The sequence below is a fragment of the Pseudomonas sp. MYb118 genome (genome assembly GCF_040947875.1).
Lineage (GTDB): Bacteria > Pseudomonadota > Gammaproteobacteria > Pseudomonadales > Pseudomonadaceae > Aquipseudomonas.
Genome location: NZ_JBFRXN010000002.1, coordinates 2,275,322 through 2,332,992, shown reverse-complemented (window position 1 = coordinate 2,332,992; position 57,671 = coordinate 2,275,322). Strand labels below are relative to the sequence as shown.

43 protein-coding genes and 2 tRNA genes (1 of these 45 cut by a window edge) are annotated in these 57,671 nt (G+C 62.1%); 15 read left to right on the top strand and 30 right to left on the bottom strand.

Annotation, left to right across the window (positions count from 1 at the left end):
- A protein-coding gene (locus ABVN20_RS16525) for an aldehyde dehydrogenase family protein (protein ID WP_368556775.1) crosses the window boundary here: on the bottom strand, positions 1 to 899 show its 5' portion. The gene continues 592 nt to the left of window position 1, outside the view; only the first 899 of its 1,491 coding nucleotides appear in the window; it begins with the start codon at positions 897 to 899; its stop codon lies off the left edge, out of view.
- 174 nt (positions 900 to 1,073) lie between these two features.
- Between ABVN20_RS16525 and ABVN20_RS16520 the strand changes: the two genes are divergently transcribed.
- From ABVN20_RS16520 to nadE, 3 genes are all read left to right on the top strand, one after another.
- Complete coding sequence (locus ABVN20_RS16520) at positions 1,074 to 1,973, top strand: LysR family transcriptional regulator (RefSeq protein ID WP_368556774.1); 900 nt, start codon at positions 1,074 to 1,076, stop codon at positions 1,971 to 1,973.
- 211 nt (positions 1,974 to 2,184) lie between these two features.
- Complete coding sequence (gene pncB / locus ABVN20_RS16515; protein WP_368556773.1) at positions 2,185 to 3,411, top strand: nicotinate phosphoribosyltransferase; 1,227 nt, start codon at positions 2,185 to 2,187, stop codon at positions 3,409 to 3,411.
- 4 nt (positions 3,412 to 3,415) lie between these two features.
- Positions 3,416 to 4,243 (top strand): ammonia-dependent NAD(+) synthetase, encoded by an 828-nt coding sequence (nadE, locus tag ABVN20_RS16510; protein ID WP_368556772.1) that lies wholly within the window; start codon positions 3,416 to 3,418, stop codon positions 4,241 to 4,243.
- Positions 4,244 to 4,347: 104 nt separating this feature from the next.
- Here nadE and azu read toward each other — a convergent pair whose 3' ends face one another.
- On the bottom strand, positions 4,348 to 4,794 hold the full coding sequence (azu, locus tag ABVN20_RS16505) for an azurin (protein WP_368556771.1): 447 nt from the start codon (positions 4,792 to 4,794) through the stop codon (positions 4,348 to 4,350).
- A 343-nt stretch (positions 4,795 to 5,137) separates the two neighbouring features.
- Between azu and ABVN20_RS16500 the strand changes: the two genes are divergently transcribed.
- Positions 5,138 to 5,725 carry a TIGR00730 family Rossman fold protein gene (locus ABVN20_RS16500; RefSeq protein WP_368556770.1) on the top strand — a complete coding sequence of 196 codons (588 nt, stop codon included), beginning with the start codon at positions 5,138 to 5,140 and terminating at the stop codon, positions 5,723 to 5,725.
- Positions 5,726 to 5,843: 118 nt separating this feature from the next.
- Here ABVN20_RS16500 and ABVN20_RS16495 read toward each other — a convergent pair whose 3' ends face one another.
- From ABVN20_RS16495 to rnr, 10 genes are all read right to left on the bottom strand, one after another.
- A complete protein-coding gene (locus ABVN20_RS16495; RefSeq protein WP_368556769.1) occupies positions 5,844 to 6,734 on the bottom strand; it encodes a transglutaminase N-terminal domain-containing protein in 891 nt (296 codons plus the stop codon).
- Complete coding sequence (locus ABVN20_RS16490; protein ID WP_368556768.1) at positions 6,734 to 9,220, bottom strand: circularly permuted type 2 ATP-grasp protein; 2,487 nt, start codon at positions 9,218 to 9,220, stop codon at positions 6,734 to 6,736. The genes ABVN20_RS16495 and ABVN20_RS16490 overlap by 1 nt, the downstream gene beginning before the upstream one ends.
- 360 nt (positions 9,221 to 9,580) lie before the next feature.
- The gene (locus tag ABVN20_RS16485) at positions 9,581 to 11,899 is read right to left on the bottom strand and encodes a YgiQ family radical SAM protein (RefSeq protein ID WP_368556767.1); all 2,319 of its coding nucleotides are present in this window, start codon (positions 11,897 to 11,899) and stop codon (positions 9,581 to 9,583) included.
- Between the two features lie 200 nt (positions 11,900 to 12,099).
- Complete coding sequence (dnaB, locus tag ABVN20_RS16480) at positions 12,100 to 13,497, bottom strand: replicative DNA helicase (RefSeq protein WP_368556766.1); 1,398 nt, start codon at positions 13,495 to 13,497, stop codon at positions 12,100 to 12,102.
- 134 nt (positions 13,498 to 13,631) lie between these two features.
- Positions 13,632 to 14,078, bottom strand: coding sequence for a 50S ribosomal protein L9 (rplI, locus tag ABVN20_RS16475; RefSeq protein ID WP_368556765.1), 447 nt, complete (start codon positions 14,076 to 14,078; stop codon positions 13,632 to 13,634).
- 21 nt (positions 14,079 to 14,099) lie between these two features.
- A complete protein-coding gene (locus ABVN20_RS16470) occupies positions 14,100 to 14,993 on the bottom strand; it encodes a hypothetical protein (protein ID WP_368556764.1) in 894 nt (297 codons plus the stop codon).
- A gap of 36 nt (positions 14,994 to 15,029) precedes the next feature.
- A complete protein-coding gene (gene rpsR, locus ABVN20_RS16465) occupies positions 15,030 to 15,260 on the bottom strand; it encodes a 30S ribosomal protein S18 (protein ID WP_002551829.1) in 231 nt (76 codons plus the stop codon).
- 28 nt (positions 15,261 to 15,288) lie between these two features.
- Positions 15,289 to 15,711 carry a 30S ribosomal protein S6 gene (gene rpsF / locus ABVN20_RS16460; RefSeq protein ID WP_037015709.1) on the bottom strand — a complete coding sequence of 141 codons (423 nt, stop codon included), beginning with the start codon at positions 15,709 to 15,711 and terminating at the stop codon, positions 15,289 to 15,291.
- Between the two features lie 303 nt (positions 15,712 to 16,014).
- Positions 16,015 to 16,767: a 23S rRNA (guanosine(2251)-2'-O)-methyltransferase RlmB gene (rlmB, locus tag ABVN20_RS16455; protein WP_368556763.1), complete on the bottom strand. Its 753-nt coding sequence runs from the start codon at positions 16,765 to 16,767 to the stop codon at positions 16,015 to 16,017.
- Positions 16,764 to 19,379, bottom strand: coding sequence for a ribonuclease R (gene rnr / locus ABVN20_RS16450; RefSeq protein WP_368556762.1), 2,616 nt, complete (start codon positions 19,377 to 19,379; stop codon positions 16,764 to 16,766). The genes rlmB and rnr overlap by 4 nt, the downstream gene beginning before the upstream one ends.
- Before the next feature lie 226 nt (positions 19,380 to 19,605).
- Here rnr and ABVN20_RS16445 point away from each other — a divergent pair.
- The 4 genes from ABVN20_RS16445 to ABVN20_RS16430 all read left to right on the top strand — a co-directional run bounded on the left by ABVN20_RS16445 (position 19,606) and on the right by ABVN20_RS16430 (position 22,971).
- Positions 19,606 to 19,692, top strand: a tRNA-Leu gene (locus ABVN20_RS16445).
- Positions 19,693 to 19,855: 163 nt separating this feature from the next.
- A tRNA-Leu gene (locus ABVN20_RS16440) sits at positions 19,856 to 19,942 on the top strand.
- A gap of 453 nt (positions 19,943 to 20,395) precedes the next feature.
- Positions 20,396 to 21,406, top strand: a complete 1,011-nt coding sequence (locus tag ABVN20_RS16435) for an extracellular solute-binding protein (protein ID WP_368556761.1) — start codon at positions 20,396 to 20,398, stop codon at positions 21,404 to 21,406.
- A complete protein-coding gene (locus ABVN20_RS16430; RefSeq protein ID WP_368556760.1) occupies positions 21,406 to 22,971 on the top strand; it encodes an ABC transporter permease in 1,566 nt (521 codons plus the stop codon). Before ABVN20_RS16435 ends, ABVN20_RS16430 begins: the two co-directional genes overlap by 1 nt.
- Positions 22,972 to 23,065: 94 nt before the next feature.
- Here the strand turns inward: ABVN20_RS16430 and ABVN20_RS16425 are convergent, their stop codons facing one another.
- The 12 genes from ABVN20_RS16425 to ABVN20_RS16370 all read right to left on the bottom strand — a co-directional run bounded on the left by ABVN20_RS16425 (position 23,066) and on the right by ABVN20_RS16370 (position 38,069).
- Positions 23,066 to 25,000, bottom strand: coding sequence for a methyl-accepting chemotaxis protein (locus ABVN20_RS16425; protein ID WP_368556759.1), 1,935 nt, complete (start codon positions 24,998 to 25,000; stop codon positions 23,066 to 23,068).
- 151 nt (positions 25,001 to 25,151) lie between these two features.
- Positions 25,152 to 26,444, bottom strand: a complete 1,293-nt coding sequence (locus ABVN20_RS16420; protein WP_368556758.1) for an adenylosuccinate synthase — start codon at positions 26,442 to 26,444, stop codon at positions 25,152 to 25,154.
- 54 nt (positions 26,445 to 26,498) lie between these two features.
- Positions 26,499 to 27,686 (bottom strand): ATP phosphoribosyltransferase regulatory subunit, encoded by a 1,188-nt coding sequence (locus ABVN20_RS16415; protein ID WP_368556757.1) that lies wholly within the window; start codon positions 27,684 to 27,686, stop codon positions 26,499 to 26,501.
- Positions 27,687 to 27,998: 312 nt separating this feature from the next.
- Positions 27,999 to 28,868 (bottom strand): protease modulator HflC, encoded by an 870-nt coding sequence (gene hflC / locus ABVN20_RS16410; RefSeq protein ID WP_368556755.1) that lies wholly within the window; start codon positions 28,866 to 28,868, stop codon positions 27,999 to 28,001.
- Positions 28,868 to 30,043 carry an FtsH protease activity modulator HflK gene (hflK, locus tag ABVN20_RS16405; protein ID WP_368556754.1) on the bottom strand — a complete coding sequence of 392 codons (1,176 nt, stop codon included), beginning with the start codon at positions 30,041 to 30,043 and terminating at the stop codon, positions 28,868 to 28,870. Before hflK ends, hflC begins: the two co-directional genes overlap by 1 nt.
- A gap of 96 nt (positions 30,044 to 30,139) precedes the next feature.
- Positions 30,140 to 31,441: a ribosome rescue GTPase HflX gene (gene hflX / locus ABVN20_RS16400; RefSeq protein WP_368556753.1), complete on the bottom strand. Its 1,302-nt coding sequence runs from the start codon at positions 31,439 to 31,441 to the stop codon at positions 30,140 to 30,142.
- A gap of 12 nt (positions 31,442 to 31,453) precedes the next feature.
- Positions 31,454 to 31,714: an RNA chaperone Hfq gene (hfq, locus tag ABVN20_RS16395; RefSeq protein WP_192307707.1), complete on the bottom strand. Its 261-nt coding sequence runs from the start codon at positions 31,712 to 31,714 to the stop codon at positions 31,454 to 31,456.
- A 94-nt stretch (positions 31,715 to 31,808) separates the two neighbouring features.
- Positions 31,809 to 32,780, bottom strand: a complete 972-nt coding sequence (gene miaA / locus ABVN20_RS16390; RefSeq protein WP_368556752.1) for a tRNA (adenosine(37)-N6)-dimethylallyltransferase MiaA — start codon at positions 32,778 to 32,780, stop codon at positions 31,809 to 31,811.
- Positions 32,780 to 34,675, bottom strand: a complete 1,896-nt coding sequence (gene mutL / locus ABVN20_RS16385) for a DNA mismatch repair endonuclease MutL (RefSeq protein WP_368556751.1) — start codon at positions 34,673 to 34,675, stop codon at positions 32,780 to 32,782. The genes miaA and mutL overlap by 1 nt, the downstream gene beginning before the upstream one ends.
- A gap of 8 nt (positions 34,676 to 34,683) precedes the next feature.
- Complete coding sequence (locus ABVN20_RS16380) at positions 34,684 to 36,111, bottom strand: N-acetylmuramoyl-L-alanine amidase (RefSeq protein ID WP_368556750.1); 1,428 nt, start codon at positions 36,109 to 36,111, stop codon at positions 34,684 to 34,686.
- The gene (gene tsaE / locus ABVN20_RS16375; protein ID WP_368556749.1) at positions 36,112 to 36,582 is read right to left on the bottom strand and encodes a tRNA (adenosine(37)-N6)-threonylcarbamoyltransferase complex ATPase subunit type 1 TsaE; all 471 of its coding nucleotides are present in this window, start codon (positions 36,580 to 36,582) and stop codon (positions 36,112 to 36,114) included. It lies immediately after the preceding gene.
- Complete coding sequence (locus ABVN20_RS16370) at positions 36,570 to 38,069, bottom strand: NAD(P)H-hydrate dehydratase (protein ID WP_368556748.1); 1,500 nt, start codon at positions 38,067 to 38,069, stop codon at positions 36,570 to 36,572. Before ABVN20_RS16370 ends, tsaE begins: the two co-directional genes overlap by 13 nt.
- Positions 38,070 to 38,132: 63 nt before the next feature.
- Between ABVN20_RS16370 and queG the strand changes: the two genes are divergently transcribed.
- On the top strand, positions 38,133 to 39,197 hold the full coding sequence (gene queG / locus ABVN20_RS16365) for a tRNA epoxyqueuosine(34) reductase QueG (RefSeq protein WP_368556747.1): 1,065 nt from the start codon (positions 38,133 to 38,135) through the stop codon (positions 39,195 to 39,197).
- A gap of 5 nt (positions 39,198 to 39,202) precedes the next feature.
- On the opposite strand, the gene ABVN20_RS16360 is transcribed toward queG, so the two are convergent.
- From ABVN20_RS16360 to orn, 3 genes are all read right to left on the bottom strand, one after another.
- Complete coding sequence (locus ABVN20_RS16360; protein ID WP_368556746.1) at positions 39,203 to 43,942, bottom strand: RHS repeat domain-containing protein; 4,740 nt, start codon at positions 43,940 to 43,942, stop codon at positions 39,203 to 39,205.
- A 109-nt stretch (positions 43,943 to 44,051) separates the two neighbouring features.
- Complete coding sequence (locus tag ABVN20_RS16355) at positions 44,052 to 44,663, bottom strand: trimeric intracellular cation channel family protein (protein ID WP_368556745.1); 612 nt, start codon at positions 44,661 to 44,663, stop codon at positions 44,052 to 44,054.
- 186 nt (positions 44,664 to 44,849) lie between these two features.
- On the bottom strand, positions 44,850 to 45,392 hold the full coding sequence (orn, locus tag ABVN20_RS16350) for an oligoribonuclease (RefSeq protein ID WP_368556744.1): 543 nt from the start codon (positions 45,390 to 45,392) through the stop codon (positions 44,850 to 44,852).
- Positions 45,393 to 45,499: 107 nt separating this feature from the next.
- Between orn and rsgA the strand changes: the two genes are divergently transcribed.
- Positions 45,500 to 46,531 (top strand): small ribosomal subunit biogenesis GTPase RsgA, encoded by a 1,032-nt coding sequence (gene rsgA / locus ABVN20_RS16345; RefSeq protein WP_368556743.1) that lies wholly within the window; start codon positions 45,500 to 45,502, stop codon positions 46,529 to 46,531.
- Between the two features lie 569 nt (positions 46,532 to 47,100).
- On the opposite strand, the gene motB is transcribed toward rsgA, so the two are convergent.
- The gene (gene motB / locus ABVN20_RS16340) at positions 47,101 to 48,129 is read right to left on the bottom strand and encodes a flagellar motor protein MotB (protein ID WP_368556742.1); all 1,029 of its coding nucleotides are present in this window, start codon (positions 48,127 to 48,129) and stop codon (positions 47,101 to 47,103) included.
- 3 nt (positions 48,130 to 48,132) lie between these two features.
- Positions 48,133 to 48,984 (bottom strand): flagellar motor stator protein MotA, encoded by an 852-nt coding sequence (gene motA, locus ABVN20_RS16335; RefSeq protein WP_368556741.1) that lies wholly within the window; start codon positions 48,982 to 48,984, stop codon positions 48,133 to 48,135.
- A gap of 166 nt (positions 48,985 to 49,150) precedes the next feature.
- Here motA and ABVN20_RS16330 point away from each other — a divergent pair, with 166 nt between their 5' ends.
- From ABVN20_RS16330 to ABVN20_RS16315, 4 genes are all read left to right on the top strand, one after another.
- Positions 49,151 to 50,689, top strand: a complete 1,539-nt coding sequence (locus ABVN20_RS16330) for an HDOD domain-containing protein (protein WP_368556740.1) — start codon at positions 49,151 to 49,153, stop codon at positions 50,687 to 50,689.
- A gap of 39 nt (positions 50,690 to 50,728) precedes the next feature.
- Positions 50,729 to 51,553, top strand: coding sequence for a thiosulfate sulfurtransferase (gene rhdA / locus ABVN20_RS16325; RefSeq protein ID WP_368556739.1), 825 nt, complete (start codon positions 50,729 to 50,731; stop codon positions 51,551 to 51,553).
- Positions 51,554 to 51,562: 9 nt separating this feature from the next.
- Positions 51,563 to 52,423, top strand: a complete 861-nt coding sequence (asd, locus tag ABVN20_RS16320; protein WP_368556738.1) for an archaetidylserine decarboxylase — start codon at positions 51,563 to 51,565, stop codon at positions 52,421 to 52,423.
- A gap of 196 nt (positions 52,424 to 52,619) precedes the next feature.
- Entirely contained in the window at positions 52,620 to 54,407 is a 1,788-nt protein-coding gene (locus ABVN20_RS16315; RefSeq protein ID WP_368556737.1) for a molecular chaperone, read from the top strand.
- 124 nt (positions 54,408 to 54,531) lie between these two features.
- On the opposite strand, the gene serB is transcribed toward ABVN20_RS16315, so the two are convergent.
- A complete protein-coding gene (serB, locus tag ABVN20_RS16310) occupies positions 54,532 to 55,746 on the bottom strand; it encodes a phosphoserine phosphatase SerB (protein WP_368556736.1) in 1,215 nt (404 codons plus the stop codon).
- Between the two features lie 135 nt (positions 55,747 to 55,881).
- Between serB and ABVN20_RS16305 the strand changes: the two genes are divergently transcribed.
- Positions 55,882 to 57,408, top strand: a complete 1,527-nt coding sequence (locus ABVN20_RS16305; RefSeq protein ID WP_368556735.1) for an AhpA/YtjB family protein — start codon at positions 55,882 to 55,884, stop codon at positions 57,406 to 57,408.
- Positions 57,409 to 57,671: the final 263 nt, after the last annotated feature.

The window sequence follows — 57,671 nt, the reverse complement described above, 5'->3', positions numbered from 1 at the left end:
TCCTTGACCGATTCATGGGCGATCAGGCGACGCAGGGTGGTGCAACGCTGGCCGGCGGTGCCTACCGCGCTGAACAGGATCGCGCGTACGGCCATGTCGAGGTCGGCGCTCGGGCCGAGGATCATGGCGTTGTTACCGCCCAGTTCGAGGATGCTGCGGGCAAAACGTGCAGCGATCTTCGGCGCCACTTCACGGCCCATACGGGTGCTGCCGGTGGCGCTGACCAGGGCCACGCGCGGATCGTCGACCAGTGCCTCGCCGGCATCGCGGCCGCCGATGACAACCTGGCTCAGGTGTGCAGGCGCGTCGCTGAAGTTCTTCAGCACGCGTTCGAACAGCGCCTGGCAGGCCAGGGCGGTCAGCGGGGTTTTCTCCGACGGTTTCCAGATCACCGGGTTGCCGCAGACCAGCGCCAGCGTGGTGTTCCAGGCCCAGACCGCGACCGGGAAGTTGAATGCGCTGATCACGCCGACGACGCCCAGCGGGTGCCAGGTTTCGCGCATGTGGTGGCCAGGACGCTCGGAAGCGATGGTCAGACCGTACAACTGGCGGGACAGGCCGACGGCGAAGTCGCAGATGTCGATCATTTCCTGGACTTCACCCAGGCCTTCCTGGGTGATCTTGCCGGCTTCCCAGGACACCAGCTCGCCGAGGTCGGCCTTGTATTCACGCAGCACTTCGCCAAATTGACGCACCAGCTCGCCACGGCGCGGGGCCGGAACCTTGCGCCACAGTTCGAACGCATGATCTGCGCGACTGATGTGCTGCTCGACTTCAGCGGCACCTTCCCAGTTCACGGCGCCGATGCGGCTGCCATCAATCGGCGAATGCACCGGCACTTTGCCGTTCTGGTACAGGGCCGGGTTCACACCAAGACGATCAAGCAATGCGGCAACCATGGGTCACTCCTCGAGCAAAAAACAGAAATTCTCCAGCCGGGTTCGCCGACTGATCAGACCTGTAGTTTTAGCTTGCCGCAGGTTACCCAACAAACGACCTTTAAGAGAGATATCATTCCGTTTATTCATGCTGCGAATTGCTGGCCAGAAAGAATCCGGAAAAAGGACACCCACATGCTGAATAAACGGTACTTGCCGTCGATCACCGCCCTGCAGTGTTTCGAGGCCGTGACCCGGCATTTGAGCTTCACACGGGCAGCCGAAGAGCTGAACCTGACCCAGAGCGCGGTCAGCAAGCAGGTCGCGCAGCTCGAAGAACTGCTGCAACACCTGTTGTTTCGTCGGGTGCGCCGACGCCTGCAAATGACGCCCGCTGGCGACCTGTACCTGGTCGAAGTCCGAAAAATCCTCACCCAGGTCGAGATGTCGACGCATTACCTGCGTTCCTACGGTGGTGAGACCGAAGTGCTGCGCGTGTCCACCCCGCCGACCTTCGGTGCCCGCTGGCTGGTGCCGCGCCTGAAAGGCTGGCGGTTGCGCCATCCGTCGATTCACCTGGACCTGTGCAGCGAGCAGGAGGCCGATGACCTGCTGCAAGGGCGCAGCGACCTGGCGTTCTACTTCGGCCAGGGCTCACGGCCACGCAGCGAGTGCCTGAAGCTGTTCGGTGAAGAGCTGGTGCCTGTGTGCGCGCCGTCCAGCCTGCCGGCCAAGCCCCTGACTGACCCGACGCAACTGACCGACCTGGTGCTTCTGCAAAATGCCTCACGGCCCCAAGCCTGGCACGACTGGTTCGACAGCCAGGGCTACCACACCGAACACAGCTACCACGGCCCGCGCTTCGAAACCTTCTACATGTGTATCCGCGCCGCCCAGGTCGGCTGCGGCGTGGCGCTGTTGCCGCGGTTTCTGGTGGAAGAGGAACTGGCCGACGGCAAGCTGGTCATTCCCTGGCAGCATGCGATGCCGAGTGCCGATGCCTATTACCTGGCCTACCCCGAACACTCGGCGGAAGTGCCCAAGGTGCGGGACTTTGTGCAGTGGATGTTGGAGCAGATCGATAGTCCAAACTAACGCGACATTGCCCTGAGTAGGAGCTCGCACAGCGACCTGTAGGAGCGGGCTTGCCCGCGATGACTGAGTGTCAGTCACCATGAATGTCGACTGATGTACCGCTATCGCGGGCAAGCCCGCTCCTACAGTGGATCGAATCCACTAAAAAATCGCTGGTCATTAGCGGCTCCGATATGCGCCACTATCGCCATTCAAAGTGGAGACCCCCGTTATGAGCGAGAGCGTATTTGCCGATCGCATCGTGCAGAACCTGCTCGACACCGACTTCTACAAGCTGACGATGATGCAGGCGGTGCTGCATAACTACCCGAACGTGGAAGTCGAATGGGAGTTTCGTTGCCGTAACAGTGAAGACCTGCACCCTTATCTGGCGGAGATTCGCTTCCAGATCGAGCGCCTGGCCGAGTTGAGCCTGAGCGCCGATCAGTTGAGTTTCATGGAGCGCATCAGCTTCATGAAGCCGGACTTCCTGCGTTTTCTCGGGTTGTTCCGCTTCAACCTGCGCTACGTCCATACCGGTATCGAAAACGGCGAGCTCTTCATCCGCCTGCGCGGGCCGTGGCTGCATGTGATTCTGTTCGAAGTACCGCTGTTGTCGATCGTCAGTGAAGTGCGCAACCGCTATCGCTACCGGGATGTCGCGCTGGAGCAGGCCCGCGAGCAGCTTTATCGCAAGTTCGACTGGCTGTCGGCCAACGCCAGCAGCGACGAATTATCCGAATTGCAGGTCGCCGATTTCGGCACCCGCCGACGGTTTTCCTACCGGGTGCAGGAAGAAGTGGTGAACGTGCTCAAGCACGACTTCCCCGGACGCTTCGTCGGCACCAGCAACGTCCATCTGTCCCGGGAGCTGGACATGAAACCGTTGGGCACCATGGCCCATGAATGGATCATGGCGCACCAGCAGCTCGGCCCGCGGTTGATCGACAGCCAGAGCGCCGCCCTCGACTGCTGGGTTCGCGAGTATCGCGGCCTGCTGGGGATCGCCCTGACCGACTGCATCACCATGGATGCCTTCCTCAACGACTTCGACCTGTACTTCGCCAAGCTCTTCGACGGCTTGCGCCATGACTCCGGTGATCCGGTGATCTGGGCGGAAAAGGCGATCGCCCACTATCAGAAACTCGGCATCGACCCGATGAGCAAAACCCTGACGTTCTCCGACAGCCTGACGCTGCCCAGGGCGCTGGAAATATTTCGCGCCCTGCGCGGGCGGATCAATGTCAGCTTCGGCATCGGCACCAACCTGACGTGCGACATCCCGGGTGTCGAACCGATGAGCATCGTGCTTAAAATGGCAGCCTGCAACGGCCAACCGGTGGCGAAGATCTCCGACGAGCCCGGCAAGACCCACTGCAAAGACCCGAATTTCGTCGCCTACTTGCGACACGTGTTCAAAGTACCTGCCGACCCTTCCAGCACACCAAGCAAGGAGTGAATTCATGCAAGCCGTACAGCGTGAGATTGCTGAGCAGCTCAAGGTTCAACCGCCATTCGCCGACAAGGCCGCCCTCGAGGCGGAAGTCGCCCGGCGCATCAGTTTCATTCAGGATTGCCTGGTCAACTCCGGCCTCAAGACCCTGGTGCTCGGCATCAGCGGCGGTGTCGATTCCCTGACCGCGGGCCTTTTGGCCCAGCGCGCCATGCGCGAGCTGCGTGCCCGCACCGGCGACGATCGCTACAAGTTCATCGCGGTACGCCTGCCTTACGGCACGCAGTTCGATGAACACGATGCCCAGGCGTCGCTGGAGGCCATCCAGCCAGACGAGCGTCACACCGTGAACATCGGCGCGGCGGTCAAGGCATTGGCCAGCGAAGTGATCGCTTTCGAAGGCAAGGAAGCGGTCTCGGTGGACTTCGTCCTGGGCAATACCAAGGCGCGCATGCGCATGGTCGCCCAGTACACCATCGCCGGTGCCGCCCATGGCCTGGTGATCGGCACCGACCACGCCGCCGAGGCGGTCATGGGCTTCTTCACCAAGTTCGGCGACGGCGCCTGCGACCTCGCACCGCTGAGCGGCCTGGTGAAAAACCAGGTTCGGGCGATCGCCCGCAGCTTCGGCGCGCCGGAGTCGCTGGTGGAAAAAGTCCCGACGGCGGACCTGGAAGACCTGGCACCGGGCAAGCCGGACGAGGCTTCCCACGGCGTGACCTACGCCGAGATCGACGCCTTCCTGCATGGCGAGCCGGTGCGTGAGGAAGCGTTCAGGATTATCTGTGAGACGTACAAGAAGACGCAGCACAAGCGGGTGATGCCGTTTGCGCCTTGATGGGCGGCGCCTGAGCTGACGCTATCGCGAGCAGGCTCGCTCCCACAGGGTTTATCGCTGAACCTGTAGGAGCGGGCTTGCCCGCGATGAACGATGACGCGGATTTACTTCAGGGTCACAGTGCCTTTCATCATCGAGATGTGGCCTGGGAACGAGCAGAAGAAGCCGTATTTCTCGGCTGCATCGAGCTTCGACACGTCGAAGGTCACCGAGTCGGTTTCCTTGGCGCCGATCAGTTTGGTGTGGGCGATGATGCGTGCGTCGCCATCTTTCAGGTAGTTCTTGTCGATGCCGGCAGCCAGGCCGTCGGTGGCGATCGGCTGCATGTCAGCTTCTTTACTCAGCACCCAGTTATGGCCCATCACGTTTTTCGGCAAGCTGCCGGAGTGGGTCAGTTCCACGGTGAACGTCTTGCAGCTCTTGTCGATTTCAATGGCCTTGGTGCTGAAGGACATTTGGTCAGTGGAGTCGATGGTGGTCTTGCACTCGGCAGCCATCAATTGGCTGCTGGCCAGCGTCAACAGGGATACCGCAACAAGTTTGGCAAACATGGTGAATCTCCAAGGCATGGTTAACGAAATTTCGAATGGACAGAAGACTGCCTGAAAATTCGGCAAGTTCCTATGACCCAAGTCATAAACTGTATACAACTTTCGGGCTATGACCCCTATCGAGACAATCTACCAGCCAGACGCCCGACACGGCTCTATCATCAGGCCATCGTCATCGACCTGGAGTGTCTGTCATGTCCATCAACAGTTTTTTGTGCAGCTTGCTCGCCGCTTACGCCTGCGGCGCCAGTGGTACCTGTGAAACGTCCCGGCGCGAAGTTTAGACCTTGGAGCACAGCCCTGCTGCCTTTACTCTGTGGTCACCCTGACCGTGGAGCAAGGCATGTCTTTAGCATCTGTTTGTGTATTTTGCGGCGCCAGCACTGGCACCAACCCGGCTTACCGTGACGCGGCCGTGGCCCTCGGGCGAGCGCTGGCCGAGCGCAAGCTGACCCTGGTCTACGGCGGCGGCGCCGTCGGGCTGATGGGCATCGTCGCCGATGCGGCCCTGGCGGCAGGCGGTGAAGTGATCGGCATCATCCCGCAGAGCCTCAAGGACAAGGAAATCGGCCACAGCGGCCTGACCCGCCTGGAAGTGGTCGACGGCATGCACGCACGCAAGGCGCGCATGGCAGAACTGAGCGACGCCTTCATCGCCCTGCCGGGCGGCCTGGGCACCCTGGAAGAGCTGTTCGAAGTGTGGACATGGGGCCAACTGGGTTACCACGGCAAACCCCTGGGCTTATTGGAAGTGAACGGCTTCTACAGCAAGCTGACCGGTTTTCTCGATCACATCGTCGGTGAAGGCTTCGTCCGCGGCGCACACCGCGACATGCTGCAAGTGAGCGAGTCGCCGCAAACGCTGATCGACGCCCTGGATGCGTGGCAGCCGACAATTGCGCCGAAGTGGACAGAGCAGACGCCAGGTTGATACCCGCCCCCTCCCTGTAGGAGCGAGCTTGCTCGCGATTGCGATATGCCAGACGACAACGTATTCAACTGATACACCGCCATCGCGAGCAAGCTCGCTCCTACAGGGGACAGCGCATTCAATCCTGCGGCATAACGGTAACCCGCACCTCCGGGTCGTGGTTGCCGCCGCCCAGGATCACCCCGCGCAACGGTGACACGTCGGAAAAATCCCGGCCCCAGGCCAGGGTGATGTGTTCCAGCGCCGGCTGCACATTGTTGGTCGGATCGAAATCCACCCAGCCCATTACCGGGCAATACACGCTTATCCAGGCGTGGGAAGCATCGGCACCGATCAGGCGTGGCTGCCCCGGCGGTGGCTGGGTCAACAGATAGCCGCTGACATAACGCGCCGCCAACCCACGGGAACGCAGGCAGGCGAGCATCAGGTGAGCGAAGTCCTGGCACACCCCGCGCCGACGCGCCAGCACCTCCATCAGCGGCGTCGCCACCTGGGTGGCTTCGGCGTCGAAGGTGAACTCGCCGAAAATTTTCTCCATCAACGCCTGAACCCCGAGCAACAGCGGTCTGCCGGCGGGGAAACAGCTGTGCGAGAACTCGACGAAGCTGCGCTTGAGGTGCACATAGGGTGACTCGAAGCGATAGCTATACGCGTCAAGCACTTGCGGGCCAAGCGCCTGCCCACTGTAGGTCAACGCGCTGCGGGAGCCTTCCCAGGCCGGGGATTGGCCGAAATCCGGCGCAGGCCGGGGCAGGACCTCGACGCTGAGCCGGGCATTGACCTGCAATTCGTCGTGGGGCCGTTCGAAGGCCAGTCGCGTGAGCGGATTGCCGAACACATCCAGCTCATCCCGGCGCGACGTCGGCTCGGGGCTGATCTGCAACTGCCGCTCGGTGCAGCGTTGCCACGCACAGTCGCGCGGCCACAGGTGCGCCAGTTGCCGGGCCAGGGACACGGGGCTGGCGTAGTGATAATGGGTGTCGTGGAAGATCTGGTAACGGGCGCTCATCAGACGGACACCGTGCGCTGACTGACATCATCGACGTGGGCGAAATGGCGCAACGCCAGGCGATCCGACACCAGCGCGCTGATATCGGCGATCTCCTGCAACAGATCAGCCAGACCGTCGATGGCGGCGCGAACGCTGGTGTCACCGAACAGCGAGTTCTCCAGGCAGCCCAGGTCGAAACGCGCCAGACGCTCCACCAACAGCGGCAGGCCGGATTCACGCGGCGCCGCAAAATCGTCGTTCAGGCGTTTGACGGTGCGGGTCACCAGTTTCAACTGGAACAGCACCGCGTGCGGGTTCTGCTCGTCGAGCAGCAACAGGTCGAGTACCGGGATCAATTGCGCCACCGCCAGATAACGCGAACGGTAAGTGATGCTGCTGTTGCCCAGCTCCAGCAGCCATTCGAGGCCCGCCTGATCGAAGGCTGATCGGCCGCGCAGAAACGCCGCCAGGCTGGCACAGAGAAATTGCAGGCGCTCGATCCGCCGCCCGATCATCAGGAAGCGCCAGCCTTCGTCGCGGGTCATGTCGTCGAGGGCGAAACCGGATAACGCCGCCAGCGACATCACCAGGCGGTTGAGGCAATCCAGCAATTCGCCAAAGTCAGGCCTGGCGCTTTCCAGCTCCAGCGCTTCGCGCTGCAACTCCACCAGCGCCTGCCAGTTTTCCCGGGACAGCTTGCCGCGCACCTGCGAGGCCGCCCATTGCAAGCGCTGCAGGTTGGAGCGCAGGCTGAACGGCCAGTCATCGCCCAGCAGTGCCGCCAGCAGACGCTCGGGCAAGGTGCCCTCCTCCGGCAACAGCATCAGCCGCTCGCCCAGCTCGACCGCCGCTTGCAGGGCCTGCGGGTCATCGCCATCGACGTAGCGCGCCAGGATGATGCGCAGCAACCGCGCGCTGTCATCGCAGCGCTCGCAGTAACGACCGAACCAGAACAGGTTTTCCACGACCCGCGAGGGCAAATACGGATCGCGGCGCACCAGGTCATGCACGCCAACATTGCGCTGGGCTTTCCATTGCTCACCGCTGGGTGGCCGCTCGCCCAGCACCCAGGTGTCCTTGCTCGCACCGCCACGCTGCATCGACACCACTTCGGCGTCCGCCTCGGCAGCCACGCGGGTCAAGGCGCCGGGCAGCACGCGATAACCGTCGGCACTGGCCACCGCGTAGACGCGCATGCCGATGGCACGGGGCTGCAACTGACCGTCCTCGGCCTGCCAGATCGGCGCCTGGGACAGCTGCGCCAGTTCCTGCGCGACGTAGGCATAGGGGCGAGCCTGGATGCGCTCGGCCAGCGCCTGGCGTTGCGCATCGCTCAAATCTCGCCCCAGCACCGGCGCGAAGCTTTGCGAAGGGAATGCCGGGCGGATCAACAACTGCGGGAGTTTTTCCAGTGCCTGGGCCAACACCGGCGCTTCGCCACACCACCAGGTGGCAATGGAGGGCAGGATCAGCTCTTCGCCAAACAGGAACTGATTGATCTTCGGCAGGAAGCCGAGCAGCCCCGGCGACTCCAGCACCCCACTGCCCAGGGCGTTGGCCACCAGCACCCGCCCCTGCCGCACAGCTTCGAGCAGACCCGATACGCCAAGGGCCGAATCGGTGCGCAGTTCCAGCGGGTCGCAGAAGTCGTCATCGAGCCGGCGCATGATCGCGTGAACACGGCGCAGGCCGCTGAGGGTTTTCAGGTAAACCGTGGCGTCGCGCACGGTAAGGTCGCTGCCTTCCACCAGTGGATAACCCAGCTGTCGCGCCAGGTACAGGTGTTCGAAATAGCTTTCGTTGAACCGCCCCGGCGTCAGCACCACCACCAACGGCGCCTCGTCGCTGCTCGGTGCCTGGCGGGCCAGGGTTTCCTGAAGCGTGCGGAAGAAACCGGCCAGATGCTGCACTTTCATATCGCGGTACAACTCGGGAAAGGCCCGCGACACGATGGTGCGGTTCTCCAGGGCATAACCAGCACCGGACGGCGCCTGGGTGCGGTCCGCCGTCACCCACCAGCGCCCATCGGGCGTGCGCGCCAGATCCACCGCGTACAGGTGCAGAAACGTCCCCTCAGGTGGCGTGATGCCCTGACAGGGCCAGAGGAAATGGTTATGGCCAAAGACCAGTTCGGCCGGCAGCAGGCCTTCGGCGATCAGGCGTTGCGGGCCGTACAGGTCGGCCAGCACAGCATTGAGGAGGCGCGCTCGCTGGGCAATACCGGCTGACAGACGCTCCCACTCATCGACAGCGATCACATGCGGCAACAGGTCCAGTTCCCACGGCCGGTCCGCGCCCTTGGGGTCGGCATAGACGTTATAGGTCACACCGTTTTCCTGAATCTGCCGGGCCATCAGGGCCTGGCGTTGCTCCAACTGCGCCGGCGTACTGCCCTGCAAGTGGTCGAACAGCCGACGCCAATGCGGCCGCACGCTGCCACTGCCATCGAGCAGTTCGTGGTAGGAGCCCGGGGTGAGTGGATAGCGGTCTAGCAGGTCAGGCATGGAAAGCTCGGCAGACAGCAGGAACGCTGAGACTAGCGCAGGTTTGTGACGGCAACGGGCAAAAGTGCGCAAGACTTATGCCACCCGGTGGCGCGGGGGCTTTCTCGTATTACAGGAAGGGAGTACAGCACCAAAATCGGGCGGGTGGGAGGTCTATCGGATTTGCTTGCACGGATTTGTGGCGAGGCAGTGCAAAGTTGCTGGCAGCTCTGGCCCCATCGCGAGCAGGTCGCTCCCACATTTGTCCGGCGTACACCGGTCCCCTGTGGGAGCGAGCCTGCTCGCGATGGGGCCAGCAGCCTTCACACAAAAAAAACGCCAACCCGAAGGCTGGCGTTTCCTGTTCAGCTCACACAAGCCTCAGCGCGGCACCACAGGCTTGCGGGTCGGCTTCTGGCCCTTGCCACCCTTGGCCGCTTCCTTGCGCTCCTTGGCCGCCTGCTGGTTGCGCGCGAATGCGGCAGCCTTGGCCTGTTCACGCTTGTCCCACGGGTTGCCGCCATCACTGGCACGCGGTGGCAGGCCGGTGTGCTGGGTGAGGATCTTGGTGGTCTTCTCACCTCCGACCTTGTGGCTGCCAGCCGGCGTCGAGTTCTTGCGACGGGCGCTCTGGTAGCTGTCGGTCGACGGCTGGTGCAGCGGGATCAACTGGTTCTTGCCCGGCCCGATAAGGTCGCCACGGCCCATGCGCAGCAGCGCTTCACGCAGCATCGGCCAGCCTTTCGGGTCGTGGTAGCGCAGGAACGCCTTGTGCAGGCGACGCTGCTCCTCGCTCTTGACGATGGTCACCCCATCGCTCTTGTAGGTGACCTTGCGCAGCGGGTTCTTGCCCGAGTGGTACATCGCGGTGGCGCTGGCCATCGGCGACGGGTAGAACGCCTGCACCTGGTCGGCACGGAAGCCGTTGCCCTTGAGCCACAGGGCCAGGTTCATCATGTCTTCGTCAGTGGTGCCAGGGTGCGCCGCGATGAAGTACGGAATCAGGTACTGCTCCTTGCCCGCTTCCTTGGAGAACTTCTCGAACATGCGCTTGAACCGGTCATAGGTGCCGATGCCCGGTTTCATCATCTGGTTGAGCGGACCTTCCTCGGTGTGTTCCGGGGCGATCTTCAGGTAACCACCGACGTGGTGGGTCACCAGCTCCTTGACGTACTCCGGCGACTCGACCGCCAGGTCGTAACGCAGGCCGGAAGCGATCAGGATCTTCTTCACGCCCGGCAACGCACGGGCGCTGCGGTACAGCTGGATCAACGACGAGTGATCGGTGTTCAGGTTCGGGCAGATGCCGGGGAACACGCACGACGGCTTGCGGCACGCGGATTCGATCTCCGGGCTCTTGCAGGCGATGCGGTACATGTTCGCGGTCGGGCCGCCGAGGTCGGAAATGACGCCGGTGAAGCCTGGGACCTTGTCGCGGATCTCTTCGATTTCACGAATGATCGACTCTTCGGAACGGTTCTGGATGATCCGGCCTTCGTGCTCGGTGATCGAGCAGAAGGTGCAGCCACCGAAGCAGCCACGCATGATGTTCACCGAGAAACGGATCATGTCGTAGGCCGGGATCTTGTCCTTGCCGTACGCCGGGTGCGGAATGCGCGCATAGGGCATGCCGAACACGTAGTCCATCTCTTCGGTGGTCATCGGAATCGGCGGTGGGTTGAACCAGACATCGACTTCGCCATGCTTCTGTACCAGCGCACGGGCGTTGCCCGGGTTGGTTTCCAGGTGCAGCACGCGGTTGGCGTGGGCATACAGCACCGCATCGTTACGCACCTTTTCCACGGAGGGCAGGCGGATCACGGTCTTGTCGCGGGTCATCTTGGGGCTTGCCAGGATCTGCACGACCTTGGCTTCCTGCGGATCTTCTGCACTTGAAACAGTCGACCCCTTCTCCTGCTCGATGGCGCAGGCCTGGGTGTCCTGGGTGTTCACGTACGGGTTGATGATCTTGTCGATCTTGCCCGGACGGTCGATGCGCGTGGAGTCGATTTCGTACCAGTCTTTCGGCGTATCGCGACGAATGAACGCGGTGCCGCGCACGTCGGTGATGTCTTCGATCTTGTGGCCGTAGGACAGGCGCTGGGCGACTTCGACAATCGCACGCTCGGCGTTGCCGTAGAGCAGGATGTCAGCGCAGGCGTCGATCAGGATCGAGTTGCGCACCCGGTCCTGCCAGTAGTCATAGTGGGCGATGCGGCGCAGGGAGGCCTCGATGCCACCGAGCACGATCGGCACGTGGTTGTAGGCTTCCTTGCAGCGCTGGCTGTACACCAGGCTCGCGCGATCCGGCCGTTTGCCCGCCAGGCCACCGGGGGTGTAGGCGTCGTCGGAGCGGATTTTCTTGTCGGCGGTGTAGCGGTTGATCATCGAGTCCATGTTGCCGGCCGCGACGCCGAAAAACAGGTTCGGCTCGCCCAGCTTCATGAAGTCGTCTTTGGACTGCCAGTTCGGCTGGGAAATGATCCCGACACGGAAGCCCTGGGCTTCCAGCAGGCGGCCGATAATCGCCATGCCGAACGACGGATGGTCGACGTAGGCATCACCGGTGACGATGATGATGTCGCAGGAATCCCAGCCGAGCTGATCCATCTCCTCCCTGCTCATGGGCAGGAATGGCGCTGGACCGAAGCATTCGGCCCAGTACTTGGGATAGTCAAATAACGGCTTGGCTGTTTGCATGACGATGACCGGTGTTGGCTTGCATGGAATTTCGCGGGCGCGGAATATAGCACAAATTTTGACCAATTCCGACGGCTGTGGTCGGAAATATCATGGGCCCCAATCGCGAGCAGGGCTCGCTCCCACAATTGAACGGTACACACCGAACCAATGTGGGAGCGAGCTTGCTCGCGATGAGGCCAGGTCAGGCGACGATGATCTTATTCATCATCATCGAAGTTATAGCTACCCGGCGCCAGGTTCTCGAACCGCGTGTACTTACCGATGAACGCCAGCCGGATAAACCCGATCGGGCCGTTCCGCTGCTTGCCGATGATGATCTCGGCAATGCCCTTGTGCTCGGTTTCCGGGTGATACACCTCGTCGCGGTACACGAACATGATCACGTCGGCGTCCTGCTCGATCGCTCCGGATTCCCGCAAGTCGGAGTTCACCGGACGTTTGTTCGGCCGTTGCTCCAGGGAACGGTTGAGCTGCGACAACGCCACTACCGGGCAGTTGAATTCCTTGGCCAGGGCTTTCAGGGAACGGGAGATCTCGGAAATCTCGTTGGTCCGGTTGTCACCGCTGGAACCCGGGATCTGCATCAGTTGCAGGTAGTCGATCATGATCAGGCCGACATCGCCGTGCTCACGCACCAGGCGGCGGGTCCGGGCGCGCATTTCCGACGGGCTGATACCGGCGGTATCGTCGATGAACAGCTTGCGGTCGTTGAGCAGGTTGACCGCCGAGGTCAGGCGCGGCCAGTCGTCGTCTTCCAGTTGGCCGGAACGCACCTTGGTCTGGTCGATCCGCCCCAGCGAGGAGAGCATACGCATGATCAGCGATTCACCTGGCATCTCCAGCGAGTACACCAGTACCGCCTTGTCGCTGCGCAACACGGCGTTTTCCACCAGGTTCATGGCAAAGGTGGTCTTACCCATCGACGGACGGCCGGCGACGATGATCAAGTCAGCCGGTTGCAGGCCGCTGGTCTTGTCGTCGAGGTCGGTGTAGCCGGTGGACAGGCCGGTGATGCCCTCACCCGTGTTGAACAGGGTGTCGATGCGGTCGATGGCCTTGGTCAGCAAATCGTTGACGCCCACTGGCCCACCGGTCTTTGGCCGGGCCTCGGCGATCTGGAAGATCTGCCGTTCGGCTTCGTCGAGGATCTCTTCGGCGGTACGTCCTTCGGGGTTGAAGGCGCTGTCGGCGATGTCGTTGCTGATGCCGATCAGCTGGCGCAGGGTCGCGCGCTGGCGCACGATCTTCGCATAGGCCTTGATGTTGGCGACCGATGGCGTGTTTTTCGCCAGCTCACCGAGGTAACCGAGGCCGCCGACCTGTGAAGTCTGGCCTTCCTTTTCCAGCTGCTCAGCCAGGGTCACCACGTCGATAGGCGAGTTCTGGTCGGCCAGCTTGGCAATCGCGCGGAAAATCAGGCGGTGATCATGCCGATAGAAATCGCCGTCGGAGACTTGATCGAGCACGCGTTCCCAGGCGTTGTTGTCCAGCATCAGACCACCGAGTACAGCCTGTTCGGCCTCGATGGAGTGTGGTGGCACCTTCAGCGTGCTGGCTTGCAGATCGTATTGCTCGGGAGCGGAAATTTCGTTCATGGTCACTTGGTTTTTTTAACAAACAGGAATTGAAAAACGGGAGTTCCCAGAAAGACAAAGGGCACGACCTGTAAACAGGATCGTGCCCGATGTTAACCGTCTGACGGGCAAGCCGCCAGCCGATCAGGTGTTGCTTAAGCTGCTACCACGACAACGCGTACGGTGGCTTCGACTTCAGCGTGCAGGTGCACGGCTACATCGTATTCGCCAACCTGACGGATGGTGCCGTTTGGCAGACGAACTTCGCTTTTCTGCACTTCAACGCCGGAGGCGGTCAGTGCGTCAGCGATGTCGTGGGTGCCGATCGAACCGAACAGCTTGCCTTCGTCACCAGCAGTGGCAGTGATGGTCACTTCCAGCTCAGCCAGGTGAGCAGCGCGGCTTTCAGCCGATGCTTTACGGTCAGCGGCTGCTTTTTCCAGCTCAGCGCGACGCTCTTCGAACGCAGCCAGGTTGGCAGCGGTCGCAGCGGTGGCTTTGCCAAAAGGCAGCAGGTAGTTACGACCGTAGCCGGCCTTAACCTTTACTTTGTCGCCCAGGTTGCCCAGGTTGGCGATTTTTTCCAGCAGGATCAGTTCCATTTGGTATTAACCTCTTAACTTTTAACCTTCACCGTTCGCGTTATCGGCGTCTTTCGGCGCCAGACGACTGCGAAAATCAATCAGGCTGTCGACGATGGCCAGGACCACCAGCAACGGATAGATCAGCTGCATGAACAGCAACAACGTGACGTACAACCCCACCAGCCAGAACCTGGCCAATCGCTTTTGCGCCACCAGCCCGTGAATCAGGGCCAGCCCGGCGAACACCAGCGGTACACTGCACAACGGCGTCAACATGGCCATCTGCGGACCGATGTTCGGCCCCAGAAGCATGCACGCCAGCAGTAACATCGCCAGCCCCAGCGGGAAGCGGATGGTGCGAAACTCGCGACCAAAACCACCCGGGTTGTACAACAACGCCTGCCAGTAGCGCCCGACAAGCAGGCTCAGCACACTGACGATTTGCAACAAGGCCGCAATCAGGCCGGTCAGGACCGGTGCAATCAGGGACGCAAAATGCGCTTGCTCGTCTACCGACAACTTCTGGTAGACATCACCGAGTAGCGACGGCATGACCTTGATCAAGGCCTGCGCCAGCATCTCGATTTGGGGAGCAAAAACTGTCCCCAGCACCACTGCAAACACCACTCCCATCGCTATGCTGACCAGCAGCACGCGGTTCCAGGATTCGCTTGCGCGCAAAACCAGCGCAAGGCTCGAAGACCCCAGCAGCACCAGAAGTGCCCGTGGGTCGTCGGAATACAGCCACCAGACCAACGCCGGCAGCAGTCCCAGTGCGAGAACGCCCAGGGCGTCCTGCAATCCGCGCCGCAGGAGCACGAGGCATCCGGCGGCAGCACCCAACCAATACAACAACGGCAATGCCGCGCATCCAGCCACTACCAGAGTGGCCTGCATACGGCCGCGCATGATGAACTCAGCCAAGGCACGCATGCATTCAATCCTTTGCTACGAGTCGACGACCCGGTCTCAGCGGCCGTGGCTGTCGGTGTAGGCCAGCAGGGCCAGGAAGCGGGCGCGCTTGATAGCGGTGGCCAGCTGACGCTGATAACGAGCTTTGGTACCGGTGATACGGCTTGGAACGATTTTGCCGGTCTCGGATACGTAGGCTTTCAGAGTGTTGAGATCTTTGTAATCGATCTCTTTCACGTCTTCAGCGGTGAAGCGGCAGAATTTACGACGACGGAAGAAACGTGCCATGTAATAGGCTCCTCAAAAGGTCCGTGGATTACTCGTCAGCGTTATCGCTGTTGTCGCTGTCATCACCATCAACGCCTTCAGCGTCGGAGTGCTCAGGACGGTCGCGACGCTCACGGCGCTCACTGCGGTTTTCTTCAGCCTTGAGCATCTCGGACTGGCCGGTAACGGCTTCGTCGCGACGGATGACCAGGTTACGGATCACTGCATCGTTGTAACGGAAGTTGTCTTCCAGCTCGGCCAGGGCCTTGCCAGTGCACTCAACGTTCAGCATCACGTAGTGAGCCTTGTGAACATTGTTGATTGCGTAGGCCAGTTGACGACGGCCCCAATCTTCCAGACGGTGGATTTTGCCGCCGTCTTCTTCGATCAGCTTGGTGTAACGCTCAACCATGCCGCCGACTTGCTCGCTTTGATCCGGGTGGACCAAAAAGATGATTTCGTAATGACGCATGAATGCTCCTTACGGGTTGTAGCCTGCCGCTCGAAGGCGATCAGACAAGGAGTGAATGACACTTATGGACTTGCTTGCGGGAGACACATGCGTGCCTGCCGTCACAGCAAGGGGCGCAATTGTAGAGAAGGGAGGGGAGAGGTGCAAGGTAATTGGTGATTATTTGAACAATCACGCTCTTCGCATCACCCAATGCCCCTGTAGGAGCGAGCTTGCTCGCGATGCGGTGCGTCAGTCGACATTAATGCAGGCTGATACACCGCTATCGCGAGCAAGCTCGCTCCTACAGGGTGGGTGTGTAGGTCAGGCCTTTTTGGCGGCTGCCCGCTGGCGCTGCGCTTCGAACAGGCACACGCCGGTCGCCACGGAGACGTTGAGGCTGCTGACGCTGCCGCTCATCGGCAAATGCACCAGGTAATCGCACAGGTCGCGGGTCAGGCGGCGCATGCCGCTGCCTTCGGCGCCCATGATCAGGATGGTCGGCCCGGTCATGTCCTGCTGATACAGGCTCTGCTCGGCTTCGCCGGCGGTGCCCACGACCCACAGGCCGCGCTGCTTGAGTTTTTCCAGGCTGCGCGCCAGATTGGTCACGGCGACGAGCGGGATCACTTCCGCCGCGCCACAGGCCACCTTGCGCACCGTTGGGGTCAGCGTGGCCGACTTGTCCTTGGGCACGATCACCGCCAGCGCACCGGCGGCATCCGCCGAGCGCAGGCAAGCGCCGAGGTTGTGCGGGTCGGTGACACCGTCGAGCACCAGCAACAGCGGTGCGCCTTCGGTGCGATCGAGCAATTCGTCGAGCATCGCTTCGCCCCAGACCTGGCTCGGGCTCACCTCTGCTACCACGCCCTGGTGCACACCTTCGACCCAGGCATCCATCTCACGGCGCTCGGCATTGCCGACCGGCACGCGGTTTTCGCCGGCGAGCGCGATCAGGTTCTGCAGGCGCGGCTCACTGCGGCCTTCCGCCAGCCAGATCTGCTTGACGCGCTTGGGGTGGTGACGCAGCAACGCTTCCACGGCGTGCACGCCGTAGATTTTTTCCAACTGACTCATGACTTCGCCTTCGGTTTACGCGCCCCGCCGCTTTTGGCTGGAGCGGAACCCGCTTTTGACGGGCCCTTACGGTGTTTGCTCGGTTTGCCGGCCGGGGCCTTGTCCGGCGCGGAACGCCCGGACTTGCCACCCGCAGACGCCTTGCCGCCGCTTTTCGCCTCGGACAGCAGGGCCTTCTTCATTTCGCGGCTTTTGCGCACCTCGGCGTTTTTCGCCGCGGCATCGCTGGAGCGGTAGGCCTCGACAGGCTTTTCCTTGGCGGTGCGACGACCGGCTTTCGCCGCCGGTTCGGCCGTTTTTGCCGCAGCGGGTGCCGTGGTTTCTGCACCGCGCTTCTTGCGGCCAATCGGTGCGTTGATGGTCTTCTCAGCCATCTCGAAGTCGATCTTGCGTTCGTCGAGATCGACGCGCATGACCCGCACTTCAACGGTATCACCCAGGCGGAAACTGCGCCCGGTGCGTTCACCGGCCAGGCGGTGATGCACAGGATCGAAGTGGTAGTAATCGCCCGGCAGCGCGGTGACGTGCACCAGGCCTTCGACGTAGATGTCGGTCAGCTCGACGAACAGGCCAAAACCGGTCACGGCAGTGATCACGCCTGGGAACGACTCGCCCACGCGGTCTTTCATGAACTCGCACTTGAGCCAGTTCACCACGTCGCGGGTCGCTTCGTCGGCACGACGCTCGCTCATCGAGCACTGTTCGCCCAACTGCTCCAGTGCCGCTTCGTCGTACGGATAAATGCGCGCCTTCGGAATGGTCATCGCACCGGCACGACGCACGTGCGGGGTGTCCATCTTCGAATGGATCACGCTGCGAATCGCCCGGTGCGTGAGCAGGTCCGGATAACGACGGATCGGCGAAGTGAAGTGGGTGTAGGCCTCGTAGTTCAGGCCGAAGTGGCCCTGGTTGTCGGAGGTATACACCGCCTGGCTCAGCGAGCGCAGCATCACGGTCTGGATCAGGTGGAAGTCCGGACGATCCTTGATGCCGGCCAGCAGGGCCTGATAGTCCTTCGGCGATGGACCGTCCTTGCCCTTGTGCAGGGACAGGCCCAGCTCACCGAGGAAGGCGCGCAGTTTTTCCAGACGCTCCGGCGGCGGGCCGTCGTGAACGCGGTACAGCGCAGGAATTTCGTGCTTCTGCAGGAATTCGGCGGTGGCCACGTTGGCCGCCAGCATGCATTCCTCGATCAGCTTGTGCGCGTCGTTACGCACAGTCGGGCGGATCTCGGCGATCTTGCGCTCGGAACCGAAGATGATTCGGGTTTCCTGGGTTTCAAAGTCGATCGCGCCACGCACATGGCGGGCGGCCAGCAGCACCTTGTACAGCGCATACAGTTGCTTGAGGTGCGGCACGAGGTCGGTGTACTCGCCACGCAGCTTGCGCGCTTCGGCGGCTTTCGGCGTCTCGAGCATGGCGCTGACCTTGTTGTAGGTCAGGCGCGCATGGGAGTGGATGACCGCTTCGTAGAAGCAGTAATCGGTCATTTCACCGGATTTGGAGATGGTCATCTCGCAGACCATGGCCAGACGATCGACCAGCGGATTGAGCGAGCACAGGCCGTTGGACAATTGCTCCGGCAGCATCGGAATCACGCGCTCAGGGAAGTACACCGAGTTGCCGCGAACCTGGGCCTCGGCGTCCAGCGCCGAACCGAGTTTCACGTAGCTAGAAACGTCGGCAATCGCCACGTACAGCTTCCAGCCACCGGAGAACAGGCGCAGCTTGCCTGGGCGGGCTTCGCAGTAGACCGCGTCATCGAAGTCGCGGGCGTCTTCGCCGTCGATGGTGACGAACGGCAGGTGACGCAGGTCGATGCGCTTCTCTTTATCTTTCTCTTCGACTTCCGGCTTGAGCTTGCCGGCTTCCTTCATGACCGCATCGGGCCAGACGTGAGGAATGTCGTAGGTGCGCAGGGCCACGTCGATTTCCATGCCCGGCGCCATGTAGTTGCCCACGACCTCGATCACGTCGCCTTGCGGTTGGAAGCGTGGCGTCGGCCAGTGGGTGATCTTCACTTCGACGAACTGACCGATGTCGGCGTTGGCGTTGCGACCCGGGGTGACCAGCACTTCCTGCTGGATTTTCGGGTTGTCCGCGACCACGAAGCCGATGCCGCCCTCTTCGAAGTAACGACCGACGATGGTTTCGTGGGCACGGGACACCACTTCGACGATCATGCCTTCGCGACGACCGCGACGGTCCACGCCGGAAACCCGGGCCAGGGCACGGTCGCCGTCGAACACCAGGCGCATTTGCGCCGGGCTCATGAACAGGTCTTCGCTGCCGTCATCCGGCACCAGGAAGCCGAAACCATCGCGGTGACCGCTGATGCGACCGAGGATCAGGTCGAGCTTGTCCACTGGCGCATAGGTGCCACGGCGGGTGTAGATAAGTTGAGCGTCACGCTCCATCGCGCGCAGACGGCGACGCAAAGCCTCGATCTGGTCTTCGGTGACCAGGCCGAACTCTTCGACCAGTTGCTCGCGGTTAGCAGGCGAACCCCGATCAGCAAGGTGCTGAAGGATCAGTTCGCGGCTAGGAATAGGGTTTTCGTATTTTTCCGCTTCACGAGCGGCCTCGGGATCGAGGGACTGCCAATCGGCCATTAGAGAGTTTTCACCTTGTCTATATGCGGGTTAGTTTGGCATAGGCGTAATGAAACGGGAAATTTCGGGCTATAACGCCCCTTCTAAAGCCCTTTATCGACGCTGCGAAGCCGATTTGAATGCCGCTGGTAACATTTTTCAGGTTTTTTTGAAGGCAGGGGTTTACAGTTAAAAAGACGCTCCGTATAGTGCGCGCCATCGACGACGCACTAGCGCTGCCGATACTGCCCAGATGGTGAAATTGGTAGACACGCCAGCTTCAGGTGCTGGTGACCTTACGGTCGTGGAAGTTCGAGTCTTCTTCTGGGCACCAATTTCGAGCTTGAGATTAGATCAATTTCAAGGCTCACACAAAAACCCGCGAAAGCGGGTTTTTGCATTCTAAGCTTTTGATTTATTAAAACCAAATCAGGGGTTTACAGATCAAAAAGCTCTCCGTATAGTGCGCCACATCAACAGCGGCAACGCTGATGAATGCCCAGATGGTGAAATTGGTAGACACGCCAGCTTCAGGTGCTGGTGACCTTACGGTCGTGGAAGTTCGAGTCTTCTTCTGGGCACCAATTTCAAATTCAGGATTGGATTCTGGATTTCACAAAAACCCGCGAAAGCGGGTTTTTGCGTTTCTGGGCTTTTGAAATGCACCTCGCCCCAACGTCCAACGTCCAACACCCAACGTCCAACACCCAACACCCAACACCCAACATCGACTACCCAATACCCAATACCCACTGTCCCCTGTAGGAGCGAGCCTTGCTCGCGATGGTCGTCAACGATAACGCTGACTGCCTGACGCCCCGCGGTGTCTGGGCCTCCATCGCGAGCAAGGCTCGCTCCTACAGGGGGCAAGGTTGGGTTCGGGATTGAGGATTCAGGGCTCAGGGTTCAGGGTTCAGGGTTCAGGGTTCAGAACACCCCATACCAAACGCACAACCCCGCCGCAAGGCGCACTTGAGAAACAATATCGTTTATCATTGTTGCAAGTTTTTGCAATGCGACAGTGAGGAACCCTGCGAATGATGTTTCGAAATACCCTGCGCCGCGGCCTGACCATGACCCTGCTCGGCCTGGCACTCGCCACTCCCCTCACCCAGGCTGCCGATCCCGTTTCCCTGACCCTCTACAACGGCCAACACAAGGAAGTCGGTGACGCCGTCGCCAAGGCGTTCGAAGCCAAGACCGGTATCCACGTCGACGTACGCAAGGGCAGCAGCAACCAGCTGGCCAGCCAGATCGTCGAAGAAGGCGACCGCTCGCCGGCCGACGTGTTCTACGCCGAAGAGTCGCCACCACTGAACAAACTCGGCGAACAGGGCCTGCTGGCCCAGACCGATCCCGCCACCCTGGCCGTGCTGCCCAAGGATTACGTCGCCGCCAACGGCACCTGGATCGGCGTGACCGCACGGGTCCGTGTGGTGGCCTTCAACCCCAAGCTGGTCGATGAAAAGGACCTGCCCAAGTCGGTCATGGAGTTTTCCGATCCGAAATGGCAAGGCAAGGTCGGTTTCGTGCCCACCAGCGGCGCTTTCCAGGAACAGGCCGTGGCCATCATCCGTGTGCACGGTATGGACGCCGCCGAGGAATGGCTGACCGGCCTGCGCGCATTCGGCAAGACCTACAGCAACAACATGGTTGCCCTCAAGGCGGTGGAAAACGGCGAAATCGCCACCGTGCTGGTGAACAACTATTACTGGTTCGCCCTGCAACGGGAAAAAGGCCAGCTCGATTCCAAGCTGCACTACTTCACCGGCGGCGACGTCGGCGGGCTGATCACCGTTTCCAGTGCCGCCGTGGTCAAGGCCACCAAGCACCCGAAGGAAGCGCAACAACTGCTGGCGTACATGGCCAGTGAAGAAGGCCAGCGCGTGATCACCCAGACCACCGCCGAGTACCCGCTGCACAAAGGCATGGTCTCGGATCGCGGCCTCAAGCCGTTCAGCGAGCTGGAAGCGCCGAACGTCACGCCGGCTGACCTCGGCAACGCCGAAGAAGCCCTGGACCTGGAACGCGATGTTGGCTTGAATTGATGAGCGCATCGTCATCCGCCCCCGCCGTGCGCGGGGGCTATCTAACAGGACGCAAGCGGCCGTCGATCTGGCTGCTGCTGCCGGTCCTGCTGCTGGTGGTGCTCAGTCTGCTGCCACTGGCCTATGTCGGCCTGAAAACCTGGCAGGCCGGCTGGGCCGAGGCGCTGCACTTGCTGTGGCGCCCCTATGTATTCGGTCTGCTGCGCAATACCCTGGCACTGATGGTCGGCGTGACCGTCGCCTGCGGGGTCATCGGCCTGTCGCTGGCCTGGCTGCTGGAACGCAGCAACCTGCCGGGACGGCGCCTGTGGGGCGTGATCCTGTGCCTGCCGTTCGCCGTGCCGGCGTTCGTCAGCAGCTTCACCTGGGTGTCGCTCAGCGCGCACTTCGAGGGCCTGGGCGGCGCCATCCTGGTGATGACCCTGTCCAAATATCCGCTGATCTTCCTGCCGGTTGCGGCGACCCTGCGCAACCTCGACCCGTCCCTTGAAGAATCGGCGCGCACCCTGGGGCTGAACCGCTGGGGCGTGTTCTTCAAGGTCACCCTGCCGCTGCTGTGGCCATCGTTGCTGGCCGGCTCGCTGCTGATCGCGCTGCACATGCTGGTGGAATTCGGCGCACTGTCGATCATCGGCCTGCAAACGTTCACCACGGCGATCTACCAGCAATTCGAACTGGAATTCAGCAACGCCAACGCGGCGATGCTGTCGGCGGTGCTGCTGGCGCTGTGCCTGATGCTGCTGTGGTTGGAATTGCGGGTGCGCGGCAAGGGCCGCCACGTGCGCATCGGCCAGGGCGCGGCGCGACACGCCGAACAGGTACCGCTGGGGCGCTGGGCGATTGCCGGGCAGCTTTACTGCCTGGCACTGGCGATCGTCGGCAGCGGCATCCCCCTGGGCATGCTGGCGTACTGGCTGATGGTCGGTTCGTCGGCGGCGTTCCCGGTGGCGGCGATCACCGAAGCCCTGCTGTCGTCGCTCGCGCTGTCCATGGGCGGTGCAGCGCTGTGCCTGGTACTGGCGGTGCCGGTGGGACTGCTGGTAGTGCGCTACAAGGGCCAACTGGCCATCTGGGCCGAACGCCTGCCCTACCTGCTGCATGCGCTGCCGGGACTGGTGATCGCCCTGACCCTGGTGTACTTCGCGCTGCATTACGTACCGGCGCTGTACCAGACTTCGGCGTTGCTGCTGGTGGCCTATGCGCTACTGTTCCTGCCGCTGGCCCAGGCGCCGATCCGCACGGCGCTGAACAAGGCCGCCCCGCAACTGGAAGAAGCCGCCCGCACCCTGGGCGCATCATCGTTCAGCGCATTCTGCCGGGTGACCTTGCCGATCATTTTCCCGGCATTGGGGGCGGCGTTTGCGCTGGTGTTCCTTGATGCGATGAAGGAATTGACCGCGACCCTGCTGCTCAGCCCGACCGGGCTCAACACCCTGGCCACGGAAGTCTGGGCGCATACGGCGAATGTCGAGTTTGCGGCGGCAGCGCCTTATGCGGCGTTGTTGATTGTGGTGTCGGGGTTGCCGGTTTATCTGTTGACGACGCGGATGTATCTGAACCGCTGATAACAGCATCGCGAGCAAGCTCGCTCCTACAGTTTGGAATGCATTCCCCTGTAGGAGCGAGCTTGCTCGCGATGGCGGTCTTACAGACTACACATCAAGCCCTGAACTGCCCCAGACTGGCCTTGAGCTGCGCCGCCAACCCATCGAGCACCTTGCCGCTCTCGGTCGTCTCTACCACCGCCTGAGCCGCTTTCTCGGCCTGGGCGTGAATGGTTTCCACACGCCCGCGCACCGCCTGCGCGCCCTGCGCCTGATGCGCCGCGGCCTGCGTGGCCAAGCCAATCGCCGCATGCACCTGCTCGACCGATGCCTGCACCGACTGCTGCAGACGCGCGCTGTCACGCAGTACCAGCAACCCTTCGCTGGCCTGGCGCCCGGCCTGGCCAATCGCGGCCACGGCCTCACGCGCACCTTGCTGCAAGGCAACGATGTGCGCCTGGATGTCGCCGGTCGAGCTTTGGGTCTTGCTCGCCAGCGCCCGCACTTCATCGGCCACCACGGCAAAGCCGCGACCGGTCTCACCGGCACGCGCCGCCTCGATGGCCGCGTTCAGCGCCAGCAGGTTGGTCTGCTCGGCGATGCCGTGAATCACCGTCAGCACCACTTCGATCTGCTCGCTCTGCTGGGCCAGCCGCTCGATGACCTTCGCCCCGGTATCGACCTGCTCGGCCAGCGCTTCGATCAGGCTGCCGACCTTGGCCGAGGTGCGAGTGTTTTCATCGGTGGCCGAACGAATGTCCACCACCTGCTGCAAGGCCGCCTGCATTGCATGGCTTTCCGACTGCGCCTCATCGGCCATTTGCGACAACGCGCGCAGGCTCTCGGCCACCTCGTCGCGCTGCATGCCGGCCGCCGCTTCGGCCCCGGCATTGCGCAGGGTCATGGCGCCGATCTCGACGCCGGTGCGCTGGGCGACATCGCCGGCTTCGCGCACGATAGGCTGCAACTTATCGACAAAGCGATTGACCGCCGACGCCATGTCGCCGATCTCGTCCTTGCTGTTGATCTGCACACGCTTGGTCAGGTCACCCTCGCCGGCCGCCAGGTCGTCCATGGCCAGGATCAACATTTTCAAGCGATTGACTACACGACGCCCCAGCACCACGGCCAGCAACAGCAACACGCCGCAACCAACCAGGGCCAGGCCGACACCAATGCGCCAGCGCAGGGTCGCCGCGGCTTCCTGCACGGTGCCGGTGGTGTTGGCTTTCATGTCGGCCGCGGTGGACTGGGCCGAGGCCAGGCGTGCGCGCATGGCGGTGGCACTGTCGGCTGCCGCGCCCTTGAGGCTGTCACCCACCAGTTGATCACTGTTGGCGATCAGCGATTCAAAACGCTTGTCCAGCGCCGCCAGGTCAGTCTCTACAGAGGCGGTGGATACCCCCATCAGCACCTTGCCGATTTCCACGCCATTGGGGTTGATCGAGGCTTCCACGTAGTAAACCGACGGATCGTTTTTCGCCGCGTCGAGCACCTTGTCCAGCGCACGCTCGCCCTGGCCTTTTTCCAGCAGCGCCTTGTTGATCGGGTTCTCGCGGTTGAGGTAGCGCGTCAGATGCTGGCCGGTGGCATCGTCATAGACGACGAACAGCACGTTGGGATTGCGCTGGGCGCGACGGGCGAATTCGGACAGGGTCGGCACGTCGTTGTCCCACATGGCGCGGGGCGCGACCGAGGCCAGGAGCTGCGCCATATCACTGGCGGAGTCCTTCAGGTCTTTTTCCAGGGTAGCCCGCAGCTGCGCTTGCTCCTCTTCCAGACGCGAAGACAAGCCGGCGGTGAGCCGCTGGCGCGTACTGGCGGAGAGGCTGTCGAGGCTCGACGTGACTTCGCGTCCCGCCTGCTCAAGCTCGGTGGACAGTTTTTGGCTGTCGGCGCCCAGGCGAACGCCCAGGTCGGCTTCCAGCGCAGTCACCGTGCTGCGTGTCAGGGCAACCGCAACGAGCACTTGCACCAAAAGAGCGATACCAAGGGTAACGAAGACGGGCCGCAGAAGACGGCTTTGTAACAAGGAGAGAACGGCCGACACAGGTAATCCCTCTACTTTGACGCCATTAAATTGATGGCACGCTGCAAGCCATGCTTTTTTAATGAAATCCCAGCAAAGGTCGTGCCGTCCTGCAGACAGATACGACAAAGGGCCCAAATGAGGGCCCTTTGTGTTTTACATCAACGACTTATTAAGCGAACGGATGACGCAGAACGATGGTTTCGTTGCGATCCGGGCCCGTCGAAATAATGTCGATCGGCGCGCCGACCAACTCTTCGATGCGCTTGATGTAGTCGCGAGCGGCCTGCGGCAGCTCTTCCAGGGTCTTGGCGCCGAGGGTCGACTCGCTCCAGCCTGGCATCTGCTCGTACACCGGCTCCAGGCCGATGTAGCTGTCGGCGTCGGTCGGTGCGTCGATCACTGCACCATCCTGGTTCTTGTAGCCAACGCAGATGTTGATGGTTTCCAGGCCATCCAGTACGTCCAGCTTGGTCAGGCACAGGCCCGAGATGCTGTTGACGTCGATGGCGCGACGCAGGATGACGGCATCGAACCAGCCGCAACGACGGGCACGGCCGGTGGTCGCACCGAACTCGTGGCCACGCTTGGCCAGGAATGCACCGATGTCATCGAACAGTTCGGTCGGGAACGGACCGGAACCGACGCGAGTGGTGTAGGCCTTGGTGATACCCAGGATGTAGTCGATGAAACGCGGACCCACACCCGAACCGGTGGCGATGCCGCCAGCGGTGGTGTTGGAGCTGGTGACGTACGGGTAGGTACCGTGGTCGATGTCCAGCAGGGAGCCCTGGGCACCTTCGAACATGATGTCCTTGCCAGCGCGACGCAGCTCGTGCAGCTCGGCGGTGACGTCGAGCATCATCGGCTTGAGCAGCTCGGCGTATTCCATGCACTCGTCCAGGGTTTTCTGGAAGTCGATGGCCGGCTCTTTGTAGTAATTGACCAGGACGAAGTTGTGGTAGTCCAGCAACTCACCCAGCTTGGCAGCGAAACGCTCGCGGTGGAACAGGTCACCGATGCGCAGGCCACGACGGGCTACTTTGTCTTCGTACGCCGGGCCGATACCGCGACCGGTGGTACCGATCTTGTGCTCGCCACGGGCTTTTTCACGAGCCTGGTCCAGTGCCACGTGGTAGGACAGGATCAGCGGGCAGGAAGGGCTGATGCGCAGGCGCTCGCGCACCGGTACGCCTTTCTCTTCCAGCTTGTTGATTTCCCGCATCAGGGCGTCAGGTGCAACCACCACGCCGTTGCCGATCAGGCACTCTACGCCTTCGCGCAGGATGCCCGACGGGATCAGGTGCAGGACGGTTTTTTCACCGTCGATCACCAGGGTGTGGCCCGCGTTGTGGCCACCTTGGTAGCGCACTACGGCGGCAGCATGTTCGGTCAGCAGATCAACGATCTTGCCTTTGCCCTCATCACCCCATTGGGTGCCCAGGACTACGACATTCTTACCCATAACACTTGTCCTCATTCGCGCAAACTTGGTGCCGGCGGCGGCCGGCAGGAAAACTCAAGAAGCCAGTGGCGATACTTGCCAAAGCCCGTTCTGCTGGATCAATTGCCGGTCGCAGTCCGCATCACGGGCGGCGGCCAAAGGCTGCCCAGGCAAGGCCTGGACAACACGCTGACCCTCACTGCGCAACTGGCAAACCTGCTGCCAGAGTGCCGCATCCGTACTGTCAGGCATCCAGATACCGCCAGACGGTAGCTCGATCTCAGCACGCCCCAGGGTCACCAGGGTTTTCAAATCGGTGGAGAAGCCGGTGGCCGGACGGGCACGACCGAAGTCGGCGCCGATGTCGTCGTAACGACCGCCCTGGGCGATGGACTGACCCACACCCGGCACGAATACGGCGAACACCACACCGGTGTGGTAGTGGTAGCCGCGCAACTCGCCCAGGTCGAAGTACAGTGGCAGCTCCGGGAAACGGCTGGACAGACGCTCGGCAATCGCCAGCAAGTCGTCCAGTGCCGCCAGTACTGGCGCTGGCGCCTTGGCCAGGCGCTCGCGAGCCGCTATCAGCACTTCACGGCCGCCACACAGGTCGACCAGCGCACGCAGCATGCCCGACAGTTCTGCCGGCAGACCCTCGGTCAAGGTAATGACCTCGTCGATGGCCTTACGTTGCAACGCATCGAACAACTGCTGCTCGACTTCACCGGACAAACCGGCCGCACGGGCCAGGCCACGGTAGATGCCGACATGCCCCAGGTCCATGTGCACATCCGGCACATCGGCCAGTTGCAGCATGGCCAGCATCAGGCTGATGACTTCGACGTCACTGCTCGGGCTGGCGTCGCCGTACAACTCGGCACCCAATTGGATCGGGCTGCGCGAGGATGACAAGGCGCGAGGTTGGGCGTGCAACACACTGCCGGCATAGCACAGACGATTAGGGCCTTCGCGACGCAAGGTGTGCGCATCAATGCGCGCCACCTGCGGCGTGATGTCCGCCCGGAAACCCATCTGCCGACCCGACTGCGGGTCGATGACCTTGAAGGTACGCAGATCCAGGTCCTGGCCCGCGCCGGTCAGCAGGGATTCCAGGTACTCGATATGGGGAGTCACGACGAACTCGTAACCCCAGCTCTGGAACAGATCCAACACCTGGCGACGCGCAACTTCTATGCGCGCCGCCTCTGGTGGCAGTACTTCTTCGATGCCATCTGGCAGCAGCCAGCGGTCTACCGTTGCCATTACGCCATTCCCCTATCATCCGGGCGGCAAGCCTTGGGGCGAGCCTTGAGTGAAGCAGAAAATGCCTGGCCCTGCGAAAAACACGCGCAAGAGCGACGAAGCGAAAAGCCCATAACAGGCTTCGCCAAGCACTTTCCTCATAAAACCATGTCGAGCCTGTGGGCTCGGGCCTGCATAAAAACAGCAATCAAACGTGCAGACGCAAAAAAGCCGGGAATTTCCCGGCTGCCGCATCATACACACGTTTTACCAAAGGATCACCCCGCCAGAGGTTTTAGCCGCCCGGCGGGGGAGATTTTGGTCAACGTCGTATCAAGGCTTGGCTTTTTCCAGGTAGTGGAAGAAGTCGCTGCTTGGGTCGAGGACCATGACGTCGGATTTGTTAGCGAAGCTTTCACGGTAGGCACGCAGGCTACGGTAGAACGCGTAGAACTCCTGGTCCTGGCCGTAGGCCTTGGAGTAGATCGCAGCGGCCTGGGCATCGCCGTCACCGCGAATCTCTTCCGATTCACGATAGGCTTCAGCCAGCAGCACGCGGCGTTGACGGTCGGCGTCGGCACGGATGCCTTCGGCCAGCTCGTTACCCTTGGCGCGGTGCTCGCGAGCTTCACGCTCACGCTCGGTGCTCATACGTTCGAACACGCTACGGTTCACTTCCTTGGGCAGGTCGATGGTCTTGACGCGAACGTCGACCACTTCGATACCCAGTTCTTTCTCGGCCATCCTGTTCAGCGAAGAAGTGATGTCCGCCATCAGCGCATCACGTTCACCCGACACCACTTCGTGCAGGGTGCGCTTACCGAACTGGTCACGCAGGCCCGATTCCAGACGACGGGACAGACGCTCGTCGGCGATCTGCTTGAGGCCGGAAGTCGCGGTGTAGAAACGCTCGGCGTCCTTCACTCGCCACTTGGCGTAGGCATCGACCATTACGGCTTTCTTTTCCAGGGTCAGGAAGCGCTGTGTCGGCGCATCCAGCGTCATCAGGCGAGCGTCGAATTTACGCACCTGGTTGACGTAAGGCACCTTCACATGGAGGCCAGGCTGGACATCGGCCTGGACCACGCGTCCGAACTGCAGCAACACCGCACGCTCGGTCTGAGCCACGATGTAGAAGCAGTTCCAGGCAGCGATCGCCACGACGACGCCGACAATAAGGGCGATCAGCGATTTATTGCTCATCAGCGACTCTCCCTGGTACGTGCCTGCTGTTGCTGCAGATCAGCTGCGGCACGGGCATTCGCTTCATTGCTGGTGGCTGCTGCGCTGTTCATCGGCGTGCTGGTGCTACGACCACTGCTGTCGATCATTTTGTCCAGCGGCAGGTAGAGCAGGTTGCTCTGGCCGTTCTTGTTGCCGGTCACGAGTACCTTGCTGGTGCTGCTGAAGACTTCCTGCATGGTGTCCAGGTACAGGCGCTGACGGGTGACCTCAGGTGCCTTGCGGTACTCGGCCACCAGCTTGGTGAAGCGATCGGCCTCACCCTTGGCGCGCGAGACGGTTTCGTCACGGTAGCCGTTGGCGTCTTCAAGAATGCGCTGGGCCTGACCACGGGCTTCCGGCACGACGCCGTTGGCATAGGTTTCCGCCTGGTTGCGCGAACGCTGCTCGTCTTCACGGGCACGGATCACGTCATCAAAGGCTTCCTGTACTTCACGCGGTGCCGCTGCGCTCTGTACGTTGACCTGGGTAACGGTGATACCGGTGCGATAGGTATCCATGAAGCGTTGCAGGCGCTCCTTGATGTCGGTAGCCATCTGCTCACGACCTTCGGTGAGCACCTGGTCCATCGCGGTGGAACCCACCACATGGCGCAGGGCGCTGTCGGTCGCGTGCTGCAGGCTGATTTCCGGCTGGTCGACGCTCAGCACGAAATCCTGCAGGTTGCTGATCTTGTACTGCACGGTCAGCGGCACTTCGACGATGTTCTCGTCTTCGGTCAGCATCTGGCCCTGCTTGGTATACGCACGCTCACGCGTGACGTTTTCCATGTACTTCTTGTCGATCGGCGGGAAATAGATATTCAGGCCCGGACCGACCGTTTCGTAGTACTTGCCGAAGCGCAGCACCACGGCCTGCTCCTGCTCGTCGACGACATAGACCGCGCTGTACAGCCAGACAGCCGCCAGCACGACCAGGCCGATGCCGAGTATGCCGCCAAAGCCGCCACTCTTGCCCGGACCACCGCCGTCATCCCCACGTTTCTTACCACCACCGAACAACCCGTTCAGGCTTTCCTGCAGCTTTCGGAAGGCCTCGTCGAGATCTGGTGGCCCCTTGCGGTCGCCGTTATTGCGGCGCTTGCCACCCCAAGGATCCTGATTATTCGAGTTGCCACCCGGCTCATTCCAAGCCATAGCGCTCTCCATCTGATAAAGCAAAGACGCACCCACGGCGCGCCGACCAATGCTACAGAATGCCTGTCCCTGCGGCACAACCGCTTTCTCAGGCTTTTATTGCAAAGTGTGTTGCTCGATGAATTCCATCGGCTGCATTCCCTCGCGGCTCACCAGTCGATTCAACTCGATTCGTGGCAAACGAACGGCCAGCAGGCAGATGCCTTCTTCGTCATGCTCTTCTTTCTGTACAGCACCGACTTCAAAAAACTGCGCACGCAGTCGAGCAAAACGTTGCGGCAAGCGCAAGGTGCCGACGAACAAATCCTCGCCGAGAAGTTCGGCCACGGCCTGCTTGAGCAGTTCCAGGCCGCTGCCGTCTTTGGCCGACAGCCAGACCCGCTGCGGCTTGCCGTCGGCATCGCGCTGGATCTGCGGCTCCACGCCCTCGAGCAAATCGAGTTTGTTGTATACCTCGAGGATCGGCAAGTCCTGCGCCCCGATCTCGCCGAGCACCACCATGACCTGTTCGATCTGGGCCATGCGGTCGGGCTCGTGGGCGTCGATCACGTGCAGCAACAGGTCGGAGTTGCTCGACTCTTCGAGCGTAGCCCGAAATGCCTCGACCAGTTTGTGCGGCAGGTGGCGAATGAACCCCACGGTATCGGCCAGCACGATCGGCCCGAGGTCGTCGAGCTCGAGGCGGCGCAACGTCGGGTCGAGGGTGGCGAACAGCTGGTCGGCGGCAAACACCTCGGAATCGGTCACCGCGTTGAACAGCGTCGATTTGCCGGCGTTGGTATAGCCCACCAGTGAAACCGTCGGGATTTCCGCGCGCTTGCGCCCGCGACGAGACTGCTCGCGCTGGCTGCGAACCTTTTCCAGGCGCCCCTTGATCTGCCGCAGGCGAACCCGCAACAGGCGTCGGTCGGTTTCCAGCTGGGTTTCACCCGGACCGCGCAGGCCGATACCGCCCTTCTGCCGCTCAAGGTGAGTCCAGCCACGAACCAGCCGCGTGCTCATGTGCTCAAGCTGGGCCAGTTCGACCTGGAGCTTGCCTTCATGGGTACGGGCGCGTTGGGCGAAGATATCGAGAATCAGACCCGTGCGGTCGATCACGCGACACTCGAAAACACGTTCGAGGTTACGTTCCTGACTGGGCGTGAGGATGTGATTGAAAATAACCAGTTCTACCTGCTCGGCTTTGACCAGGTCGCGCAACTCCTCGACCTTGCCGCTGCCAATCAGGTATTTGGCGGTTGGCCGATTGCGCGGCACGTTGAAAAACGCCGCGGTCTCGGCACCCGCCGATGCTGCCAACTCCTGAAACTCCTGCGGATCTTCGCGCGCCTCAGGGTCCTGACCATCCAAGTGAACGAGAATGGCTCGCTCCCCACCACCGTGGCGCTCAAAGAACAAAGGAGACTCCTATCAGGCGTTACCTGGCTCAGCGTCACCCGAGTCGGATTCGGTTGCGCTAGGCAGACGAATCGGACGAACCGGTACCACTGTCGAGATAGCGTGCTTGTAGACCATCTGGCTGACGGTGTTTTTCAGCAGGATAACGAACTGGTCGAACGACTCGATCGTGCCTTGCAGTTTGATCCCGTTGACCAGGTAGATGGACACCCCAACTTTCTCTTTACGTAAAGTATTCAAGTAAGGGTCTTGTAGCGAATGCCCTTTTGACATGTGTCGCACTCCTTTAAGGATTCAATATAAAAAATAGGTAAACAGTTGGCTTGTGACCGTCACACCCCCAAGGATAGACGGCAATTGCAAAGACTCAGCTCAATATGGAGATGGCCCCAAGGTATTTCAAGGCGCGCGGCAGATTGTCGCAATCAAGGCTGTCCAGCCAGTGTAAATCAGCCCAACTGCGCAACCAGGTGAACTGACGTTTGGCCAATTGGCGCGTGGCTATGATCCCACGCTCCTGCATTTCGGCCTTTGTCAGCTTGCCATCCAGGTAGTCCCAGACTTGTCGGTAACCGACCGCACGTATCGACGGCAACCCGGCATGCAGGTCACTTCGTTCACGCAGGGCTACGACCTCGTCTATGAATCCCTGTTCCAACATCAAAGTGAATCTTTGTTTAATTCGTTCGTGCAGTACCTGGCGATTTGCCGGAGCAATGGCCAAGTTCGCGACAGTATAGGGCAATTGTTGCCGTCCCGACGCGGCTGCTTCAGTACTTTGCGTACTTTGTTGCAGTCGAAGCTCGGTCATGCTCTGACCACTGACGCGATAAACTTCCAATGCGCGACTGAGGCGCTGAGGATCGTTCGGATGAATACGTGCAGCGGACTCTGGGTCGATACTCGCCAATTGCTCGTGCAGGGCTTGCCAGCCAAGGCGTGCAGCCTCTTCCTCGATCTGCGCGCGCACCTGCGGATCGGCCGCCGGCATGTCCGCCAGGCCTTCGAGCAACGCCTTGTAATAAAGCATCGTGCCGCCCACCAGCAGCGGAATCTTGCCTCGCGCCGTGATATCGGCCATGGCTTCGAGCGCGTCACGGCGGAAATCCGCGGCCGAATAGCTCTCGGCGGGGTCGAGAATATCAATCAAACGGTGTGGAAACTCGGCCAGGATCTCTTTCGAGGGCTTGGCGGTGCCGATGTCCATGCCGCGATAGACCAGCGCCGAATCGACACTGATCAGCTCGCAGGGCAGCACCTTGGTCAGCTCGATGGCCAGATCGGTCTTGCCCGCTGCGGTCGGGCCCATCAGGAAAATCGCAGGTGGGAGCTGGCTCATCAACGACCGCGCAGGAACAGTTTGTCCAGATCGTCCAGGCCCAGTTGGGTCCAGGTCGGTCGGCCATGGTTGCATTGACCGCTGCGCTCGGTGTTTTCCATGTCACGCAGCAGGCCGTTCATTTCCGGCAGGGCCAACCGCCGATTCGCCCGCACGGCACCGTGGCAGGCCATGGTGCCGAGCAATTCGTTCAGGTGGGCCTGAATGCGGTCGCTGGTGCCGTACTCCATCAGGTCCGCCAGTACATCGCTGACCAGCCGGTTGGCTTCGGCCTGCTTGAGCAGGGCCGGGATCTGGCGGATGGCCAGGGTTTCCGGGCCCAGGCGCTGCAATTCGAAGCCCAGGCGCTGGAACCAGGCCACATGCTCTTCGGCGCAATCGGCTTCGCGCTGGCTCAGTGCCAGGGTTTCCGGCACCAGCAGCGGCTGGCCACTCAAGCCCTCGCTGGCCATGGCGACCTTGAGGCGTTCGTACATGATCCGCTCATGGGCGGCGTGCATGTCCACCAGCACCAGGCCCTGGGCGTTCTCGGAAAGGATGTAGATGCCCTTGAGTTGCGCCAGCGCGTACCCCAGCGGCGGGATATCGCCCTGCCCGGCGGGAAGCGCGGCGGCATTGGCCTCCGGCAGCGGGGCGAAGAATTCACGGTACGCCGCCTGGGCTTCTGCCGCCGGCAGCGCCGATTGCGGGCGCGGGGTGTACTGATACTGATAACCGGCGCCAGCGCTTGAACCCGCCGTGCTGAAGGACGGCTGGGCCTGGGGCTGCTCCAGCAGGGCATTGGCGGCCAGGCGCATTTCGCCCTGGGGCCCGAATTCGCCAGCATCAAGACCTGTCGGCCGGACGATGGCCGTGGCCACGGGCGCCGCCAGGTGATCATCCGGACGCACATCGCCCAGGGCGCGGTGCAAGGTGCCGTAGAGGAAATCGTGGACCATGCGTCCTTCGCGAAAGCGCACCTCGTGTTTGGTCGGGTGCACGTTGACATCGACGCCAGTGGGGTCGACTTCGAAAAACAGCACGAAGGTCGGGTGCCGGCCATTGAACAGCACGTCACGATAGGCCTGACGCACGGCGTGGGCGACCAGTTTGTCACGCACCGCCCGACCGTTGACGAAGAAGTACTGCAAGTCGGCCTGGCTGCGGTTGAAGGTCGGCAGCCCTACCCAGCCCCACAGGTGAAGGCCATTGCGCTCGATTTCGATCGGCAGCGCCTGCTCCAGGAAACCCGGGCCGCAAATGGCCGCCACGCGCCGGGCGCGGGCTGCATCGTCACGGGCTTCGTGCAGGCTGAGGATGGTCTTGCCGTTGTGGCGCAAATGAAACGCCACGTCGAAGCGCGCCAGGGCCAGACGCCTGATCACTTCCTGCAGGTGATCGAATTCGGTCTTTTCGGTCTTGAGAAACTTGCGGCGCGCCGGGGTGTTGAAGAACAGGTCGCGCACTTCCACCGACGTACCCACCGGGTGAGCAGCAGGCTGGACACGGGGCGACATTTCCCGACCCTCGGTCTCCACCTGCCACGCCTGCTCGGCATCGCGGGTCCGGGACGTCAGGGTCAGGCGCGACACGGAGCTGATCGACGCCAGCGCCTCACCACGAAAGCCCAGGCTCATGACCTGTTCGAGGTCTTCCAGGTTGCGGATCTTGCTGGTGGCGTGTCGGGCCAAGGCCAGCGGCAGGTCGTCGGCAGCGATACCGCGGCCATCGTCACGCACCCGCAACAGCTTGATCCCGCCCAGTTCGACATCGACATCAATGCGTTTGGCACCGGAGTCGAGGCTGTTTTCCAGCAACTCCTTGATCACCGAAGCCGGGCGCTCGACCACTTCGCCGGCGGCAATCTGGTTGGCCAGTCGAGGGCTGAGCAGCTCGATGCGAGCGCTGTTGGTCACGACCTCATTCATTCTTTGGACGCCAGTTCAGTGCCGGGAATGGTCAGGGTCTGACCGACTTTCAGCTCGTCGGTCTTCAGGTTGTTGGCACTGCGCAGGGTCGCCGGCGACACCTGATAGCGCACGGCAATCATCGCCAGGGTTTCGCCGGGGTTGACCCGGTGATCCCGAGGGCCCTGGGCAATCTTGCCGGAATCACGCAGCCAGGCGATGTAGGTACCTGGCGGCGGGTTTTGCTGGAAGAACTGACGCACGCCACTGCTGATCGAGCGCGCCAGGGCCTGCTGATGGCTGGACGCGGCGAGCTTGGACGCTTCGTTGGCGTTGGAGATGAACCCGGTTTCCACGAGGATCGACGGGATGTCCGGCGACTTGAGCACCATGAACCCAGCCTGCTCCACGCGCTGCTTGTGCAGCGGGGTGACGCGACCGATGTTGCTCAAGACCTTCTGGCCGACGTTCAGGCTGGAGGTCAGCGAGGCGGTCATCGACAAGTCGAGCAACACGCCAGCGAGCATGCGGTCCTTGTCGTCGAGGCTGACGTTGCCGGCCCCGCCGATCAGGTCGGAACGGTTTTCACTGTCGGCCAGCCAGCGTGCGGTTTCGGAAGTGGCGCCACGATCGGACAGGGCGAACACCGAGGCACCAAAGGCCGCCGTGGAAGGCGCGGCGTCGGCGTGGATCGACACGAACAGGTCCGCGCCCTTCTTGCGGGCGATTTCGGTACGCCCACGCAATGGGATGAAGTAGTCGCCGGTCCGGGTCAGTTCGGCACGGAAGCCTTTCATGCCGTTGACCTGGCGTTGCAGTTCACGGGCGATGGACAGCACCACGTCTTTCTCACGCTGCCCGCGCGAACCCGAGGCGCCCGGGTCTTCGCCACCGTGGCCAGCATCAATGACCACGATGATGTCGCGTTTGCCGGCAGGCGCTGGCGGCAGTTTCACCGGAGGATCGACCGGCGTGACCGGGACCGGTGCGACGGTGGCGACGTTGGTCGGCGCAGGAATCGGCGCGGCGTCGGCCGGGTTGTCGAACAGATCGACTACCAGGCGGTTGCCGTACTGGGCGTTTGGCGCCAGGGTGAAACTCTTCGGTGTGACGACCTTTTTCAGGTCGATGACCACCCGCAGGTCGGTCGGCGTGCGTTGGGCCGAGCGCATGGCGGTGATCGGGGTGTTGGCGGTGGAGACATTCAGCGGCGCGCCCAGGGAGGCGCCATTGATGTCGATCACCAGTCGGTCCGGGGCCGTCAGGGTGAAAACGCTGTGCTGCACCGGGCCGCTGAGGTCGAACACCAGCCGTGTGTTGTCCGGCGCCCGCCACAGACGAACGCTGTTGACCTTGGTGTCGGCCACAGCGTTGACGGTCACCGCCAAAAACAACATCCCAACGGCAGCTACCATCGCGCGAAAGCGCATACCTGACCCCATCATTTAATTGGATTCCAATGCCAAAGCGGCACACCACGACTCGCCACGCGAGCCCTGGGACAAAATTTTCAGCGAACGCCCACTGCCTTGCGGGCTAATGGTAATGGTCAGGTCAGGCTTTGGCAAAAAGCCTGCACCCTTCTGGGGCCATTCGATCAGGCACAGGGCATCGTCTTCGAAGTAATCGCGGATGCCCAGGTACTCCAGCTCTTCCGGATCAACCAGGCGATAAAGGTCGAAATGGAAGGCACGAATGTCACCGATTTCGTAGGGCTCGACCAGAGTGAAGGTCGGGCTTTTTACCGCGCCAACATGGCCCAGGCCGCGGATGATGCCCCGGGACAACGTGGTTTTGCCGGCCCCCAGATCCCCCTCGAGAAAAATCAGACCGTGCCCTCCGGTGGTCGTCGCGATACGCGCACCAAACGCGGTCATCGCTTGCTCATCAGCCAGGTACAGGGTTACTTCAGACACGGTGCTTGCTCCTCCAACAACTGACGAATGGCTGGGATCAGATCACTGGCCGCCAGCCCACGGCCCGAATTACCTTGTTGCGCCCCCGCGTTGGCATGCAGCCAGACACCGAGACAGGCGGCGTCGAATGCGCCCATGCCTTGCGCCAGCAGCGCGCCGAGCAAGCCGGCCAGCACATCGCCCAGACCGGCGGTGGCCATGGCCGGGTGGCCCTGATGACACACCGCCAGACGCCCGTCGGGGCTGGCGATCAGGCTGCCGGCGCCCTTGAGCACCACAACCGCTGTATATTTTTTGCTCAATGCCTGGGCGGCGCCTGGCCGGTCGGCCTGAACCTGGGCGGTACTGATCCCGAGCAAGCGTGCCGCCTCGCCCGGATGCGGGGTGATCACACAGCCAGCCGGCAGCTTCACCTGCCCTGCTGCCAGCAGATTCAGCGCATCGGCATCCCACACCTGCGGCAACGCCGCATCAGCCGCCGCCGACAGTAGGCTGCGCCCCCAGGAAGACTGCCCCAAGCCGGGCCCGACCACCAGTACAGAAACCTTTTGCAGTAATCCCATCAACTGATTGGCCGACGAAGTGCCCAGGACCATGACTTCCGGGAGCCGGGCCAGGGCCGCCGGCACATGTTCGCCGCGGGTGGCCAGCGACACCATGCCCGCGCCACTGCGCAGTGCACTTTGCGCGCTGAGCAGGATGGCCCCACCAAAACCGCGATCGCCACCAATCAACAGCACGTGGCCAAACCGGCCTTTGTGGGCCGTCGGCGCGCGAGCCGCCAGGCGCGGCAGATTAGCGGCCGTCAGGCGCAGCGCAAGGGATGCGATGCCGTCGAATGCCGCGGGCGACGCTTGCAGGTCATTGAACACCACCTCGCCGATCACATCCGCCGCATCGCCGGTGAACAGCCCCAACTTCAAACCGATGAACGTCACGGTCAGGTCTGCCCGAACGGCCACGCCGAGCACCCGCCCGGTATCGGCGCACAGCCCCGAGGGAATATCCACTGCCACCACCGGCAGATGGCTGGCGTTGATCGCGGCGATGGCGCTCGCGTAGGGTTCGCGCACTTCGCCGGTCAGCCCCGTGCCGAGCAACGCGTCGAGGACGATGCCGCGCAACTGCGCGTTTGCGCTCCAGGCCTGGATGTCTACGCCTTCACCCCGTGCTTCGGCGCAGGCCTGGGCCGCATCGCCCTGCAAACGTTGGGGGTCACCGGCGGCCAGCACGCGCACGGTCCAACCGCCCCGCCGGGCCAGCACTGCGACCAGGTAGCCATCACCGGCATTGTTGCCGTGACCGGCGATCACCGTCAGTTCACTCGCGTTCGGCCAGCGCCGGACCAACGCCCGCCAGGTGGCATACGCGGCACGCTGCATCAGCTCGAAGCCCGGCGTGCCGGCCGCAATCAGCCGCGCATCCATGGCGCGCACCTGCGCAGCGCCGTACAGCGCGTCGGGTAAATCATCTTTAGTGTGCGGCATGCGTCTTTGGACTCCGATGTCTGGCAGAATTATACGCACCTCAGCTCCGGTTTCTCTTGCCTCATGTCCGCCATTCCCACAGACCTGCCCGCCCTCGCCCAATCCATCAAGGACTGGGGCCGTGAGCTGGGCTTCCAGCAAGTCGGCATCAGCGGCCTGGACCTCGCCGAGCATGAGCAGCACCTGGAGCGCTGGCTCGAAGCGGGCTACCACGGCGAGATGGACTACATGGGCGCCCACGGCAGCAAACGCTCGCACCCCGACGAGCTGGTGCCCGGCACACTTCGGGTGGTTTCCCTGCGCATGGACTACCTGCCGGGCGACACCGAAATGGCCAAACGCCTGGCCCAACCGGAAAAAGCCTACGTGTCCCGTTATGCCTTGGGCCGCGATTACCACAAATTGATCCGTAAACGCGTGCAACAACTGGCGGAAAAAATTCAAGGCGTGATCGGCCCGTTCGGCTACCGCGCGTTCGTCGACAGTGCACCGGTGCTGGAAAAAGCCATTGCCCAGCAGGCCGGTCTAGGCTGGATCGGCAAAAATACCCTGGTCTTGAATCGCAAGGCCGGCAGTTACTTCTTTCTCAGCGAATTGTTCGTCGACCTGCCGTTGCCGGTCGATCCGCCGCACGCCAGCGACCATTGCGGCAAATGCACCGCCTGCCTCGACATCTGCCCGACCAACGCCTTTGTCGGCCCCTACATACTGGACGCCCGGCGTTGCATCTCCTACCTGACCATCGAGTTGAAAAACGCCATCCCCGAAGAACTGCGGCCGTTGATCGGCAACCGCGTGTTCGGCTGCGATGACTGCCAGATCGTCTGCCCGTGGAACCGCTTCGCCAAGCCGTCCGGTGAAGGCGACTTCAAGCCACGGCACAACCTGGACAACGCCGAGCTGGCCGAACTGTTCCTGTGGGACGAGGATAAATTCCTCAGCAGTACCGAAGGCTCGCCACTGCGCCGGGCAGGGTACGAGCGCTGGTTGCGCAACCTGGCCGTGGGCCTGGGCAATGCGCCTTCAACGATCCAGGTGTTGGAAGCGCTGAAGGCGCGGCAGGACTACCCGTCGGAAATGGTCAGGGAACACGTGGAATGGGCGCTGCGCCAGCATTCTGCCTCCTGAATCGCTCAGGTGTGGCCACCCACCTGTAGCACGGTGACCAGCTTGTCGGTGTCATCGACCAGGTACGTCACGCGGTCCTTGCCACCGAGCCGCGCCTCCCACATATCGACCCGGTTGACCCGGTTGCCCTGAAAGTCCTTCCAGGCCTTCGAGTGGTGCTGCAGGAATTTGGGGTTGGGGTCGCCCATGTGCCGAACCGCTTCGGCCGGGTCCACCCCCTTGTGGTAGATCGCGTTCTTGAATTGGTCGTACTCGTGTTGCTGCGCACGCCTCAGTTGTTTCGAGATGCTTTTCGGGTCGGCCAGTTTGATTTTCCACGGCCCATTGCCCTTGAAGCCTTCGCTGGCCGCGCTGCCGGCATTCGCAGTTTTTGTACCGATACCCGATGCCGAGGGCGCGCGTTTGGGGCTCAACCCCTTCGAAAAGGCCTGGCCGAGCCGACGGCCGCAATGCACGGTGGCCTTGCCGAGCGCGCCCAGGCCCGTCGATAACGAGGCCACACCCCCTGCGAGACTGATCCAGTCGAAGACATCCGCCGCCTCCGACTCCGCGTCAAACGCTCGCAACACCGAGGCGGTAGCTGCAGCCACACCGGAAACGACCCCCATGGCCAGCCCGACCATCGCCAGCGGCGTCGCGACACCCAATGTCAAAACACTCGCCGCAATGCCGAGGAACGAAACCACGCCGCTCAGGATCGCGCCCCAGAAATGCCCGGTCGGATCGACCCGATTGATCGGGTCGCCTGCGCAGTATGCGTAGGGATTCAAACCACCTGCACCGAACGGGCTCAGGTTGTCGGGGCTGAGGAAACGCATCAGGGTCGGGCTGTAAGCCCGATAACCGTTACCCGACAGATACAAACCGCTCAGCGGATCGAGCAACTCGCCACTGAATCCCGGCATGCTGAACGAAGCGGCTTGCACCGCCCGATGGCCATAGGGACTGTAGGCAAAAGGCGAACGTTGCGTACCCGACGTCTCGCTCAGCACGCTACGCTGCTGATCGACACCCAGCAGGCCTGTCCCGGCATCGGCGCCTCGGCGTTCCTGCCCGAGCAGAACACCGGCAGAAGCCAACGACGTGCGGCTGTTGGAACCACAGAGATCATTGCTTTGCCGAGCGTTTCGATAATAGCGCCGGGTGGCCTTCCCTGACGGCTGGGCCAGCTCCACCAGTTGATCCCGGGCATCGTAGTGGAAGTCGCGTATGACCTGCTTGTCCGTGCCGGCCACCCGAACCAGGCGCCCCAACGCATCGTAGGAAAGTCGCCGCCCCTGTTCATCCTCGACCAGATGTCCATTGTCGTCGTATTGCAGCGTCACAGGCGCCGGGTAGTCCTTGTGGCTGTTACGGATCGCAGTCAATCGGCTCGGGTCGGTCGCGCTGTACTCGAAAGTCGTGAGGTTGCTGCCACCGGGGAAGCGGGTTTCCAGGGTGAGGATGTTGTCGAGGGCATCGAACACGTAGGCTTGCCGGATGATCTCCCTGCCCTGGGCATCACGCGGCCGTTGAGTGCCCGCGCATTGATACAGGCTGAGACGACCACGCGAGTCGTAGGTGAACTGCTCGTCGCGCAACACCGCCTGCTCATGCCGCAGAGTCTTTCGCGCCAGTTTGTCCGCCTGGGTGTAGGCCGAGGACAAGACCTGAGTCACGCCATCGCCGAACTGGAAGGTTCGCGACACCTCACGCCCGAAATCATCGTAGGCCAGACGCGTGGACATCGAGCCTTGCCCCTGCGTGGCGCGGGCCTCGATTGTCACCAGTTGACTCAATGTGTTGTAGGAAAAAGTCGCGTTCAGCGCCCGATGTGCAAATGACTGCGCACGACCTGCATCGTCATACCTGGTCGTGTGCGGCTCACCCAGCACGTCGATGAAACGTAGCAAGCGACCGCCCAGGGAATAGCTGTAAAAAACACTTTTACGGTCTTCGCCGACCAGGGAAGTCTCACTTTTGAGGCGCCCGGCCCGGTCGTAGGTCAATCGGGTTTCTCGGCCCATCTCGACACACCGGGTCAGTTCGCCCAGCCGTGGGTGATATTCGTAGCTGGCGAGCAACCCGGCAGCCTGGCGTTGCGTGACGACCCCACCCAACCGGGCTTCGTAGCGGTATTCGACGCGCTCGCCAGCGGGCCTTTGCTTCCAGGCAGGCTGGCTGCAACCGGCTTCATACCCCGTCCGGCTGGTACGGCCACCGACGACGCTCAGGGTCAAGCGCCCCAGCCCATCGAACACCTGTCTCCCCAGCGAATGGCCAGCCACCGTGATACCGACCGGCAGGGATTCCCGGGAGTGCCCGGCGTAGGTGGTCTGCACCGCAGTGCCGTCGGGTAACGTGCTGAGGGTGAGACGATCGAATACGTCATAGGCATGGGTGGTGCGATTACCCATCGGGTCGGTCTGCTCGACGCAGCGGCCCAGGCCATCATAGGCATACCGCTGTGCGCCGTGGCTGTTGTTCGAGGTATCGAAGCGCTCGATGCTGTCAGGTTTACCAAACGCGTTGTAAACCGTGACGGTTTTGCCCATGCCCTCCAGCCAGGTCGTTTCCTTGCGCAGGATCGGATCGAAGTCGCGGCGCTCGCGACGACCGTCGGGGTGCAACGTACTGCTGACCTGCCCCCAGTCATCAAAGGTGTAGACCGTATTGAACACCTGGCGCTGCCCGTGCCACCAGTCGATCTTTTTTTCCCCGGTCATTTGCCCGAGCACGTCGTACTTCGCGGCATAGACTTCGCGAAACACCACGTCGCCTTCCTGCTCCGGGTCCTGCTCTTCGACCTCGATGACCCGGCCAAGCCCGTCATAACGCGTGCTGCTGCGCAGGCCATTGGCGTCGGTGTGCAGTTTCGTCAGCAGGGTCCGGGCCCCCTTCGTCTCCCGTTTAAAGCGCGAGCTGTTGCGGCTTTCGAACTCGCTGCCGGCTGCAACGGTTCGGCTCGATTCTCGCCCCAGCCGGTCGTACGTGAAATCGACGCGCCCCTGATCCTCGTTCTGCTCCGAGCGCTTCAAGCCATTGATGATCGACGCGCTCACGCTCGATTCCCGGCGGGTATCGTCGAACCCCAGCTGGATCGTTTGCACCTGCAACGTGGTGTCATCAGGCAGGTATTCGAAATGCGTCGCACACGACTGCCCGCCCTGGCGCACCGTGTATTTGTGCAGCACGGTGTAGGCCTGCGGGTCCGCGACCATTTCGGTGTATTCAAGATCAGTCTGCAACCGCAGGACTTCACCCGCCGGTGTGTGCTCATGAAAGCGTTGCTGCGACAGCACGACATCGCAGCCAGGCTTGCCGCTCTCGCCGGTTTGCCGGTAGCAAAATTGCAATTGCGTCGTCGCGGCCTGGGCAAGATCCGCTGCTGCCCGTACGGTTCGGCTTTTCTCAAAGCGCACGAACCCCAGCGGGTCGGCCGGACAACCCTCGGCACCGCTGGCCGGGTAGAACGTCGAGACCGTCACCACTCCGTTCGCCGCGACGTGCTTGAGCAGGTTGCCCCAGGCATCGAACAGGGTCGTTGTCACTTCTTCGCGAAAAGCCTTGGTCTGGCGGTTTTCATAGCGCAGCGTCTGCACCCTGGGCAATCGAAATTGTGCGGGTTGCCCGGTGAACGGTTTGCCCGGCTCAAGGTGATAATCGACCGTTCTCGACACCACGCTCTGATTGCAGCGGGTCACTTGCGAGATCAGCAAATGGTATTGATTGTAGGTGCGCTTGATGGAGCGATGCACCTTGGCCCCCTCCATCAGCATTTCCACCGAGGAATACCGGTAGTCCGGGCTCTTCTGGTACAAGCTGTCGCCGTTGCGCGACCAATGGACATCACTGTCGTCGTACCCGAGAAAGTTGCTCGACGAGTATCGGTAGTGGGTCGTGATGGCCGGTTGCAGGCCAGGAAAAACCGTATGGGCGGTGACATGCGGAATCGTCGTCTGCGGCGCACCACGGGGAAGCCGATGGCCCGCCGCTTCGTAGCGGATCTGCTCGCGCGCGCCCAGGGGCGAGATGACCTCTGTCAGGCATTCGGCACCGCCGATGGCCTCGCTGTGCAACGTCCAGGCACTGCCGTCGGGTAGCTGCACGGCATTCACCCGCTCGCCGGAGTGTTTCAGCGTGAAGGGCGCGGCGCACTCGCTGCCTGGGTACAACGTCAATGTCACCTGGCCAGGCGTTCGCTCGATGCTCAACAAGGTTCGACTGGCGTCACGCACGGCAGACAGCGTCGGCTGATCGCCCATCGACTGGTAATCGAACAGGATCGCCGCGCCGTTGGCCGACACGATTCTTTTCGGCACCGCCAGCCCACTGCCGGCGTAGACCTCAAGCTCTTCGATCAACCCGCTTTTGTGCACGACATCAAAGCGCCCAGATTTCGGACAGAGAACCTTGAAAGTCTTCAGTTTGAGTTCGTCGAGGATGAGCCCCGAAGGTGTCTGCTTCGCCTGGTAACGTTCGCCTCCTGCCAGGGTCAAGAAGCCACGGGACACCTCGTAGCGGGTCAGCGCCAGGGACCAGCCCTTGCCGAATCCGCCGTCATGCACCTGGGTCGGGTTGAAGAACAGCCTGACCGGCAGGCTCGGCCCCTGCAAAAAGTTGGACCTGAGCTCGCCCAGTGTGAGCGAGGAGGTGTAAGTGCCGGTACGCGGATCGACCCCTCCGCTGAGAAACCCGCTGAAATTGAAGGCATTGGAATGTAGCGGTGAGCCCCCAGGCTCACTGGCAGTCGCTGAATCTGGCATGGGAAGACCCTTTAAACAGTGGTAGCCCACAGCTTATTGAGTCACTTGAACGCCCTGGCCTTATCTATGTACCACCACGCGGAGGGTCTGTGAGGCGATATGTCTGGCCTCACTGTTCGTCGTTATAGACGAACTTGGGCATTTCCCAATGGAAACGAATGGCCAGCAAGCGCAGCAGGAAACCGCCAAACAGGGTGATCAGGATCGCCTGTTCGCCGGGCAATTGCAGGTAGATGCACAGCATGTAGCACCAGGCGGCCGCGAAGGACACGCTGGCGTAGAGTTCGCGGCGGAAGATCAGCGGGATGTCGTTGCAGAAGATGTCGCGCAGGATGCCGCCAAATACCCCGGTGATCACCCCGCTGACCGAGGCCACCAGCATGCCATGGCCCATTTCCAGGGCGGTCATGCAGCCGATCAGGGTGAAGGCCACCAGGCCTACGGCGTCGAGCACCAGGAACAGCGAGCGCAGATGACGCATCCAGCGCGCGGTGAACACGGTGACCATCGCCGCAATCGACGTCAGCACCAGGTATTCCGGGTGCTTGACCCATGTCAGCGGGTAATGGCCGAGCAGCACGTCACGAACCGAACCGCCGCCCAGCGCCGTGATGCAGGCAATCAGCACCACGCCAAACCAGTCCATGCCCCGCCGCCCTGCGGACAGCGCACCGGTCATGGCTTCGGCGGTAATGGCGATCAGGTAGAGCATCAACAGCATGGCGGCAGTCCTTGCGAGGAGGCGCGCAGTCTAGCCATTAAGGGGCGGCACCAAAAGGGGGCGTGTCTTGTAGATTGTGCTGGCCCCATCGCGAGCAGGCTCGCTCCCACAGTTGATCGCGTTCACAACCCGGTTTCTGTGGGAGCGAGCCTGCTCGCGATGGGTTCACCACAGGCACCCCTGACATCAAGCCTTGATGAAATGCTCGCGATAATGCCGCAACTCGGCGATCGACTCGCGAATGTCATCCAGCGCCAGGTGGGTGCTGCCCTTCTTGAAGCTGTCGCGCACGTCCGGTGCCCAGCGCGCGGCCAGTTCCTTGAGGGTCGACACGTCGAGGTTGCGGTAGTGGAAGTAGCTTTCCAGGCCTTTCATGTGGGTATAAAGGAAGCGGCGGTCCTGGCAGATGCTGTTGCCGCAGATCGGCGACTTGCCCTTGGGCACCCACTGCTCCAGGAAGGCGATGGTTTGCGCCTCGGCCTCGGCCATGCTGATGCGGCTTTCGCGCACGCGCTGGGTCAGGCCCGAGTTGCCGTGGGTGCGGGTGTTCCATTCGTCCATGGTGGCGAGCACTTCGTCACTGTGGTGGATGGCGATCACCGGCCCTTCGGCCAGGGTGTTGAGGTCACTGTCGGTGACGATGGTGGCCATCTCGATGATGACGTCGGTGTCGGGGTTCAGACCGGTCATTTCCAGGTCGATCCAGATCAGGTTCTGCGCGTTTTGCATGTGTCGGCTCCTAGGCAATGCTGCGCAGTTTAGCCTAGGGAGGCGGCCGGGCGTGCTAAACTCGCGGCCGTTTTACCTAATCGCTGCATTCTTCTTGTGGAACACCCATGGCCAAACGCCAACTCAATCGCCGCCAGAACTGGCGCATCGAAAAAATTCAGGGCGAGCGCGCTGCCCGCGCCGCCAAACGCGAGTCCTCGGCGGTCGAGGCTCTCGAAGGCGGCGACCTGGGCCCGGAACAGACGGGCCTGGTGATCGCGCACTTCGGTGTGCAGGTCGAAGTCGAGGCGCTGGATGGCGAACTGGCAGGCCAGGTGTTTCGCTGCCACTTGCGCGCCAACCTGCCCGCGCTGGTGACCGGCGATCAGGTGGTCTGGCGTGCCGGCAACCAGGGCATCGGGGTGATCGTCGCGCAACTGCCGCGTAAAACCGAGCTGTGCCGCCCGGACAGCCGTGGCCAGCTCAAGCCGGTGGCGGCCAACGTCGACATGATCGTGATTGTCTTCGCGCCACTGCCTGAGCCCCATGCCAACCTGATCGACCGCTACCTGGTGGCCGCCGAACACGCCGGCATCCGCCCGCTCTTGCTGCTCAACAAATTCGACCTGATCGACGAGCAGAACGCTCCGGCGCTCAATGCCCTGCTGGCGGTCTACCGCACCCTGGGCTATCCGGTGCTGGAAGTGTCGGCCCACCACGGCAACGGCATGGAGCAACTGCAAGAGAAACTGGATGGGCGCATCAGCGTGTTCGTCGGCCAGTCTGGCGTGGGCAAGTCATCGCTGGTCAACAGCCTGCTGCCAGACGTCGAAACCCGCGTCGGGCCGCTGTCCGAGCTGTCCGGCCAGGGCACCCACACCACCACCACCGCCCGCCTGTTCCACTTCCCCGGTGGCGGTGAACTGATCGACTCCCCGGGCATCCGCGAATTCGGCCTGGGCCACGTCAGCCGCGCCGACGTCGAAGCCGGCTTCATCGAGTTCAACGACCTGCTCGGCACCTGCCGCTTCCGCGACTGCAAACACGACCGCGAACCCGGCTGTGCGCTGCTCAAGGCCCTGGAAGACGGCCGCGTGCAACAACAGCGGATGAACAGCTACCGCTCGATCATCGCGAGCTTGCCGCAGAGTGGTTATTAAAGCGGCATTGCCCTAAGGCTGCCCGCAATCACCTGTGGGAGCGGGCTTGCTCGCGATAGTCGTTAACGATGACGCTGGCCGCCTGACACCCAGCGTTGCCTGGACATCCATCGCGAGCAAGCTCGCTCCTACAGAGGTCAGCGATTACTTGTGGGAGCGAGCCTGCTCGCGATGTTCGTCAACGATGGCGCGGGCGGGCCTGACACCCAGCGGTGCCTGGACATCCATCGCGAGCAGGCTCGCTCCTACAGAGGTCAGCGATTACTTGTGGGAGCGAGCCTGCTCGCGATGTTCGTCAACGATGGCGCGGGCGGGCCTGACACCCAGCGGTGCCTGGACATCCATCGCGAGCAGGCTCGCTCCCACAGAGACAACACCGAACCTGTAGGAGCGAGCTTGCTCGCGATGGTCGTTAACGATGACGTGGACGGCCTGACACCCAGCGGTGTCTGGACATCCATCGCGAGCAAGCTCGCTCCTACAGGGGCGGGGGTTGCCGGTGGGATGGGGTGTTTTGCCAAACCAGGGCGCACAAAAAAGCCGACATCACTGTCGGCTTTTTTGTGTCATCACTGTTTCGGCGCTTCCGGCGGTTTGGGGGCCGGGTTGTCGAACAGGTTCAGGCGTTCGCGCAGTTCGTGGGCCGGTAGCGGTTCCTTCTCCGGCGGCAAGGCGTTCGGGTCGGCTGGTGTGGCCGGCACTTCACCTGGGCCGCCCTGGCCTTGGGTCGGTTCCGGAGCCGGTTCCGCGCCTTGCGAACCTTCGATGGCGCGCTGGGCTTTCTTGGTCAGCACGATGATGTCGATACGACGGTTGACCGGGTTCAGCGGATTCTCGCGATCGAACAAGGCCGACGAGGCATACCCCACCACGCGCGCCACTTGATCTTCCGGATAACTACCCGCCACCAGCGCACGCCGTGCGGCGTTTGCACGGTTGGCCGACAGCTCCCAGTTGCCGAAGTCGCCGGTACCGGCAAACGGCTTGGCATCGGTGTGGCCACTGACGCTGATCTTGTTCGGCACCGCCTTGATGGTGTCGGCCATGGCCAGCAGGATGTCTTCGAAATACGGCTTCAGGCGTGCACTGCCGGAGTCGAACATCGGGCGGTTTTCGGCGTCCACGATCTGGATGCGCAAACCATCGGTGGTGATCTCGAACAGGATCTGATCCTTGAACTTCTGCAGTTGCGGGTTCTCTTCAACCTTGTTCTGCAACTCTTGCAGCAACAGCTCCAGGCGCTCCTTCTCCACCATCTCGGCCATGCCCTCGACCTGCTCGGCGTCGACGGTCACCTTGTCGGGCTGCGGCTGGGATTTCACCTCGGGGTTGAGGGTGTTTTCCGGGGCCAGGGTCGGCGTGCCGCCCAGGTCGATGATGTACGGCGTGCCGCTTTCGGAGAAACCGACCGGGTCCTTGAAGTAGCCGGCGATGGCGATCTTCTGCTCCGGCGTGGCGGTCGACAGCAGCCACAGCACCAGGAAGAACGCCATCATTGCCGTCGCGAAGTCCGCGAAGGCGATTTTCCAGGCGCCCCCGTGGTGCCCGCCAGCGATGCGCTTGACGCGCTTGACGATTATCGGCTGATTATTTTCCATGACTTAGCGACCGCGAACCGCTTGTTCCAGCTCAGCAAAGCTAGGACGGTGCGCCGGGTACAGCACCTTGCGCCCGAATTCCACGGCCAGCGATGGCGGCATGCCGGACGCCGAAGCCACCAGCGAGGCCTTGATCGCTTCGTACACGTTCAGTTCTTCCTTGGCATCGTGGGCCAGGGAATGGGCCAGCGGGCCGAAGAAACCGTACGCTGCGAGAATACCGAAGAAAGTACCCACCAGTGCCGCACCTACGTGCAGGCCGATGGACGCCTGGTCACCCTCGCCCAGGGACGCCATGGTCACCACGATACCCAGTACCGCCGCGACGATACCGAAACCGGGCATACCGTCGGCAATGCCGTTCACTGCATGGGATGGGTGATCGAGGTCTTCCTTGAGGCTGTAAAGTTCCATGTCGAACAGGCCTTCCAGCTCATGGGGAGCCATGTTGCCGGACGACATGATGCGCAGGTAATCGCATACGAACGCGGTCATGCGCTCATCCTTGAGTACTGACGGGTACTTGGCGAAGATCGGGCTGGCCGCCGCATCTTCGATGTCGCCTTCGATGGCCATCATGCCTTCGCGACGACTTTTGTTGAGGATCTCGTAAACCAGTCCCAGCACTTCCAGGTAGAAGGTGTGGGTGAAGCGCGAACCGAACATGCTCAGGGATTTCTTGAGCACGTGCAGAGTCGTGGGGCCAGGGTTGGCCTGCAGGAATGCACCGAGGGCCGCACCACCGATGATCAACACTTCAAAGGGTTGGATCAGGGCGGCAATCTTGCCGTGGGAGAGCACGTATCCGCCGAGCACGCTAGCGAATACGACGATGATGCCGATTATTTTAGCCATAGGTAGGAGAGCACTTACTGAGTCGGGTTCAAGGTCATATTCGGAAGTTAAAAAATCTCTTCTTCTACTTATCGGCAAAACTGCGCCAGACTATAGCCAGTTCAGGCGAAAAGCCAATTCGGCCCATTTTCGGCGTAGGTAATGCAGACGATGATCACGTCCAACCATGGCTAATGAAACCAACGTCCCAGTTCCAAAACCGACCACGCTCGAAGGCTGGGTAAAGCTTCTCGATGGCGTGCGCCTGCCTGTTCCACAGGCCAGCCACGATCGTGTTTGCAAGGCGATCGGCGATAATCGCAGCTCGTTGCGCGACATCGCCGAGTTGATGCAGGACAGCCCCGCGCTGGCCCTGAGCGTCATTCGCGAGGCCAACCGGCAGACCCATGGCAGCATGGCGGAACCGGCGGAAAACCTTGAGGTGGCGATCACCCGCCTGGGTTTGAAGCGCACCGAAGAGTTGCTGGCGCGACTGCCGGCCGTGCCGCAATCGCAGATTCCCGTGACCCTGCGCCAACTGCAATTGATCAGCCAGCACGCCACCCAACAGGCCAACGGTTTCTTCGCCGCGCGCCTGGCCCGGCTCTGGCAGGATATCCACTGGGGCAGCCTGCTGTTCCTGTCGCCGCTGTGGCCCCTGGCGTTGACCCACCCGCAATTACTCGAGGAATGGGAGCTGCGGGTTATCCACAAGGGCGAGTCAGCACGCAACGTCGAGAAACAATTGTTCGGCGTTCGGCTGCTGCGAATCGCGCAAAAACTCGTGGAAACCTGGCACCTGCCCATCTGGGTGCAGCAGGGTTACAAGCTGTTGCTCAAGGAGCAGCGCGAACTGGTGAAAGTCCTGCGCATCGCCCGTGACGTCGATCACCCGCTGCGCCAGCAGAACCGCCTGGACGATGATCCGACGCTGCGCCGCTGGCTCAATCAGCCGGCCAATACCGTACTGCTGGCCAACGGCCTGGCACTCTCGGCGCAGCAATCGTGGGACTGTCCGCACAGTGAACGCTGGCAATACCTGACCAGCCTTTATCTGCAGATGCCGATGGATGAGCTGCAACAGCAACTGCACCAGCAGGCCGCCAACAGCGCACGCCATCACGCCCAGCCGGATATCTGGCACCCGGCGTTCGCCCTGCTCTGGCCGTGGGGCACCCATCGCCTGCCCGCCGGCATGCTCGCCGCCCCGGCACCGACCGCCGAAGACCTGGCCAAGTGGCGCGGGCAATGTGCCGAACTGCTGGTGGAGCCCAGCCGCTTCACCAACGCCATGCACTTGACCAACTCGGCCCGGGACGCCCTAATCGCCTGCGGCATGCGCCGGGTGATGATCCTGATGGCCGACCGCACCCACGCCAACCTGCGCGTACACCAGATCGCCGGGCTGCCCAAAGAGGCGGCGGGGCTGAATTTCGTGGTCAGCCAGAGTACCGTGCTGCAGCGCCTGCTGGCGCAACAGGCGCAGGTGCGCCTGACCCCGGAGAACAACGCGCAGTTTTCAGCGCTGTTGCCGCCGGGCCTGCGCGCACAATTTCGCGGTGAGCACCTGCTGTTGCGCTCGCTGGTCAACAACGGCCGCGTGATCATGATCGTGGTCGCAGACCAGGGTGGCGGGCCGTTTTCGGACATTACCGTACAGGCGTTCGGCAAAACCGCGCAGTGCATCGAGAAAGCCCTGCACACCTTTAGCCATCGCGGCCAATGACCCGCTACAATCCTCCCCTTTGTGCCCTGGAGACCTCACATGTCTGACTTCTCTGGCTTGCCGCTGGTGATTGAGCCGAGCGACTTGCTCTCTCGCCTCGACGCCCGCAACCTGATCCTGGTGGACCTGACCAGCAGTGCCCGCTATGCCGAAGGGCATATTCCCGGTGCGCGCTTCGTCGATCCCAAACGCACGCAGCTCGGCCAGCCACCGGCGCCGGGCCTGATGCCGCCGCAAGCAGCGCTCGAAGCGCTGTTCGGCGAGCTGGGCCATAACCCTGATGCGGTCTACGTGGTGTATGACGATGAAGGCGGCGGCTGGGCCGGACGGTTCATCTGGCTGCTGGATGTCATCGGCCACCAGCGCTACCACTACCTCGACGGCGGCCTGACGGCGTGGCTGGCGGAAGGCTCGCCGATGTCGATCCAGGTCCCGCCCGCGGTCGGTGGCCCGGTTTCGCTGACCCTGCACGATGAGCCCACCGCTACCCGCGAGTACCTGCAAAGCCGTCTCGGCGCCGCAGACCTGGCGATCTGGGATGCGCGCGGACCGCTGGAGTATTCCGGCGAGAAAGTCCTGGCGGCCAAGGGCGGTCACATCCCCGGTGCCGTCAATTTCGAATGGACCGAAGGCATGGACCCTGCACGCAATCTGCGGATCCGTACCGACATGCCGCAAATTCTGGAACACCTGGGCATCACCCGGGACAAAGAAGTCATCACTCACTGCCAGACCCACCACCGCTCTGGCTTCACCTATCTTGTGGCCAAGTCCCTCGGTTATCCGCGGGTCAAGGGCTACGCCGGCTCTTGGGGCGAATGGGGCAACCATCCCGATACGCCTGTCGAAATCGAAGGTTTTTAAGGACAGTTAATGAACAAGCGTCTGTTTATCATCAGCCAGTACCTGCTGCCCCACCATTTGCTTTCGCGACTGGCCGGCTGCATTGCCGAATGCCGCGTGCGCTGGTTCAAGAATGCGTTCACCACCTGGTTCGCCAAGCGGTATCAAGTCGACATGTCCCAGGCCCTGGTCGAAGACGTGACGGCCTATGAACACTTCAATGCCTTCTTCACCCGCGCCCTGAAGGACGGTGCCCGTCCGCTGGACGAGACGCCGGGCGCAATCCTCAGCCCGGCCGATGGCGCCGTCAGCCAGCTCGGCCCGATCGAACACGGCCGCGTGTTCCAGGCCAAGGGCCACAGCTTCAGCGTGCTGGAACTGCTGGGCGGCGATCCGGCCAACGCCGCGCCGTTCATGGGCGGTGACTTCGCCACCATTTACCTGTCGCCCAAGGACTACCACCGCGTGCACATGCCGCTGGCCGGCACCCTACGCGAAATGGTCTACATCCCGGGCCGTATTTTCTCGGTCAACCAGACCACTGCGGAAAACGTTCCAGAGCTGTTCGCCCGCAACGAACGCGTCGCGTGCATCTTCGACACCGAGCGCGGGCCGATGGCCGTGGTGCTGGTGGGCGCGATGATCGTGGCGTCCATCGAAACCGTCTGGGCAGGTTTGGTGACACCACCGAAACGCGAGCTGAAAACCTTCCGCTACGACGAAGCCGCCCGTGCGCCGATCCACCTGGAAAAAGGTGCGGAACTGGGTCGCTTCAAGCTCGGTTCGACCGCCGTCGTGCTGTTCGGCCCGGACCAGGTCAAGTGGGCCGAAGAACTGGCCGCCGGTTCGCCGGTGCAGATGGGCCAGGGGCTGGGCCTGCCAAAGGCCTAAACCCAACCCTGTCCTGTAGGAGCGAGCTTGCTCGCGATGGGGGCGTGTCAGCCGACATCATCGTTGACTGAAACACCGCAATCGCGAGCAAGCTCGCTCCTACAGGGGGTCATGGAATTTGTGTAACCCTTCATCTGTCCATAGCTGCTAGAGTCGAACCTTCACTGCCCACTTTCAGGCTGGAGTTGTTTACGGCATGGATGAGACCAGTCCCCATCTTCTGTTACGGGTACCGACACCCACGCAGGCACGCCTGTCGTTTTGCGAGGCCACGCCCCGTGACCTCAAGCGCTGGATCGCCGATCTGCCCAAGGCCAACATCGGTGAAACCGCGCGTCGGCTCTATCAGGGCCTGAGCGAACTCAACCTGCTGCTGACCCCCAGCGACAACCGCCTACAGCTGCTCGAACTGTTGCGGCCCGAGGTGTATTACGTCTGCAAGCACCTGGAGCGGCACTTTCTGCACCAGTCGATCGTGCTCGATGAACGCTCGCGCAAGATCGTCAACCTGTGCCAGGCGCTGCAAAGCCACTTGGCCATCGGTTACAAACTGATCGTCACGCGCATCGCCCCGCGCTTCAGCAAAGACCGCACCTCGCTGCTGAGCCTGGCATTGCAAAGGGCCATGCACTGTCACAACAGCTCGCTGATCCGCGCCAGCCAACTCTACAGCCCGGTCCCGGAAGGCTTGTGGCTGGAGCTGCATCAGTTGTATCGCATCGCCTGTAACCATCGCCTCCAGCACCTGAGCCTGCGCGACGAACTGGCCAGCCAGACGCAAAACCTCAGCATCGAGCAAACCTACCTGGTTGCCCTGCTGCTGGGCGCCGCCCGCTGCAACCAATTGCGTCAGAACCAGATCGCGCGACTGGCCGAAGTGCTGGAGCCCTGGAGCCAATGGCTGAAACTGGAACCGCAGGTACCAGCCATCGGTTTGTTTGCCATCGCGCCGGAGCTGGACGTCGGCCCGCGCTATCGGACCAAATTCCGCGCCGAGCAGCTGGACAGCCTGATCACTTTTGACCCGCAGTCGCTGGTCGCCGCCATCGAAAGCCACCTGCAGAACAACGACAGCCCGACATCACTGCCCGTACCGTCCGGGATGAGTGCGGATACCTTGCAACATCTCAGCGCCGCCTGGGGCCAGGCGGTCGAACGCAGTTTCCAGCGCACCGCCAGCCAGGGCACATTGACCGTGTGCGTGGGCATGAGCGCGCTGCATTTCTACCTGGGCGGGCAGCGCCCCTTCAGCGAAATCCTTAAGCACTCCGGGGCCGGTCGCGCGCAGTTCAAGGCCACGGAGCCCGGCGGTCGCGACAAGGATCATTGGCGACAGGCATTCGATGCGGCGCCCCAGGGTACGGCTGATGCGATGCTGCCCTATGAGGAAATCGAGTACCCGCAATTACAGATCGACGACAGCCACGAAACCTCGGACCACAATCGACACTTCCCGACCCATACCCTGCCGGTGATCAATCACAGCCCTGGCGGTTATTGCCTGGCATGGCCAGAGGCCGTGCCAGCGGAATTGCAGGCGGGGGAAATGGTCGGCATCGAGGACTCGGCCGGCGGCGGCTGGAGCATTGCCGTGGTGCGCTGGGTCCGTCAGGTTCGTGGCGGCGGTACACAAATGGGCATCGAGCAAGTTGCGCCCTATGCCGAACCTTGCGGTCTGCAACTGGTGCGCACCCGTGACGAACACAGCCATTACCTGCGCGGCCTGCTGTTGCCGGCCATCAGCGCGGTCGACCAGCCGGCCACCCTGCTTGCGCCGCGCCTGCCGTTCCAGGAAGGCAACAAAGTGCTGATCAATACCAACGGCGAAGAACGCCGCGCCGGCCTGGATCGGCGTGTGGCGAGCACCAACAGCTTCAATCAGTTCGCCTATCGCTCGCTGGAAGCGGTCAAGAATGGCAACGGTGCGGGGAACGGCGCGGGTGGGTCGGAAGAGGATTTTGATTCGTTGTGGAAGACGCTTTGACGGTAAGCCCTTAAACCGCAGCGCGGCCATCGCGAGCAGGCTCGCTCCCACACTGGATTTGTGAACCGCACAGATCAAATGTGGGAGCGAGCCTGCTCGCGATTTTTTTCAGGCAACAAAAATCTCAGAGCTGCCCGTCACGATCCCTGAAGCCCAGCAGATACAGCACACCATCGAGCCCCAAGGTGGAAATCGCCTGCTTCGCCGACTGCTTGACCAGCGGCTTGGCGCGGAATGCCACGCCCAGGCCGGCGATGGCCAGCATCGGCAGGTCGTTGGCGCCGTCGCCCACGGCGATGGTCTGCTCCAGGCGCAAGCCTTCCTTGAGCGCCAGCTCCTTGAGCAGGTCGGCCTTGCGCTGGGCGTCGACGATCGGCTCGACGGCAACGCCGGTCACCTTGCCATCGACCACTTCCAGTTCATTGGCGAACACATAGTCGATCCCCAGCTTGGCCTGCAATTGCTTGGCGAAGTAGGTGAAGCCGCCCGACAGGATCGCGGTCTTGTAGCCCAGGCGCTTGAGTTCGGCGAACAACGTCTCGGCGCCTTCGGTCAGGCGCAGCGAGGCGCCGATCGAGTCCAGCACGCCCACATCCAGGCCCTTGAGCAGGGCCAGGCGCTCCTTGAAGCTGGCGCGGAAGTCCAATTCACCGGCCATGGCGCGCTCGGTAATCTCCGAAACCTTGTCACCCACCCCGGCGGCCTTGGCCAGCTCGTCGATGACTTCGGCCTCGATCAGCGTCGAGTCCATGTCGAACACCGCCAGGCGGCGGTTGCGGCGGAACAGCGAATCTTCCTGGAAGGCGATATCGACGTTCAGTTCCTGGGCAACGTTGAGGAATTCGGCGCGCAATGCCTGTGGATCAGCCGCTTCACCACGTACCGAAAACTCGATGCAACCCTTGCCCTGGTCTGCCGGGGTATCGAGCGGCATACGCCCGGACAGGCGATCAATGTGGTCGATGTTCAGGCCGTACTTGGCAGTGATCGCGCTCACGGCCTGCAATTGGCCGGCGGTCACTTTGCGGGTCAACAGCGTGACGATGTGGCGCTTTTTGCCCTGGTTGCCCACCCACTGCTGGTAGTCCTGCTCGGACACCGGCGTGAAACGCACCTGTTGATCGAGCTCGTACCCCTTGAACAGGATGTCCTTGAGCACCGACTGACCTTGCTCGGTGTCGGGAATTTCGACCAGGATGCCGAACGACAGCGTGTCGTGGATCACCGCCTGGCCGATGTCGAGAATGTTCACACCACCCTGGGCCAGAACGCCGGTAATGGCCGCAGTCAGACCCGGACGATCGGATCCGGTGATGTTTATCAGGACGATTTCGCGCAAGGCGCACCCCCGCAAGTGGAAAAAAAGCGCATTCTACTCACTTTCAGTGACCATCGGGCACCGTGAGCGCTTTGCCGGTCTAGGGCCTGTCGCTATACTGCGCGTCAACTTCACGGACAAAAGAGCCGAGCGCAAGTGAACCGGCCCACGCCAGTAAAAACCGATAACTTCTTCCTGCTGATCTTCCGTGCACTGCGTCACCGTCGTGTACCGATTGCATTGCGCATTGCCAGCCATAACGTGATCCTGGTCGCCCTGGCCCTGGTGATCTACGCCTGCGTGATGGGTTTGCAGTTCAAGCAGGCCATGCACGAGCAGGCGGATGCCTTGGGCGAAAGCCTGACCACGCAGACCGCCACGTCGGCCACTGAGCTTTTGGTGTCCAATGACATCCTCAGCCTCAACGTGCTGCTCAACAACCTGACCAAGAACAAGCTGGTGGCCCACGCCGCCATCTACAGCGTGGATAACCGCATCCTCGCCGAGTCCGGTCAGCGTCCCAAGCACGGCCTGCTGGGCGAAGCCGAGGGCATGTACCAGAGCAAGATCACCTTCCAGGACGTGACCGCCGGGCAACTGCGCATCAGCCTGGACATGGATCAGTTCCAGCAGCCGATGACCATCAGCCTGCAAAGCATGGGCATCCTCAGTGCCATTCTGCTGGCCCTGTCCCTGGCCCTGAGCCTGCGCCTGGGTCGGCACCTGTCCACGCCGCTGCTGCAATTGCGCGTGTGGCTGCGCAACATCGACGAGTACACCCCGGCCACCGGCCGCCAGGACGAAATCGGCGACCTGGCCCGCCAACTGCACGCCAACTTCGCCCCGGAACCGGCCGAGCCGGAACCCGTGCCGGAGCCCGAGTACGACGACAGCGATTACACGGACGCCGACGACCACGAGCCGGCCTTCGAGGTGCGCAACCTGCGCGATCCGAGCTTCGACGAAAGCAAGCCTGTCGCCGCGCTCAAGCCGGCGCCACGGCACATTGTCAGCACCGTTGAAGACGACGATGACGACGAAGACCCGTTCGCCGACCTGCGCGACGAGTCGGCCCCACGCCCGGCGAGCCAGCCTGTGGTATCCGACGTACCACAGCACAGTGCGGTGCTGGCGGTGCAACTCGGTGCCCAGGACCAACTGCGTCGCCTGCCACGGGCGCGCCTGGAAGAACTGCTCGAACGCTACCGCGACTGCCTCGACCAGGCGGCCTCGCTGTACCAGAGCGAACTGCACACCCTCAACGATGGCAGCACGCTGATGCTGTTCCACACCGAGGACAGCGGCGACGACTACCTGACCAACGCCATCTGCTGCGGCGAGTTGCTGCGGGCGCTGGGCCACCAGTTGCAGATCGAAGTCGCCGACAGCGGCATCACCCTGCAATTGCAATTGGGCCTGACCCTGGGTGACGAGCTGTTCGGCCTGAGCCAGATCGACCTGCTGCTGACCGAAACCGCCCAGGACGCCCTGGCCCTGTCGCAACACAGCCGCAACCTGCTGCTGGTGGAGCGCCAGATCAGCGACGACGCCCTGATCCGCCAGCGCGCCCGGATTCGTCCAATTGCGAGCCCTGAAGGCGCCTGCTGCGTGGAGCGGTTGATGGAGCCTTATCCGTCGATGCTGGAGCGGCAACTGGCGCGGATGCATGAGCGCCGGGCTTGAGGCCTGAGTTTCGGTTGTAGAAAAGCCCGCAGATCATGCGGGCTTTTTTGTTGCCTGTGCCGGCCTCATCGCGAGCAAGCTCGCTCCTACAGGGGGCTGTGCGGGCCCCTTCGCGAGCAGGCTCGCTGCCACAGTGGGGCTCTGTGGACACAATTTCTGAATACACTCATGACCCCTTGTGGGAGCGAGCCTGCTCGCGATGAGGCCGGCACAGACACTGAAGATCCCCCATAAACAACAAAGCCCGCACATTCGCGGGCTTT

Bases quoted from the DNA above. Each gene is read 5' to 3' on its own strand.
- queG (WP_368556747.1), top strand. From the start codon at position 38,133: ATGTCCGCCATTCCCACAGACCTGCCCGCCCTCGCCCAATCCATCAAG.
- asd (WP_368556738.1), top strand. From the start codon at position 51,563: ATGAACAAGCGTCTGTTTATCATCAGCCAGTACCTGCTGCCCCACCAT.
- hflK (WP_368556754.1), bottom strand. From the start codon at position 30,043: ATGGCTTGGAATGAGCCGGGTGGCAACTCGAATAATCAGGATCCTTGG.
- ABVN20_RS16430 (WP_368556760.1), top strand. From the start codon at position 21,406: ATGAGCGCATCGTCATCCGCCCCCGCCGTGCGCGGGGGCTATCTAACA.
- rhdA (WP_368556739.1), top strand. From the start codon at position 50,729: ATGTCTGACTTCTCTGGCTTGCCGCTGGTGATTGAGCCGAGCGACTTG.
- ABVN20_RS16485 (WP_368556767.1), bottom strand. From the start codon at position 11,899: ATGCAAACAGCCAAGCCGTTATTTGACTATCCCAAGTACTGGGCCGAA.
- hflC (WP_368556755.1), bottom strand. From the start codon at position 28,868: ATGAGCAATAAATCGCTGATCGCCCTTATTGTCGGCGTCGTCGTGGCG.
- orn (WP_368556744.1), bottom strand. From the start codon at position 45,392: ATGCAAAACGCGCAGAACCTGATCTGGATCGACCTGGAAATGACCGGT.
- motB (WP_368556742.1), bottom strand. From the start codon at position 48,129: ATGGAAAATAATCAGCCGATAATCGTCAAGCGCGTCAAGCGCATCGCT.
- miaA (WP_368556752.1), bottom strand. From the start codon at position 32,780: ATGAGCCAGCTCCCACCTGCGATTTTCCTGATGGGCCCGACCGCAGCG.
- motA (WP_368556741.1), bottom strand. From the start codon at position 48,984: ATGGCTAAAATAATCGGCATCATCGTCGTATTCGCTAGCGTGCTCGGC.
- rplI (WP_368556765.1), bottom strand. From the start codon at position 14,078: ATGGAACTGATCCTGCTGGAAAAAATCGCCAACCTGGGCAACCTGGGC.
- dnaB (WP_368556766.1), bottom strand. From the start codon at position 13,497: ATGAACGAAATTTCCGCTCCCGAGCAATACGATCTGCAAGCCAGCACG.
- nadE (WP_368556772.1), top strand. From the start codon at position 3,416: ATGCAAGCCGTACAGCGTGAGATTGCTGAGCAGCTCAAGGTTCAACCG.
- ABVN20_RS16420 (WP_368556758.1), bottom strand. From the start codon at position 26,444: ATGGGTAAGAATGTCGTAGTCCTGGGCACCCAATGGGGTGATGAGGGC.
- ABVN20_RS16490 (WP_368556768.1), bottom strand. From the start codon at position 9,220: ATGCCTGACCTGCTAGACCGCTATCCACTCACCCCGGGCTCCTACCAC.
- ABVN20_RS16415 (WP_368556757.1), bottom strand. From the start codon at position 27,686: ATGGCAACGGTAGACCGCTGGCTGCTGCCAGATGGCATCGAAGAAGTA.
- ABVN20_RS16330 (WP_368556740.1), top strand. From the start codon at position 49,151: ATGGCTAATGAAACCAACGTCCCAGTTCCAAAACCGACCACGCTCGAA.
- ABVN20_RS16380 (WP_368556750.1), bottom strand. From the start codon at position 36,111: ATGATGGGGTCAGGTATGCGCTTTCGCGCGATGGTAGCTGCCGTTGGG.
- ABVN20_RS16315 (WP_368556737.1), top strand. From the start codon at position 52,620: ATGGATGAGACCAGTCCCCATCTTCTGTTACGGGTACCGACACCCACG.
- ABVN20_RS16470 (WP_368556764.1), bottom strand. From the start codon at position 14,993: ATGCGTGCCTTGGCTGAGTTCATCATGCGCGGCCGTATGCAGGCCACT.
- rpsF (WP_037015709.1), bottom strand. From the start codon at position 15,711: ATGCGTCATTACGAAATCATCTTTTTGGTCCACCCGGATCAAAGCGAG.
- ABVN20_RS16520 (WP_368556774.1), top strand. From the start codon at position 1,074: ATGCTGAATAAACGGTACTTGCCGTCGATCACCGCCCTGCAGTGTTTC.
- ABVN20_RS16500 (WP_368556770.1), top strand. From the start codon at position 5,138: ATGTCTTTAGCATCTGTTTGTGTATTTTGCGGCGCCAGCACTGGCACC.
- pncB (WP_368556773.1), top strand. From the start codon at position 2,185: ATGAGCGAGAGCGTATTTGCCGATCGCATCGTGCAGAACCTGCTCGAC.
- ABVN20_RS16360 (WP_368556746.1), bottom strand. From the start codon at position 43,942: ATGCCAGATTCAGCGACTGCCAGTGAGCCTGGGGGCTCACCGCTACAT.
- rpsR (WP_002551829.1), bottom strand. From the start codon at position 15,260: ATGGCACGTTTCTTCCGTCGTCGTAAATTCTGCCGCTTCACCGCTGAA.
- rsgA (WP_368556743.1), top strand. From the start codon at position 45,500: ATGGCCAAACGCCAACTCAATCGCCGCCAGAACTGGCGCATCGAAAAA.
- hfq (WP_192307707.1), bottom strand. From the start codon at position 31,714: ATGTCAAAAGGGCATTCGCTACAAGACCCTTACTTGAATACTTTACGT.
- ABVN20_RS16355 (WP_368556745.1), bottom strand. From the start codon at position 44,663: ATGCTGTTGATGCTCTACCTGATCGCCATTACCGCCGAAGCCATGACC.
- rnr (WP_368556762.1), bottom strand. From the start codon at position 19,379: ATGGCCGATTGGCAGTCCCTCGATCCCGAGGCCGCTCGTGAAGCGGAA.
- azu (WP_368556771.1), bottom strand. From the start codon at position 4,794: ATGTTTGCCAAACTTGTTGCGGTATCCCTGTTGACGCTGGCCAGCAGC.
- ABVN20_RS16495 (WP_368556769.1), bottom strand. From the start codon at position 6,734: ATGAGCGCCCGTTACCAGATCTTCCACGACACCCATTATCACTACGCC.
- rlmB (WP_368556763.1), bottom strand. From the start codon at position 16,767: ATGAGTCAGTTGGAAAAAATCTACGGCGTGCACGCCGTGGAAGCGTTG.
- ABVN20_RS16435 (WP_368556761.1), top strand. From the start codon at position 20,396: ATGATGTTTCGAAATACCCTGCGCCGCGGCCTGACCATGACCCTGCTC.
- ABVN20_RS16370 (WP_368556748.1), bottom strand. From the start codon at position 38,069: ATGCCGCACACTAAAGATGATTTACCCGACGCGCTGTACGGCGCTGCG.